Source organism: Nocardia sp. MH4 (assembly GCF_019266065.1).
In the GTDB taxonomy this organism is placed as follows: domain Bacteria; phylum Actinomycetota; class Actinomycetes; order Mycobacteriales; family Mycobacteriaceae; genus Nocardia; species Nocardia canadensis.
In genome coordinates, this window is record NZ_LPNR01000103.1 from 56,602 (window position 1) to 109,290 (window position 52,689).

Here is a 52,689-nt window from a genome sequence, read left to right on the forward strand (position 1 = left end):
TGTGGGAGGGCTGGTTGATCATGCCCATCTGGTGGAAGAATCCGCCCGTGACGCCGAGGTCGGTGGGATTGACCGGCGCGGCCGCGACCGCGATGCGGACCTCTCCGGGGCCGGGCTCGGTGACCGGCAAGTCGATGATCTCGATCGAGTCGGGTCCGTTCGGGGTACGGACGACCGCGGCCCGGAAGGTGTGCGGGTTGTGCATGTTTCGTGCCTCCATCAGTTCGGTTCTGATGGGCTCGACACTGCGCCTCAGGTTTTGGAAGGAACTTGGAGCGGACTTGGAACGCGATCGGCGCGAGCAGTTGCTTCCGCGGCCCAGCCGGAGGCGTTCCACCTGTCGGCGATGGCGGCGGCCCGGGCGAAATGCGCTGCGGCCTCCTCGGCGCGGCCCAGGTACAGAGCGAGTTCGCCGAGCGTGTGGGCGACCGGGCGCAGGGCAAGGGAGACGCTCTCCGCGCCCGCCGGGGGACCTTCTCGATGCGGAAGCAGGTCCGCGTAGCTCTGTGCGGCGACGTCGCGGTCGTTCGTGGCGACGGCCGCCAGCGCACGCAGGCTGGTCAGGAAGGTGAAGAAGAAGTCGCGCCGGATCGGGGCGGGTTCGGTGCGGACCCGATCCGCTTCATTGCCGCGTCCCGCGGCGTGGAGGGCGAGGGTCAGCAGGTCGGCGGCTATCGGGCCGAGCGCCGCGTGCAGCGCGCGCACGTCGTCCACGTGGTCGCCCAGTGTGCCGTCGTTGATCCAGATCGCCGCCTGCGGGAGCCGCAGGAAACCCGCGGCATGCACCGATCCGGCGCGTTCCATGCGTTCGGTGGCCTCGTGGTAGAGCCGCGCGGCATCGGCGAAGCGGCCTTCGATGAGCACCAGTGTCGCCAGCGCGATCTCGGCCGCGCCGATCGCTTCCGGCATCCGGTATGTGCGGGCGAGGTCGAGCGCCTCCTCGGTCACGCGCCGCATGGTCGCGGGGTCGTTGGCGGCGGCCGCGTTCGCGGCCTGCTCGAGCAAACCGGTCACCCGGTAGACGGGCAGGTCGTGCTCGACGCTGATCTCCACCAGCTCACGCGAATACTCTTCCCGCCCGGACTCGCGGGCGACGAGCAGCAGCGCCGCGGCCCGCAGGCGCGGAGAGGGGGCGAGGTCGAGCGCTTCCCGCGCCGCCGCCATAACCGTCGGATCGTTCTCGCCCACCAACTCGTGGGCGTAGGCGATGAGGAGGTGGGACCGGGTGCCGGAGTCGAGATCGTGCCGTTCGAGCAGATGGCGGAGACGGTCGACGATGGGCTTGTCGACGGTGCCGTAGGCGCGGGCCTGCCAGGGGGTGGGTTCGGTCCAGGCGGTGAACGCGGCGATCATCAGGTCCTCGCGGCCGAGCGACTCGGCGTACTCCACGGCCTGTTCACGAGTACGTCGGGCCGCGTCGAAGGCTCCGGCTCTGACCTGCGCGCGCAGCAGCCTGCCGAGCAGATCGACCCGCTCGTCCGGATCGCTGGAGTTGGCGACGGCGTCGCCGAGGAGTGCGGCCGCCACATCGTGAGCGTATCGGGCCTCGGCGAGCTCGGCGGCCCGCGCGCAATAACCTGCGGCCTTCGGCGATCCCGCTCGTGCGTAGTGGTGGGCCAGCGCGGCGAAATCACCGGAGTCCTCCAGCGCTACGGCGATGCGGGCGTGCATTCGGGTGACCCGCAGCCGGCTGACATCGGTCAGGAGCGTGTCCCGGACCAGTGCGTGCACGAATCGGACCCGCCCGGGCCCGGGCTCGTCGAGCAATCCGGCGATGACGCCGGCATCGAGCGCGTCCAGCACGCCGTCCTCGTCGGTATCGGCGGCCCGCACGAGCACATCCACCGAGCTTTCCCGGCCCGCCACCGCCGCCAGCCGCAGGACGGACACACTGCTCTCGGGCAGCCGGGCGAACCGGCGCCGCAGTACGTCGCGGACACCCTCCGGAACCTCGGAAAGTGCGGTCAGCACGCCCTCACAGTTCAGCAGCCGCGCGGTCTCCCGCACATAGAACGGGTTGCCGCCGGTCCGCTGGGCGATACCGGCCACGGTCGCGTCGTCTGCTTCGCATTCGGAGCGGACCAGGTCGGTGACGGCGTCGCGATCGAGACCGGGCAGCTCCAGCCGCAGGGGCGCGGTGCGGGCGAGGGCCGCGAGTGTCGCGGCCAGGCGCTCGCTTTCGTCCGCACGGTATGCCGCGACGATCAGGAGGGGGTGCCGTGTGTCGACACCGGCGAGCAGTTCCAGGGTGGCGGCGTCCGCACAGTGCAGGTCGTCCAGCATGACGGCGACGGGGCGGTACGCCGCGATCGCCGACAGCCATGCCCACACGGCTTGCCGCAACCGGAAACGGCCGGCTGCCGCGTCCCCGGTGACGGTCACCGACTCCGACAACAACGGCGCCAGGTCGTCGGCGAACTCGCCCGGCGGAACGCTTCCGGCGACAGTCCGCAGCACCTCGACCCACGCCCAGGCGGGCGGCGCACTGTCGAGGTCGGGACAGCGCCCGGCGGCCACCAGCCAGCCCTCCCGTGCCAGCCGCACGCCGAGGCATTCGAGCAGCTTCGATTTGCCGAGCCCGGCCTCGCCGGTGACGAGCGCGACACGCACGCCCGCGTGACCGGTGTCCCGGGCGGTATCCATCAGCGCCGCCAGCTCGCTCTCCCTGCCGACGAACGGTACGGTGCAAGGCTTTTCGACGGGAGGCGGCACGATCACCGCGGCGCGGGGCTCGTCCGTCGCAGGCGCGACGGACGAGCGGAGGAAGTCCGTGCGCTGGGTGAGGATCGCCTCTTCCAGTTCCACCAGATCCGGTCCGGGATCCAGGCCCAGTTCTTCGGCGAAGTGGGCACGGGCACGGCGGAGCGCGGCGAGGGAGTCGGCCTGTCGGCCGCTGCTCCACAGCGCGAGCGCGTGCAGGCGCCAGCCTTCCTCGCGCAGCGGATGGTCGCGGGTGAATATCTCCGTGTCCGGCACGACCGCCGTCGGGTCGCCGAGGCGCAGGCCTGCCGCGATATGCAGCTCGCGGGCGACCAGGCGTAGCTCCTCGAGTCGCGCGATCTCGGCGGTGACCCACTGCTCGTCGGCGACCTCGGCGAAGGCGGACCCCTGCCACAGCGCCAGCGCCTCGGTCAGCCGGATCCGGGCTGCCCGTGGATCGGGCAGCGTGCGGGCCTCGTCGAGCAGTTCCTCGAAACGCCAGGCGTCCACCGCTTCTCGCGGCAGCCGCAAGGCGTAGCCGGGCGCCGCGCTCACCAGCACGCGGGCCGGCGCTCGCGGCGGGCGGCCGGGTTCGAGCAGACGGCGCAGGTTGGACACGTACGCCTGCAATGACGCCAGGGCGCGCGACGGCGGTTCACCGCGCCACAGGTCCTCGATCAATCGATCGACAGGTACCACCTGCCCGCGAGCGGCTATCAGCAGCGCCAGTACGCCGCGCTGCCGAGGCCCGCCGAGCGGAATGGACTCGCCGCCGCTCTCGGCAGCAAACGAACCCAGCACCCGCACAAAGACCATGACGCGTCACATCATACGCACGCCGAGGTCCGAGCGTTCCAAGTCGGTTCCCAGTCCGTTCCAAACGCCCGAGCGCAGGCTCGAGGCATTCGAAACACTTGGAGGACAAGAACAATGAGCATCGACACCCAGGATATGAAAATCGTGCACCGCGCATTCCGTCGCGAATCCCGAATGCTGATCGACCTCGTCGCGGCGGTAACTCCGGGTGACACCGCGCGGGCCGCGCTCATCGCCGCTCATTTCCGCGACTACCGACTCGGATTGAAGAACCACCACGAGGGCGAGGACGAACTGCTGTGGCCGCCACTGCTGTCCCGGGTCGACCCGGGAGCGGAAGTCATCCTGCGCATGCGCGCCCAGCACGAGCGCGTCGACATCGGTCTGACCAAACTGGACGCTGCGGTCCCGGCGTGGGAGGCCACGGCCGGCGCCGATGAACGCGACACCCTCGTAGCGCTGCTCGTCGACCACCGGGCGGTCCTGGTCGAACATCTCGACGATGAAGAGGCGGCGCTGTTGCCGCTCGCGGCCGTGCACATCACGGGGCGGGAGTGGGCTGCCCTGGGCGAGCACATGGTGGCCCACACACCCAAGCTCACCTTGCTCACGCTCCTCGGACTGGTCCTGGAGGACGCCGACCGAACCGAACGCGCCACGTTGCTCGGGGGCCTCCCCGCACCGGTCCGCGCCATCTGGCACGTCATCGGCCGTCCCCGCTACGCCCGTCACATCCGCCGCGTCCGCGCGGCCTGATCGCTGTCCTCCGCGAGGACGGGTGGCGCGACCGTCCCTTCCTGTCTTCGTTTTCCAATTTCGAAATTACTTATCGTGCAGAGGAATTCATCATGCTTTCGATCGTCGGCAACTCTTTGGCCGCTGTCATCGCCCTCGCCGTCTTCGTCATGGGCACCAGCTTCTTCTGGGCGCCACAGGGTGCGGCCGGCTTCGGCATTCCGAACTCGCCGATCCAAGACACCGCCTTCCGCGCCTGGCTGCGCGTCAAGGGTGTCCGTGACATGGCCTGCGGGGTGGCCATTCTCGTCGTCCTCGCCGCCGGTACCACCACGCTGCTCGGCGGGCTTATTCTCGTCCTCGCGCTCATTCCGGTCGGGGACGCGATGATCGTGCTGCTCAGTAGAGGCCCGAAGTCCGCCGCTTACGGCGTCCACGCCACCACCGCGGCCGTGATGCTGACGACCGCCGCACTGCTGCTGACTGCCTGAACCCGCCCACTCGACCATTGAGGACCACGCGGTATGTGCGGCAGAACAGCGGGTTTCTGTCGCCGCCGTGATCCGCAGGTATTCGCTGGGCCTTCTCGGGTCTCTAGGAATGGAGACGTTCCGAGAGAAAGTCCAGTGTCGGGCCGATCGCGGTGTCGGCGTAGGCCACCGCGTGGCCGCGTCCAGGGATGGTCTGGGTGTGCACGGTGACGCCGTCGGCGCGGAGGCGATCGGCGAAGCTCGTCATCTGGGTAAGCGGAATCAGCTCGTGACTCGAGTTGAAGAGCATCATCGGCGGGTTCGATGATGCCGTGTGTAGCGCCGGTGATGCCGCGGCCGCTTGCTCGGCGCAACTGGGAGTGGCCGGCAGGCAGCCGAGGAAGACCAGCGCCGCCACTGACGCCAGCATCGCGTCCGACGTTCCCGCGCGACCGGTGAGGTCATAGGGCCCTGACCATCCGACCACCGCAGCCAACGGCGCCTTATCGGCTGTCACCGCCTGCATGAGCAGGTGGGCACCGGCCGAGGTTCCGAGACCGCCGAGACGCTCGGGGTCCAGTGCGTAGTCGGCGGCGTGGCTACGCGCGAATTCTATGGCTGCCTCGACATCGTGGTACTGCCGCGGATTGCGCGGTGCGTCCAGCCGGTAGTCGATGTTGAATACGACGAAACCGCGATGTGCTGCCGCCCGCGCCTCGCTGTCGAGTAGTTCGCGGTTGCCTCGGACCCACGCGCCGCCGTGGACCAGAATCAGACCGGGGTGGCGTGCCCCATGGCCGTCCGAAGCGGGCCGGTAGACCGTCATCGGCTGCTCGCCCTGGCTGGTGGGGTAAGCGGATTCTTCGATCTGGATGGGCGCTGCGTCCGATCGCGCGACGGTGGGAACCCCGGTGGCTGCGGCGAGTGCGGCGGCAGCGGCCATACACCACCGCAGAGTGGGCTTGTGCACTGTCAACTCCTGACTCGAGGGATGCGCAGATTGTTCACGCGGATCAGCGCAGCAGGGCGAGTCGGCTGACGAGGTCGTTGGGCCGGTATACCGAGGCGCTCCGGGTCCATGCCTGCCCCGACTCCGGATCGTAGGTGCTGGGCATGGTCACCCCCGCCGGGGCGAACGCGTGGAAGCCCTGCTTGATGGTGGTGTGGGTGGCGCGCCACTGATGGTCGGCGAAGGCGACCACCGCCACGGCGTCCGACTTCATCGACGGTCCACGCAGCTCCGCGACCTTGGCGGCCACCCCTTCGGTCGACAGATATGCCAGCGTGCCGTCTGTGGCGCGTACCGGATCGATGGAGACCACATCGGTGAGGTGGTAGCGGGACACGAGCACCTCGGCGATTTCGGTTTGGGCATACACCGGGATGTCGCGATCACCGCGGGCGGCGACGACCGCCGCGGCGAGCTCCTCGTTGACCGGTCCCGGCGCGCCGACCTCGCGCGCCGGGTCCACGCCCGCCGGAATCCGGTTGCCGAAGCTGTAGGCGAGCACGATCGTGGCCGACTCTGCTGGACCGGCGGGTGCGGTCCACAGATCGAGCGTCGACTGATCGAAAGCCGGGACAGGGAAGTCGGCGGCGGCGGGAGCGTAGGTGAACAGTGCGGAGACCGCGGCGATGCTCACGGCCGCCGCGGCGCGATTCCAACTCATGGCGGCGGACTCTAACAGCAATCACGGCCGCGCGCATACGCTACCCACGTCCGGTGCCTATGTTCGTAGGAACATAGACGCGATGAAGAACGTCCAGTAGGTCAACTTGGTGAGCAGTCAAAACTTAGTTCTTGACACGGACTGTCTGTCGATGTGATCGTGTTCATACATTCTAAGGAACATAGGAGTCCGATGCAGCTCGACTATGTGATCCTCGGCTTGCTCTCGGTGCGGCGCCTGACCGGCTACGACCTGCGGCTGTGGATGACAGGCTCCGGCCGCTACCTCGGTTATGGGGTCCAACTGCCTCAGATCTACCGGCGCCTAGCGCAATTGGTCGATCGCGGTCTGGTGGGTTTCGAGATCGACGCACGCGAAGGGCGGCCGGACGCGAAGGTTTACTCCATGACCGAGGCGGGCCGAGCCGCGCTGCTGGAATGGGCACGCTCCCCGTACGAGCCGTCACCGCGGCCGATGGACCCGGAGTTCAACCTGCGCTTCGTGTTCGCCGGGCAGTTGGATCGGGAGATCGCGATCGACATCGTCCGCACCGAACTGGCCTACCGGATCGAGCACGACGCCACCTCGCCCGCCGCGCCGCTCCCGGAAATCTACGACCCGCAAATCCCTGAGCTGGACCCGAACTGGGCCCGGGAAATCCATACGTTGGCCCACGAGAACGGTTACGCGTACGCGCGGTCCTACATCACCTGGCTCCAGCTCACCCTCGCCCGCCTCGAAGCGGGCCGTCCGGACTGACGTCCACGCCTTGTGAAATGAGAAGAAGACATGAGTAAGTACAGTGCGATTTCGGCAGCCGTCATCGCCGCGATCGCCTCCGTCTCGACTGCCTCGAATGCTGCGGCGGCACCGGAGACGACGTCACCGGTGACCTACCATGCGTCCGTGGTCGGCGGTTCCGTAATAACGACCCTCGAGAACGGAACCTTCACTCTCGCGCCGGATTCGCGAACGGTGACGATTCGGGACACCGCGGCGCGAGATCTCGAATCGCTACCGCTGGCCGCCACCGTCGACGGTGCGCATCTCCCGATTCGGCCGTACATCTCCGCCGACGGCCGCCAGCTCACCCTGGTCCCGGACACCACGGCCCTGCTGCCGCACCCGGCTCAGCCGATCGCGTCGCCGATCGAGAACCAGCTGGCCATGAACGACCTCATCAACTCGGTGAGTATCGGCACCTCGGTCGGCTCGCTGATCGGTACCGCGATCGGCGCGGTCATCGGCATCGGCGCCGGGTTCGCCCTCGCCGGCGCCTCCTGCCTGGCTTTGAGTATCGGTTGCGTGGTAGCCGCGCTGCCGATCATCACGCTCGTCGGTGGCGTCGGCGCCCTGGCCGGTGTCGTGCTGGGCGGCGGTTCCACCGCCGCGTTCGCGCTCTACGAATATCTCACCACCCTCAACGCGGCGCCCGGCACGAGCAAGTACGGCGAGTACGCGCAGGGCAAGCCCAGCACCGCACCCGAGGTTCGCTGATATGGCATCTCGCACGATCGGCATGGGATCGTCCGCCGGCGCGATGGCAGTCCTTCTCGCCGCAGCCGCGATCGCGGCGGCACCGGCCTCGGCCGAGTCGGGCGCGGCAGCACAGTTCGAATCGGCGGTGGTCGGCGGCGCCGTGGTCACCACCCTGACCAGCGGTGGATTCGCCGTCGCCGCCGACGGTCTGACGATCGAGATCCGCGATGACGGCGGTACCCGAATCGATGTGCTGCCGTTGGCTTTCGAGCTCGAGGGCCAACGGCACCGCATCACCCAGCACATCTCCGATGCCGGGCGCACGCTGACGTTGACGCCGGACACCGCCGGTATCAGCTCCATTGCCTCGCCGATGGAGGAGCAGCTCGCGCTCAACGAACTCGCCGGAAACCTCACCCGGGGAACCGTCGTCGGCACCCTGGTCGGCACGGTGGTCGGGGCGCTCGTCGGCGCGGTGATCGGACTGGGTTCCTGTCTGATCGTCGGACCGGCCTGCCTGGCCACCACACCGGCCGCGATCGCCGCGTTCGCCGGCGCGGGCGGGCTCGCCGGAACGCTGCTCGCCGGTGCGGCGACGCTGGTCGATGGTGTATGGAAATACCTGCGCACCAGACAATCCGAGCCCGGACAAAGCCCGTTCGCGAACCAGGACGGCGTGCTCGATCCGCAGGGAACCGGGGTGCCGGATGCCAACCTGCGGTTGCCGAGCGGATCGGCCAACGGACTCAAGACCGGCTCCTCGAGCGGATCGTCCCGGTGATCCCGACAGGCGTTTCCACGATTGTCCGATCCGCGATCGCCGCAGTACTGGCCACCGTGTTCGGCCTGAGCCAATCCGCCGCAGCGGCACCGCCCGCAGACCGCACCGACACCGGCAGCTACACCGCGGGCGGGCTGACCTACGACTACCGCAGCTTCGTGCCCGGCGCACTACCGGAGGCCCCGGCCCTGCTCGTCATGGTCCATGGCTGCAACACCACCGCCGAGCAACAGCAGCAGGCAAGTCAGCTCGACCCGATAGCCCGGCGTGCGGGTTTCGTCGTCCTCTACGTCGACGGCAGCCCGCTCAACGAACTCCAAGGGCGCTGCTGGTCGGGGCTGGCGGCACCGGGAAACGAATCGCGAACCTCGGGCGACGCGGCCGCGATCGCGGGTATGACCCGGCTCGTCGCCGACCGCTACCACGTCGATTCTCGGCGGATCTATGCGCTCGGAATGTCCTCGGGCGCATTCCAAACGGCAATGCTCGGCGGTCTTTTCCCGGACCTGTATGCCGCGATCGGCCTGCATTCGGGCGGTCCGTTCGGTCATGGCGTGCCGGGATGTGTCGGCACCTACCTGCCGATCGCCGCACCGGAAGCGCTGGCGGCGCGAGCATTTTCCGCTCAAGGCGAGCATCGCCGGGTGCTGCCGGTCATCGCCTTCCACGGCGACGCCGACAAGACCGTGCCCTACGAGTGCGGGCAAGAGGCGGTCGAGCAGTGGCGACTGACCAACAACACGACCCTTGCCGCCCAAGGTGTTCCGGAACCGATTCCCGCCACACCGTCCAACATCGGTGAGGGTGTCGCGCAGGTTGCCCAGGGCCACCGCTTCACGGTCCGAACATGGGAGCTCCCGAACTCGCCGTGCCCCGTGCTGCAATCCTGGACCGTCCACGGCGAAGGCCATTTCTGGTCCGGTGGCTCTCCTGATGCGCGCTCGGCGCAGTTCACCGACCCTCGTGGCCCCAACGCCTCGGAATTGGTGTGGGAGTTCTTCTCCCGCATCGATCGGACCGAGAACGGTTACCACTGCCGCCGATCCGCATAAGCGCCGGCTCGACCTTTCCGAGAATTCTGGAACCACGTGACCTTTCCTGAGACCGACCACAGCGTCGGCGAGAATACCTCTGCCGCAGTCCCTTCCGACCGGCGCCTGTTGTCACTGCTGTTCACCGCCAACACCGCCATGTACGCGCTGTACACCGGTGTCGCCGGGGTGCTGCTGCCCTTGCAGATCGAACGAATCGATCCCGCCGACAAGGTCGCCAACCTCGGGCTGGTCGCAGGCGTGGCAGCGATCTTCGCGACGGTGTTCAATCCGGTCGCGGGTGCACTGTCGGATCGCTCCGGCCGCCGCAATCCCTGGATCCTGGGGGCCGGGCTCGCGGCGATCGCGGCGATGGCCCTGCTGGGCAGTGTGAACACGGTGCTTCTGGTCGCCATCGCCTGGTGCCTCGGGCAGGCGGTCATGAACGTCTATCAGGCCGCGCTGACTTCGGTGGTGCCCGACCGGGTGCCGGTGGAAAGGCGCGGGATCGCCTCGGCCGCGGTTGGTCTCGGGTTGCCCGTCGGATCGGTCTCGGGCGTGCTGATCGCCTCGGTGTTCGCCGAGCATTTCCGCACCGGATATCTTGTGCTCGGTACGCTGGTCGCGGTGGCGGCGGTGCTGTTCACCTCCGGCGCCCGCGAACAGCGGAGGCAGGTCACAGCGTCCGTGCCATGGCGAGAACAGGTGACTGTCTTCCTGAATGTGCTGCGCGAGCACGACTTTCGATGGGCGTTCATCGGACGAGCGCTGCTGGTGCTGGGCTACTTCGCGGTCGTGGGCTACAAGCTCTACATTCTCCAGGACCACACCCGGCTGCCCGAGGGGCTGGATCCGGCCGATGGTGTGGCCGTCCTCGCGACCATCTCCGCTGTCACCATGGCCTTCTCGACCGTGGTGGGCGGAGTGCTCTCCGATCGGCTGAACCGCCGAAAGCTCTTCGTCGCGCTCTCCGCGGCGCTGGCGGCCGCGGCCCAGATGATCCCGGTGATCAGCCCGACCTGGCCCGGCATGATGGCCTTCGCCGCGGTCAATGGTCTGGCGTTCGGCTGCTTCATGGCTGTCGACACCGCCCTGGTCACCATGGTGCTCCCGAAGGCCGAGGATGCCGCCCGCGATATGGGCGTGCTCAATATCGCCAACGCGGGGCCCCAGATCCTCGGTCCCTTCGTCGCTTCCGCCGTCGTCAGCCTGGGCGGCTATACCGCCCTCTTCGTCGTCGGTGCCGTGCTGTCGGTACTCGGCGCGCTGGCCGTGGCGCCGATTCGTTCAGTGCGCTGAAGTCGCACCCGATCCCGGACAGGAAACACCCACCTCCATGACGCATTCAACCCGGTCCGGCATCAGCCGCCGCGACGTTCTGTCCGGCGCCGTCGCAGGGATCACCCTTGCCGGCCTGACACCCGCGGCGGCCGTCGCCGCCGAAGTGCCGAAGTTCGCGCCGCGAGCTGTCGATACCGCGCGTCTTCTGATCACCGGCGACGCAGGCACCGGTACCCGCACCCAATGGGCGGTCGCGGACGCGGCGCGGCAGTTTCACGCCCGCGAGCCGTTCACCATGGCAGTCGGCCTCGGCGACAACATCTACGAATCCGGCCCGCACGCCCCCGACGACGTCCAATTCACCACGAAATTCGAGGATCCCAATGCGGGCCTGGACTTTCCGTGGGCCATGGTGCTCGGCAACCACGACACCTCCGGGGTGTTCCCCGGCGACGGCGGCTGGCTGACCCGCGGCAACCACGAAGTCGAGTATCACGCCAAATCCGCACGCTGGTGGATGCCGAGCCGCTACTACTCGGTGTGCGTGCCCGAACAGAACCCCGTGCTGGAGTTGTTCATCCTCGATGTCAACCCGCTCGCGGCCTACCTGCCACCATTGCTGGAACCGTACTGGTCGGTGGACGGTCCCTACATGAACGAGCAGCGCGCCTGGCTCGACCGCGCGCTGGCCGAGTCGACCGCGCGGTGGAAGATCGCCTGCACCCACCAGCCGTATCTCAGCAACGGACCACACGGGGACGCGGGCCGCTACGAAGGGCTGGCGATCGAACCGATCAACGGTGTGCACGTCAAACGGTTCCTCGAAGACCATGTGCTGGGCAAGGTCTCCTTCCTGCTCTCCGGTCACGACCACACCCTCCAGGTCCTCGAACCGACCGCCGCGACCAAAGGCACCCGACAGATCATCTCGGGCGCGGCGAGCAAGACCGCGACCGGGCTCTCCGCCACCCACTCGGAGTCGGCGCACCCGGCCCTCTTCGAAACCCAGCACGAGCTGGGATTCATGGTCATGGACCTGAGTGTCGACGCCGTGAATCTTCGCGTGATCACCGTGGAGCCGACCGCGGGTGTGAGTAGCCAGGTGTTCGACCGCCGCCTGAGCTGACCTCCGAGTGGAAGAGGGTGGGGACACGCGATGCGGACGAGGACCCCGCTGCCGGACGTGGGATGAAGCGTCGGCGCCGACCACACCGATCGAACCGCTGCACAGATGGTTCTCCGAGCCTTCCGTCCAGCCGCTGGCTCAGCGTCCCTGCCCCCATGATCGATACCCGGCAGGCCTGCGATGCCGTTGACATGCATCCGATTGGCTGCCTAAATTGTATGGGCAGCTGATCGGCTGCCTATTGCAGAGGAGGCTCGCCATGGCCGATATCCGGCACCGTGTGGGGGTTTTCGCCCCACAGCAGAAGGTCTACGACACCGTCAGCACGCCAAGCGGAGTGTCGAAGTGGTGGATGTCCGCCAGCGGCGACCCCGAGCACGCGCTCGAGTTCGGCGACGGCGACGAGCCGATCCTCGCTGTGCGGGTGGTCGAGCTCGTCCCAGGGCGGCGCGTGAAGTGGGAATGTATGGATGGGCCGGGCGAGTGGGTCGGCACTACGATCACCTTCGACATCTATCCCGGACCGGTGGCGGAGGAGACGGTCGTGAAGTTCACCCATGCGAACTGGCGTGAGCCGGTGGAGTTCATGCACCACTGTTCCACTCGCTGGGGGCAGTTCCTGTTCAGTCTGAAGAACGGGCTGGAGAACGGCGGCTGGCAGCCCGTCGCGGCGATGCCCCCCGCCAGCAGCTGGAACTGACCGACGGTGGACGACGTCTTCCGGGCGCTGGCCGATCCGACCCGCCGCCGGCTCTTGGACGACCTCAACGCTCACAACGGGCAGACGCTGCGTGAACTGTGCGCCGGCCTGGACATGGCCCGGCAGTCGGTGAGCAAGCACCTCGCGATCCTGGAGCGGGCGAACCTGGTCACCCCCGTCCGGCGGGGCCGCGAGAAGGTTCACTACCTCAACCTGGCGCCGATCAACGAGATCGCGCAACGCTGGATCAATCAGTACGACCGGGCCCGCGTCGAGGCCCTCTCGGATCTGAAACATGCCTTGGAACGGACCCACATGGACGCGACCGGCACCCACGAATTCGTCTACACCACCTACATCCGCACCACCCCGGAACTGCTCTGGCAGGCCCTCACCGAACCGGCCTTCACCCGCAGGTACTGGGCCGGCTATACCTTCGAGTCGGACTGGCGGCCCGGCTCGACCATCGTCGTGACGGCTGGCGACGGCACCGTCGCCGACGACCCCGAACAGGTTGTCCTGGAAGCCGATCCGTACCGCCGCCTTGTCTATACCTGGCATCGCACCACGACCTGCCACGGCGGGACATCCGAACCGCGCTCCAGGGTGGCCTTCGACCTCGAGGACACGGGTGGCCTCGTGAAACTCACCGTGGTCCACGACGGATTCCTGCCGGGCAGCGCGGTACTGGAGAGCATCAGCCAGGGCTGGCCGCGTGTCCTTGCCGACCTCAAGACCCTGCTGGAAACAGGCGAGCTGACCGAAACGGTTCGCTGAGGCGCCTGGCGTCGGTGTCGCTCCACCTCGGTGTCCCCACCTCGTCGATGTGCGACATCTACGCGGGGGCCGGCGCCCAGCGATCCGGTCCGAAGACCTCGTAGTGGATGTTCTCAGCCGCCACGCCCTTGTCCAGGAGCGCCTCGCGCACGCTGAGCATGAAGGGCAGCGGTCCGCACAGGTAGGCGCGGGTGCCGTCGGCGATGGCGATCTCGCCGAGGTCGGCGCGGCCCTCCCGGAGCCCGTCTTCGGGTCGGCGGGCGCCGAGATCTTCATACCAGCGGTGCATGACCGCGAGGGGCAGCCGGTCGACGAGTTCGGCCAGCTCGGCGCGGTGGGCGTGGCTGCTGGGCGCGCGGTCGGCGTGGACCACCGAGACGGGGCGGGGGTCGGCGGTGTCGGCGAGGTGACCGAGCATGCCCATCATCGGGGTGCAGCCGATGCCCGCGGAGATCAGCAGCAGCGGCGCGTCGTCGTCCGCGAGTACCAGATCTCCGAAGGGGGTGGTCACGTCGAGGATGTCACCCTCGAAGACGTTGCGGTACAGGAAGTTCGAGACCTCGCCGGCGGGGGCGATCGACCCGTCGGGCAGCGTGTGCGGGTCGACGCGCTTGACGGTGATGCGCCAGTCTCCGGCGGAGGGCGCCGAGGACAGGCTGTACTGACGGATCTGGCGGGCGCCGTCTTCGAGGCGGACACCCACCGACAGGTATTGGCCCGGTGCGAAGGACGGCAGCGGCGCGCCGTCGAGCGAGGTGAGCACGAAGGAGACGGCGTCGGTCGACTCCTGGCGGCGCTCGCGCACCCGCGTCTGCCGCCAGACGTGACCGTCGGCGACGCCCGCTGCCCGGTACAGTCCGGCTTCCATCGCGATGAGCGTGTCGGCCATCAGCCAGTACAGCTCGTCCCAGGCCGTCGCGACCTCGGCGGTGACGGCGTCACCGAGTACCTCGGCGATGGCATCGAAGAGATGCTTGTGCACGATCCGGTACTGCTCGGGCCGGATTCCCAAGGAGGCGTGCTTGTTCGCGATCCGCGAGAGGATGAGGTCCACCCGGTCCTGATCCGGTTCGAGTTGCAGCGCGGCGAAGGCGGCGATGGCGCCGGCGAGCGCCTTCTGCTGGTCGCCCTGCCGCTGGTTGCCGCGGTTGAACAGGTCGCGTTCGAGTTCGGGGTGCGCGGCGAACATCCTGCGGTAGAACAGGGCGGTGATATCGCCGATGGCGGCGCCGACTGCGGGCAGGGTGGCGCGGATGATCTCTTTCGCGGGGGCCGAGAGCATGTCATTCTCCGTTCGTTGTGGCGGTGTCTAAGTGGGTGTCGCCCACGCGGGGGAGGGCGAGAAGAACTGTGCGGGTGGGGGTTCGGGTGAGGTCCTCGATCGTGAGGGCGTCGAGGGAGGCGAAGAAGGACTCTTGTGCGGTGCGCAGGGCCGACCGCAGGAGACAGTTCGCCCGCAGCGGGCACGGGGTGGCTCCGTCGCATTCGACGACTTCGCTCTCGCCTTCGAGCCGCCGCACCAGCCAGCCGACCGAAGCGGTGCGGCCGAGCTCGGTGATGGCGAGACCGCCGCGCCGTCCGCGCCGGGCGTCCACGATTCCGAGTTCGGCCAACCGGGTGATCACTTTCGCCACGTGGGCGTAGGACACCGCCAGTTCGTCGGCGACCTCGCGGCTGCCCGGCCGATCGTCCGAGGTCACCGCGAGCCGCATGACGACGCGAAGTCCGAGGTCGGTGAAGCGGGTGAGCTGCATGGCCCGAACCTACAATAATTCGTATTCGAGATACCAATTTTGTGAGCCGGGTAACCGGAAGACGTACGGAGGGTTCGGCGTGGGCTCGGCCTGCCCCACCACGGCTTGCTGAGGCTAGGTGGGCCGAGCCGGGAATCAGGGTCCGGCGGACCACCCGGACGAGGCGGTCGCGCGCTCCGTCGGCCGCGACCTGGACAGGTCGCGCGGTGGCATCCCGCTCAGGTTCGGGAAGATGCGGGTCGGCACCGTGGTTGGGGTGCGCGAATCGTCGATGGTCGGTGTGGTCATGGTTTTTCTCCCGGTACCGGCGGCGCACACGCGTCTTGGTGATGCATGAAGCGTCCGCCTCGCGGCGCACCCGGGGTAGAGACCTCCGGCCTCGGAATGAGGACCAACCGGCCCTTGGGCCGGGTGATCAGGGAAGCGGAACTGTCCAGCGCAGGACGGTTCCACCTTCGGGGCGGTTGTCGAGGTGAAAGGACCCGCCCGCCCGCTCGGCCCGGACGGCGAGATTTGCCAATCCACTGCGGCGCGAGATGTCGTCGGGAACGCCGACACCGTCGTCGGCGACTTCGATCGATACCTCGTCGCCAACGCGGAGTTCGACCGCGACCAGACTGGCCTGGGCGTGGCGGACCACGTTGCTCACCGCTTCGCGCAGGACCGCTTCGACATCGTCGGACAGCGGCGGGGCCAACACGGTGACGGGCCCGGCGAGCCGGACGGTGGTACGCAGCCCGGTGTCGGCGGTGGTGTCGACGATGATGCCGTGCAGATGCTTGCGGTACTTCGAGGAATCGGCGGTGTTGTTGCTCTGCAGGTCGAAGATCGAGTGTCGGATGTCCTGGACGATGGATTGCACATCGTCGATGGTCTCCATCAGCCGCGACTTGACCTCCGGAGTCCGCGCTCGCTGCATCGTGCCCTGCAGGGACAGTCCGACGGCGAACAGCCGCTGGATGACGTGATCGTGCAGGCCTCGTGCGATCCGGTCGCGGTCGGACACCACGTCGAGTTCGCGCATACGTCGCTGGGTATCGGACAGCTGGAGGACCAGGGCGGCTTGATCGGCGAAGGCGGCGAGCATGGCCGTGGTGGTCTCGTCCAGGGCCGGGGAGTCGGCGGGGCGGATGGTCGTGAGGACGCCGATCACCGAGGAACCCACCCGCAACGGGACCACCACGGCGGGCCCGAAGCGGGTCCTGGCCGGGGAGAACAAGTTGTAGGGGAGTTTGTCGGAGACGACAATCTCATCGGAGCGGTACGCGGCACCGGACTGGGAATCGTCGACGGCGAGACGCTGGTCGATGATCGCTTCGGCGTCGACCCCCGCCGCGGCGATCACCACCAATTCGGACACTTCCTCGGGTGGCACGTCGGGATCCTCGGGCAGCGCGACGAATGTGCACGCGGATTGTGTGAGGGTGAGGGCCCGCTGGGTGACCAGGTCGAGGACTTCCTTCGGCTCGCCGCCGGCGAGTAGTTCGGTCGTGACGTCCCTGGTCGCTTCGAGCCATTGCTGGCGGACGCGGGATTCCTCGTACAGGCGGGCATTGGCGATGGCGATGCCCGCCGCGGCGGCCAGTGCCTGCACGACCACCTCGTCGTCGTCGGTGAATTCCTGACCGCCGGCCTTCTCGGTGAGGTAGAGATTCCCGAAGATCTCGTCCCGGACCTTGACGGGCACACCGAGGAATGTGTTCATCGGCGGGTGGTGTGGGGGAAAGCCGACGGAGGAAGGATGATCGGACAACCTGGTCAACCGGATCGGCGTCGGCTCCTGGATGAGGAGTCCCAGCACACCGTGACCGCGGGGCAGGTCACCGATGAGGACTCTGGTCCGGTCGTCGATACCTTCGTAGACGAACTCCGCGAGTTGGTTGCTGGTCTTGTCGGTCTCGCGGACACCGAGGGCGCCGTACTGGGCGTCGACCAGTTCGATGGCGGTGTGCACGATCGAGCGCAGCGTGTCGTCGAGATCGAGTCCCGCCGTGACGACGAGCATCGCCTCGATCAGCCGGTCCATGTTGTCGCGCACGTCGATGATCTGCGCGATACGGTCCTGGACCTGGCCGAGCAACTCCCGCAGCCGCAATTGCGACAGCGTCTCGGTGACCCCTACCTGCGGGCCGTTCGTAGAGTCCAGACCGTATTCGCTCACGGGCGACATTGTTTCACGGCGAGCCATTGTCGCGTGTGCCCGGCGCAGGGCGACATATCGTCCCTACTCGTCGAGTTTCGATGCCATGACAGCTGCTTGAGTGCGGCGTTCGACCCCGAGCTTGGTCAGCAGTCGGGAGACGTAGTTCTTGACGGTCTTCTCCGCCAGGTACATGCGCGCGGCGATCTGCCGATTGGTCAAGCCCTCGCCGAGCAGGGCGAGCAGGGTGCGTTCCTGTTCGGTGAGGGTGGCCAAGGGGCCTGTCTTCCCCGCCGCCTCGGTGCGCAGCTTGGTCATGAGAGCGGCCGCGGCGCGATTGTCCAGCAGGGACTTGCCAGCACTGACGTCGCGGATGGCGGTGATCAGCTCGAGGCTCTTGATGTCTTTGATGACATAGCCGCTGGCGCCGGCCAGAATGGCGTTGAGCATGGCTTGTTCGTCGGTGAACGAGGTGAGGATCAGGCACCGCAGCGCGGGGTTCGCCGAGAGCAGTTCACGGCAGAGCTCGATGCCGTTGCCGTCCGGGAGCAGGACATCGAGCACGGCGACGTCCGGACACAGCGCGGGGATGCGAGCCAGCGCCTGCGAGCAGGTGCCGGCCTCGCCGATGACCTCGAGGTCGGGCTCCAGGTCGATGAGATCGGCTACGCCGTGTCGAACGATTTCGTGATCGTCGACCAAAAAGACCTTGACCATGGGTGCGGACCTTTCGTTTCCTGTGACAGTTGCAGCCTACGGTGCGGTCGCGCGCCGTGCGATCGATGGTGATCGCCCGATCGTGGGCGCGCAACGATAACGGGTACCGGCGCATTGTCGAGTACCGTACGGCTCACTGATCCGAGGGTGAACCCGGCGATCCCGCCGCGGCCCCGGCTGCCGACGACGATCAACTGCGCGTCTTCGGCCGCGTCGAGGAGCCGCTGGGCGGGATCGCCCTCGGCGAGGATCCGCCGCACCCTGACGTGCGGAAACTCCTGGGCGTATCCGGCGAGACACGCCGACAACGTGGCTTGCGCCTGCTGAGCCTCGTCCAGCGCTGCCGGGTCGTCGCCGGTTCGGGTCCACGCCAGCAAGGCGACCACGTCGACGCCGCGCGCCGTGGCCTGTGCGAACGCGACCTCCACCGCGTGCGCACTGGCCGCGGACCCATCGATGCCGACCAGGATGGAACGGGAGCGCTCGGGCGCCGGGGCGGCGGGAACGACGACCACCGGACACATCGAGCGCCGGACGAGCGCGGCGCTGGCCGAGCCGAGAACCGCCCGGTCGAAGGCATCCATTCCGCGAGTCCCGAGCACGAGCAGCCGCGCCGAGCGCGACCTCTTGCTGAGTGCCCGCACGGGGGCAGGCCACGCGAGCTCGGTCGAGATTTCGATGGTGTTCGCTCCGGCGACTCGCCGTGCCTCGCGCTCGGCGGCGGCCAGCGCGGCGATGCCCTCGTCCAGGTATGACTGGTGGTGCAGGCCCACTTCGCCCAGCCGAGAGCCCAGGTCCCATCCTGTCCCGATGGCGTGCACCAGGTGTAACGGCACGTGCTGCAGACTCGCTTCCTCGGCAGCCCATCGAACTGCTGCCAGGGCGAGCTGGGAGTTGTCGACGCCGGCCATGACCGGCCTGTCCCGCCGCGATGTCTTCACCGGGACACCTCGGTATCGGCGGCACCGTCGGGATGAGCCAGGGCACCCCAGTTCGAGCAGCGACGCCTGTGGCCCGTCATGCCGGCGACGATCCGTACGGGAGGGGCGGGGAGAAGCCGGCGCGCGCGCTCGGCCGACGCAGCCGGTAGGCGAGCAGGCACACGGCGACGCCGAGCAGCCCGAATACTGGCTGCAGCCAGTTGAACCGGCCGATGATGAACGGCTGCAGCGTGACCCAGCCGACCAGCAGAAGGCCGCTGTACGACCCGACGATCGCCGTCCTGGGGTCGGCGCGCACCCCGAGGGCCGCGGTAGCCGCCATCGGCACTCCGACGATCGTGGCCAGGAGCAGTCCGGCGAGGATCTGACTGCTGAACGGGAGGCGGGCGGTGATCTCGTCGCCGAGGTCGACGCCACCGCCGACGAGACCGAGGGCGCCCACGAAGGCCCACAGCGCCACGAATCCGGCAGTGCCGACGAGGCCCGCGCGTAGCGCGCGTCGAGTCTTGCGTTGTTCGAAGGTGGACATGATTGTGCCTCCTGGTGAGCTACTTACTCCCACCGAGCACGTCGGAGAGAGGTCGACGGGGTGTGGGTGGTGGTCGCCGGTCGTCAGGTGCCGGACCGATGCGCAGGGCGACCTGGGGACCGGGGATGGCCGATGAGGCTGCTGAGCAGTCGTCGACCCGCGACGAGTTCGGTGATCTGGGTCAGCGCGCAGGTCGGCAACCCGGAAGCGGCGCACTCGATCGAAATAGCCGGACCTGTCGGGGTCGCGGCGCAGTGACAGTCGCGAACTGTCGAAGTCCCATCGCCACGGCTGGGTGTTGTGGATCGACGGGACGCGGCACGCCAGCTGAATCCCTGCCCGGATAGTCCACCGGCTGGGGACCGCGGGGGCTGGTCCATAGGTCATAGCGGCCAGTGTGCTCGGGACGGGCCCTTCTCCGGGACGGCCATTACGCCTGTCTGGTGAGGACCAAATGCCCTCGGTCACGTCGGCCGGAGCGACCCAGCGAGCGCGCCTCTGCCGAACCCGCCCGGCGATCGGGCGGGTCGGACGAACGGCGGGCCAACCTCGCCGCACCCGACATCGCGAACCGCTGACGGCCCGACGACCGGTTCGGTGCGGCCGCTAACGGAGGAAGAGCACTTCGATGATGACGAAGGCCGCCACGGTGAAGATCAGGAAGGCGAACCACCGCTGGAGCCGTGCGACGTCGACCCGCTGTCCATACCGGCCCGCGACGAGCGATCCGCCGATGGCGGTCGCGGTGAACGCCGCGGCGACGCGCCAGTCGAGGCTGAGATCACCGAGGTAGGCGAGCAGCCCGGAGGCCGAATTGGCGGTGACGATCACCAGGGATGTGCCGATCGCGACCGACATCTCGATGCCGAGCAGGAGGACGAGGGCAGGGACGATGAGGAAGCCGCCGCCGACCCCGAACAGTCCGGTCAGAAAGCCGACGCCGAGTCCGACGGGCACGGCACGGGAGGCGCAGCGGCGCCAATTGATGGTCGATCCGTCGACCCGGCACGCGGTACCGATGCTGTCGTCACTCGCGAGCATCCGGGTTCCAGCGGCGATCATGACCACGGCGAATCCGGCGAGGGTCAGCGAAGGGGGAAGGTAGCGGTTCACGGCGCTTCCCGCGAACGCGGCAGGAAGTCCGGTCACGGCGAACACGCCCGCGACTCGCCACTGCACGAGACCCGACCGGATCTTGGGGATGGCGCCGACCAGTGCGGAAACGCCGACGACGAGCAGCGACATCGGCACCGCCTGGCCGAGCGGAATCCCCAGTCCGTAGACGAGCCCTGGCACGGCGAGAATCGACCCGCCGCCGCCGAGGAGGCCGAGCAGGATGCCGATGACAGCACCCAGCAGCACGGAGACGAGGATCGTCAACGATGTCTCCTTCTGGACGCGGGTGTCGTGATGTCCTCGTCGGACGCTCGCGCTACTGCGCTCGATCGCCGGTGGTCAGTGCGTCGATCGCGGCCTGCAGGCGGCGGCCCGCCTCGTCGGCGATCGGCGCGAGGGCGGGTTGGTCGGTGACCTGGACGAGCAGCTGCGGATTCATCGCCTCGACCACAACGGTGCCCGGCACGGCCGCGTCCTCCCGGACGACCACATTGCAGGGCAGCAGCAGTCCGATCTGCCGGTTCGCCTCCACTGCGCGGTGCGCGAGTGGCGGGTTACAGGCGCCGAGGATCAGATAGCGCTCCATGTCCGCGTCGAGTTTGGCCTTCAAGGTGGCCTGCATGTCGATCTCGGTGAGTACACCGAACCCTTGTTCCTGCAACGCCGCTCGGGTGCGGGTGACCGCTTCGGCGAACGATGTCGTCAACGTGGTGGACAGCGCGAGGTTCATCGATGGTCTCCGTTCTGGTTGGTCCGGGTTCTGCACTGGGCTAGTGGCCGGTAGGTCGGACTCGGCAGCCGGCGCGTTCGAGTCCGACCTTCTCCATGATCAGACTGGCGGGGCACCAGCCGACGGCGGCGTAGAAGACGAGATTGACGCCGACGAAGGTCGTGAGCAGCAGCCACCAGGGCGTGAAGACGAGGGCCGAGGCCACACTCACCAGCACGATCGCTCCGGCCATGAGTGGCACAACTCGTTCGACAGTCCAGCCCTGATGTCGGGGTAGGTTTCCCACCGGGTTCACCTTCCTTGTCGTCAGGCGAGGGCGAGGAAGAGCTTTTCCAGCTCTGCTTCACTCATGGGTTCCTTGCCGTCCGCGGCGTCACCGGCCAGGCATTCGCGTAGTCCGCTGGCCACGATCTTGAACCCCGCCTTGTCCAATGCGCGGGACACAGCTGCGAGCTGAGTGACCACGTCTTTGCAGTCGCGCCCGTTCTCGATCATCGAGATCACCCCGGCGAGCTGCCCGTGCGCGCGGCGCAGGCGGTTGAGTACCAGCGCGATACTCTCGTCATTTCCGACCATGGCGAATCCTTTCTGGGACGGACCTCAAGTATACCCTAGGGGGTATGTGTGGTGGGGTAACCCGCACCACACATACCCCGTTCGCGTCAGCCGTGCGAGAAGCTGACCTTCGGTAAGGCGCGCCGCAGCCAGGCCGGTGACCACCAGGCGGCGTGGCCGGTCAAGCGCAGCAGCACCGGCAGCAGGATCAGGCGGATGAACACCGCGTCCAGCAGCACGGCGACGCCGAGGATGATTCCCATCTCCTTGGGCGGCAGCGGCTCCGCGAGCGCGAAGGTGAAGAACACCGCGACCATCACCGCGGCGGCGGCCGCGATGATGCGGCCCGAATGAGCCAGACCCATGACATGCGCGACGTGCGGATCACCGGATTCCTCATAGTGCTCCTTGGCGGTCGCGAGCAGGAATACCGTGTAGTCCATCGCGATGGCGAAGATCATCGCGAAGAAGAACACCGGCCCCCAGCCGTCCAGAAAGCCTTGCGGGGTGAACCCGAGCAGGCTCGCGCCGTGGCCGTCCTGGAAGATCAGCTTGGCCACGCCGAACGCCGCCGCGGTCGAGAGCAGGCTCACCACGGTCCCGAGGATGGCGATGAGCGGAGCCTGGAGCGCGACCAGCAGCAGTGCGAAGCCGAGCACGAGGATGACGCCGATGATCACCGGCAGGTAGTCGTCGAGGGCTTGCTGGAGGTCGAGGTTCTCCGCCGGGGCGCCGCCGACCAGCGCCTGCGACGGCAGATCGGCGCGCAAGCGATCGAGGATCGCGCCCATCTCCGCATCCGACGGGTCGACGGCCGGGATCGCCTGGAGCATCACATGATCGGAGCCGTCCGCGCTCGGCATCGGCGGTGTGACCATGGCGATGCCCTCGGTCGTCCTGGCGGTGGCGGCGGTAGCCTCGGCATCGGCTGCGGGGGCGATGATCTGGTACATACCGGGCGCGCCCTCGCCCATCTGAGCCTGAATCAGTTCGTATCCCTGGCGCACCGAAGCGTCGGCGGGCACGACCTGTATCGAGGGCATGGCCACCTTCAGGCCGAGTACCGGCAGCGCCAACGCCGTCAGCACCAGGAGGGAGCCGATGGCGAAGGGCCAGGGGTGCCTGTGCAGCAGATTTCCCCAGGACTCGAACCGGGGTGACCGGTGCTGCTGGCGGGTGGCGTACGGCAGCGATCCAGCGTTGATCTTCGGGCCGAGTGCGCCCAGTGCCGCCGGGAGCAGGGTCAGCGTCGCGGCGAGCACGAATGCGACGGCGAGCATGATGCCCACGGCCATGGTCCGCACCGCGGGTGCGGGGACGAGCAACACGGCGGACAGGCTCACCAGCACGGTCAAGCCGGACAGGACGACCGCCTTGCCTGCGGTGTCCATCGTCTCGGCGACGGCGGCAGGGGTATCTGTGGCCTTTCGCAGCGCATCGCGGAACCTCGCGACGATGAAGAGGGCGTAGTCGATGCCGAGCGCCAGGGCGAACATCATGGCGAAATTCATCGCCCACACCGAGATCGGGGTGGCCGAGTTGAGCAGCACCAGGCCGCCGGCGGAGGCCACCAGACCTGCGAGGGTCAGCAGCAGTGGCAGGCCCGCGGCGACCAGTGAGCCGAACGCGAGCACCATGATCGCCAGTGTCACCGGCCAGGAGAGCATCTCCGCCTTGATCATGGCGTCGTGGTTGGCCTTGTTGAACTCGCTCCACAGTGCGGAAGCGCCGGTGGGGTAGACCTCGATGTCCGCCGTCGACAGCGCGGTCAGCTTGTGCCCGAGGTCGTCGACCGCCTTGACCATCTCGTCCGTGCTCGCGGCGGAGCCGGCGATCAAGACGCCGGTATGACCGTCCGGGCTGATCGTCATCCCGGGCTGGGGGGCGATGACGTCGCCGAAGCGGTCGTCGCCCTGGAGCAGGGCGATCGCCTCGGCGAGGACCTGCTGCATCGACGGATCCGAAACCGGCACGGAATCCGAGTGCACGACCACCTGCACCGCGGCGGAGGAATTCCCGCCGAAGTGCTGCTGTGCCAGCTCGCGGACGCGCACCGACTCCGAGCCGTTGGCCTGCCAGCCGGCGCCCGCCAGGGAGTTGAACACGCCCGGCGCCGCGGCGCCGAGAGCGACCAGCGCGATCAACCACACACCGAAGACCCACTTCGTGTGCGTGGCCATCCGCGCACCCCAGCGGGCCAGCGCCCCGCCGGGGATCCCCGGCGGGGCGGATCCGTGCTCGGGTTTCGATGTCGTCGGCGACAGTTCACCGGCGGATGTGGTGTTGCTGCTCAATGCGAGGCTCCTTATACGGGAGGGGGTATATTTTCGGGCGGGATCCGCCCCTGGGGAGTGGGGAATCGACAGTGAGGGCGTCAGGGCGAGCGGTGCCGCCGGTTGTCACTCGACCCGGTGGCTCATCGCGCGCCCGGCTCGGGTGGTCAGCGGCCCAGGATGCGGCCGAAGATTCCGCGGTTACCGGCGCGGTCGGCGTGTGTCTCGCAGGTGCACCGGCGCGATGCGGGCACCGAATTCATCACGCTGGCGACATGCGATCCGCAGCCGCCCCATGTGGTCTTCTTGCAGGTCGAACAGGTGACCGGGTAGCACATGAGCTCCTCCTCGGAGATGTAGAGATCTGACATCAAGATACCCCGGGGGGTACTTGCATACCCTAGGGGGTATGTGGCAATCTGTCCACAGCGGCAGCGAGAACGTGTCGTCGCGGAATGGAGGAAGCGTGATGATTCTCGAGCAGTACTACCTCGAATGCCTGTCCCATGCCTCGTACCTGATCGGCGACGAGAGCTCCGGACGGGCCGTCGTTGTCGATCCGCGGCGCGACGTCACCGAGTATCTCGACGACGCGCGGCGATTCGGGCTGACGATCGAAGGCGTGATCAACACGCATTTCCACGCGGACTTCGTCTCCGGGCACCTCGAGCTGCTCGACGCGACCGGTGCGTGGATCGGATTCGGTGCCGCGGCCGAGACCGCCTACCCGATTCGCCGGCTCGCGCACGGCGAACGCGTCTCGCTGGGCGAGGTCGAGTTGGAGGTGTTGTCCACTCCCGGGCACACCTGGGAATCGATCAGCCTGCTGGTGCGTGAAAACCCGACGGCCCGGCCGACGGCGGTGCTGACCGGTGACTCGCTCTTCATCGGGGACGTGGGCCGACCCGACCTGGTCAACCTCGGTGACGGCTCCACCGCCGACCTCGCCAGGGCGATGTACCGCACCATCCACGAAACACTGCTGACGCTGCCGGATTCGGTGATCGTCATGCCCGCACACGGCGCGGGTTCCTCGTGCGGAAAGAACCTCTCCGCAGAGCTGACCTCGACGATCGGGGAGCAGCGTAGAACCAATCCGTCGGTGCAGCCGATGAGTGAGGAATCCTTCGTCGCTTTGATCACCCACGGTCAGCCGGCCGTCCCGGAGTACTTCCATGTCGACGCCGCCCTCAACAAGGGCAACCGTGCCGTGCTGGATCCGAGCCGCGCCGTTCCGTCCTTCACCGCGCGACAGGTTCGCGACGAATTGGCTTCCGGCACGATCGTTCTCGATGCCCGCACCCCGGAGGACTTCGCTGCCGGGCACCTGCGCGGATCGGTGAACGTCGGTTTCGACGGCCGCTTCGCCGAAACCGGCGGCATGGTGGCCGAGATCGGCGACCGGATCGTGCTGATCGCCTATCCCGGCGAAGAACAGAACGCGGCGCTGCGACTGGCGCGCATCGGGTCCGACGAGGCGGTCGGGTACTTCACAGTCGACCACGGCGGAGTCTTCCCGGCTGAACTGACGGATCTCGTGCAAGCCGCACCGAGGACAACCGTCGAGCAGCTGCGACAGCTACTCGACGCCGACCGGGTCGCCCTCGTCGATGTCCGCAACCCCGGCGAGCGGGAGTTCGGCTACATTCCCGAAGCGACCTCGATCCCGTTGGCGCAGTTGCGGTCCAGGATCGGGGAGCTGCCCACGGGTGTGCCGATCGTGGTGCACTGCGCGGGTGGCTGGCGCTCGAGCGTTGCCGCGTCGCTGCTCCGTTCGCTGGGCGTCGAACAGGTCAGCGACCTGGTCGGCGGCTACAACGCGTGGATCGACCACCGGGCAGCGGCGACGGCCTGACATCGGCATCGCCGTCGGCCGATGGTTCGGACCGGCGGCGGGAGAACGCCGAGGTGGCGAGCGGCCTCGAGAAACACCGCGGGTTCCGTCATGCCCATTCAGACGGCCGCTTCGGACCTCCTCCGGCCGAGCTCATCACCTCGTTCCACCATCCCTGGAGCGGACTCGGTTCCGGCCAGCGCACCGTCGTCGCTGATTCGGCGCCGTCGTCGAGCGGCAGGGGAGCGGGGTCTTCGCCACGGGCGAGCGACATGGGTACCTCCTGGTGGGACTCGGCCGGTGTCACAGTCTGGAATGTCGGGGGGAGCGGCGAGAAGTGCCGGAAGTCCGTGTCTGCCGGGCCGCACGGCTCTTCATGTACTCGAGGCGCGCCTGACACCGCTCGGCCGGACCGGCGCGATGATGTCGCACCGATGGTGTCGGAGCCGGTGCCAGGGCCGAATCGACGACGAGCCACCAGGCGGAGAAGAACGCGAGTCGCCACCCGGAGCGAGCGAGGACCGGCAGCGGCACTGCCTGCTGTCGGTCGGGGGAGTGACGAAAGACCTCCGAATCTGTGCCCAATGCGCTGAGTCGGCCGGTATTGGGGCCCTGCCCGCGCGCGCCCGGGTCGGCGAGTCTGATCAGGTGAGACAGAAGGAGAACGCCATGCTGCAGAGCACGGAATCGCCGGAGGCGACTGTGCGGATCTCGTTGGGGCGGCACGTGTCCGCCGCGGCGACGGAGTACGCGCGCGAGAAGATCGGCTGCGCATTGCGGTCAGCGTCGGAACCGGTGCTGTCGGTGCGGGTTCGGCTCGTGGGTCACGCGGACCCGGCGGTCGTGGAGCCGATCATGGCGCAAGCGAATGTGAACATGGCCGGAGTCGCGGTGCGCGCGCAGGTGACGGCCGCGACCACCCGCGAAGCCATCGATGCGCTGGCGGATCGGTTGCGTGTTCGGCTGGAGCGCTTGTCGCGGCGCTGGGAAGCGCAGCGTGGTGGTGATCGCCTGCCCGCGGACACGACGGGCTGGCATCACGGGGCCGCCCCTCGGCAACGCCTGCCCTACTTTCCGCGCCCCATCGAGGAGCGTGAGATTCTGCGCCGCAAGTCGTTCGCCCTCGCGGCGGAGACCTGTGACGAGGCGGCGTTCGATATGGCGTTGCTGGACTACGACTTCCACCTGTTCACCGAATCCGGAAGCGGCCTCGACAGCGTCCTGTACCGGTCGGGTCCCACGGGGCTTCGCCTGGCGCAGCTCGACCCACGGCCTGACCTGGTGATCGGGGGCAGAGAAGCCGTCTCGATCAGTTCCGCGCGCCCACCCGAGCTCGGTGTCGACGCCGCCGTCGACCGGTTGGAGGTGACGGGATGGCCGTTCGTGTTCTTCCGTGACCCGGAGCGGGGTCGCGGCCGAGTGCTGTATCACCGCTACGACGGGCACTACGGCCTCCTCACCCCCGCGGCGGTGTAGATGCGCATCGTCGACGTGGTGGTGGGTTTTCCGGCGCTGTTTCCGATCGGCCTGGTGCTTCTCGCGCCGGACGGCACCGGCGACCGGGCACAGTCGTCGACACCGTTTCGCCGCCGATCTGCTCAGTGGGCGGCGGCGGAACCGGCCGTACGGAGGCACTGAGGATGCCGATCGAACCGGACCCGATCGTCGCACGACTGCTCCGCTCCGGGGAGCCGTCCATCCGCTGGCGGACGCTCGTCGGTGTGGTCGGATTGCCGTCTCGGGATCCCGCGGTCCTCGCGGCGGTGGCTGCGGTACCCGGCAGCGAGCGCGTGGGGCGTCTGCTCTCCGAACGGCTCGCCGACGGCACCCTGCCCTTCCACCCTTACAGCGCCAAATGGCGGGGGGCGCATTGGGTGCTGGTCGCCTTGGCCGAGCTCGGGTACCCGTCGGGTGACGACGCCTTGGTGCCGCTGCGCGAGCAAGCCTTGGACTGGGTGTTGTCGGCGGAATACGAGCGGCGTCATATGGGCCGGGTTCGGGGACAGAAGCTGCCGACGTTGCACGCGTCGATCGAGGGCAACCTGATCTGGGCGCTGCTGCGGTTGGGGCTGGCCGACGAGCGGGTCGATCGCCTGGCCGCCCGTCTGCTCCGTGCTCAATGGCCCGACGGCGGCTGGAACTGCGATCGGCGAGCGGACCGGTCGCGTGTCGTCCTTCGGGGAGAGCCTCGTCCCGCTGCGGGCACTGAATGCCTATGCCCGCACCACTCGAGATTGCGAGGCTCGTGAGGCCGTCCTGCGCGCCTCCGAGCTGTTCCTCGGCCGTCGACTGTTCCGCCGCCGCACCGACGGCTCGATCATCGATCGGTCCTTTCTCGAGCTGCACTTCCCGTGCTATTGGCACTACGACATCCTGTTCGCGTTGACAGTGCTGGCCGAGGCCGAGTTGATCGATGACCCACGCTGCGCCGAGGCTCTGGACGCGGTCGAGGCGAAGCGCTTGCCCGACGGCGGTTTTCCCGCGGAGGCCAAGTTCTATCGCGTCAGCTCCGCGCACCCCGGCGGTGGGTCGTCCCTGGTCAGCTGGGGACCTACCAGTCACCGGTTGCCGAACGAATGGGTGAGCTGCGCGGCGCTCACCGCGCTGACTGCGGCCGGGCGTCGCGGCGGGGAGCGCGGTCGGTCCTCGTGAGCTCACGGTTATCCATATTGTCCGTGACCATGATCTCGGGAACCGCCGATGGAGTCCGATGCGTGGTAACGGCCGAATCCATGTTCTGTCGGCTGAATTTCAAGGCCGGGTCGTCGACCGGGCCGTTGCGCAGGCGTGCGAGGTCGGAGGCGTAGGTCATCGTCACGGTCCATGGGCCGGAGGTGCCCTGTTTGGGGAGCGCGTCCGCCGCCCGGCGCACGTAGCCGGCATGGAAGTCGAGCATCGGCCGATGCTCGACCGACCTGTCGGCGACCGGTTCCACGGTGTCGTAGCCGCGCTCGTCGAGCAGTCGCAGCAAGCGACACAGGTGTTCGCACACCAGATCCAGCTTCAGCGTCCACGACGAATTGGTGTAGCCGATCGCGTAGGCGAAGTTCGGTACGCCGCTGAGCATCATTCCCTTGAACGCCATGGTCCGGCCGACGTCGATGGGCGCACCGTCCTTACTCAGCTGGATGCCACCGAAGGGAAGCAAGCGCAGACCGGTCGCGGTGACGACGATGTCGGCGTCGATCCGCCTGCCGGAGGTCAACGCGATGCCGTGCTCGAGGAAGCGGTCGATGTGGTCGGTGACCACTTCGGCTCTCCCCTCACGGATGGCCCTGAACAGGTCGCCGTCCCGGACCGCGCACAGCCGTTCGTCCCAGGGGTCGTAGCGGGGGTTGAAGTGGACGTCGACCTCGTACCCGCGCGGCAACAGCGCCTTGTTCACCGCGCGGATCATCCGGCGGGTCACTGTCGGATGCCGTTTGCTCAACTCCCAGAGGAATCGCTGGCGGGCGATGTTGAGCCGCCGGGCGACGCGGTACGCCGTAGTCCCGGGTAGCACCGTCCGCAGCGCGACCGCCAGATAGTCGGTACCGGGCAGCGGTAGGACATAGCTCGGTGATCGTTGCAGCATGATGACCCGGGCCGCGGTCGCGGCCATCGCAGGCACCAGGGTGACCGCGGTCGCGCCGCTGCCGATCACCACCACCCGGCGATCTCGGTAGTCCAGGTCCTCGGGCCAGAACTGCGGGTGGACGATCTGCCCCGCGAAGTTCTCCTGACCGTCGAAATGGGGCGCGTGCGCCTGCTCGTAGGAGTAGTAGCCCGCCGCGCTGAACAGGAATCGGCAGGTCATTGTGACGATGCGGTCGTTCGCCACCTGCACGCGCACCGTCCAACGGGCCTGTTCGGTCGAGAAGTCCGCGCTGAGCACCTTGTGCCCGAACCGGATGTTCGGCGCCAGTTCGTCGTCGTCGACGGCCTCGGCCAGGTAGTCGAGGATGTCCGCGCCGTCCGCGATCGCCGAATCGTGGGCCCATGGCTTGAATGCGTAGGCGTAGGTCTGCAGGTCGGAATCCGATCGGATGCCGGGGTAGCGGAACAGGTCCCAGGTGCCACCGATCCTGTCCCGCGCGTCCAGCAGCAGGAAGGACCTGCCCGGCAGCTGCGTCTTCAAGTAATGGCCCATGGCGATGCCGGAGAGTCCGGCGCCGACCACGAGCACGTCGAGATCCACCGCCGAATCATGCTGGGGATGTGAAAGTTCCGGCTCACTGGACATGATGTGTGACTCCTGTCGAGGTTGATGTGTGATGATGGCGCACGGCCGGGTCGCGCCCACGCGGTGCGAAGCAACGGCTGGGTGACCGGGTCGCGCCTCAGGCGGCCGAACGGCGCGCGGGTTCGCTGCGGTACCGCGATGCCGGACCGTCGATGCCGAGCAACCGCCACACCTGCCGGGCGAGGGGGTTCATCAGCCCGGCGTCCGTCGCCAGGGCGCGGACATCGGCGAAGACGTCCCGCAATTGCCGGGTGGAATCCGCGTTGTTCCAGAACGCCTCGCGGATCACGCTTTTCGGGATGCCGAGCTCATCGGTCATCTCCTTCGGCGGGATCACGATGACGTCACACAACACCCGCATGATGAGGGGAAATGCCAGCGACAGCAGCAGCCGGCGGACGGGCCGGTAGGTGGTGACGGTCTCGCGCAGGTAGCGATGCGCGAACGAGATATGGCGCGCTTCCTCGGCGACGTGAATCTGCATGATCCGCTCGATCAGTGGATGCAGCTCGACATCGGACCTCAGGTACGCCTTCTGGATGTGGTCGATCGGTTCCTCGCCGGCCAGCACTCCGGCCCAGAACAGTGCCGGGGTGAACTGCCCGGCAAGCGAGATGAACGGCCCCGCCCGACGGAACAGTCGACGCGCCCCGGGAACATCGGCCCCCGAGCGGTTGACGAACTCCTGGAACATCTGCGTGTGATGGCACTCCTCGGTCGCCTCATGCGTGATGTAGCGAAACTCCGGTCTGCCGTTGGGGAGGGTGATCGCGAACGCCATGATCCCGCCGATCAGGATCTCCTCGAACGTGCGTCCGACCTTGCAGACATTGGCCTGGCGCCAGATGCCGATCGCGATCTGCCGTTCGACGGGAAGGGCCCGGTACCAGGGGTGCCTGCCGAGGGGATCCACGTCGGGCAGCACCCAGCGTGGGTCGTTCCAGCGGATCTCGTAGTCGGGGTTGTCCCAGGCGATGTCGGTGAAGGCGTCGAAGTGCACGGTGACCGATGCTTCGGACAGGGTCTTCATGGTTTCGTCGAAGGTCTGCTCGCTGGTCATTGCACTCCCAGGGCTCGGCGGCCGACGGCCGCAAATAGGTGTAACTGAGAGTTGCATGTTTCTCTGGTTGTGCCAACGCGCCGAAAGGCAACACCATCAAGGGCTTCGGTCCTACGTGCGAGGGGTCTTTCGGCCCTGGGTGGTGTTCGCTGCGGGAGTGGAACCCCAGGTGTCCGGCGCGGTCCTGGCGTGATTCTCGGCGGTCCGGGTATCGGCCCGAAGTCATCTCAGACGATGCCTTCGTGCTCTAACCTCGCTCGGAGCGCGGTGGCACGGTGGGAGAGGCAGACGAAAGGACGACGCCCCATGGACCCCGCAATGCCCGACCGCCGCACCGTCACAGCGGCACTGACGCTCGCTGGGCGTGCGCCGTCCCGGCGCAACACCCAGCCGTGGCGGTGGCGGGTGACCGATCGCGCTGTCCACCTGTACCTGGATCCGCGATATTCGCCGTTCGCGACAGACCGGGAATCGCGCGACGCGATGCTGGGCTGTGGCATCGCGCTGCACCATCTGAGCGTGGCCTTCGCCGCAGCCGGGTGGGCCACGGTCGTCCGCCGGCTGCCGGATGTTGCCCGACCCGGGCTTCTGGCGTCGCTTCGATGGGTACCGCATCGCGCCACGATGCTGGAGAAGTCGCTGCGCGAGGCGATCACGGAGCGGCGCAGCGATCAACGCCCCTACCAGATGCGTCCGATACCAGCCGGGTACCTGAGCTTGTTCCGTGAGCGCGCGGCGGCGTCGGGTGGCGTCGTGCATCTCCTCTCCGACAGGGATCGCGAATGCCTCGCGGGCTCGCCTCGCCCGAAGGTGTTCTCGGCGAGCCGGTCTGCGCTCGCTGGGGAGCCTCCCGGAGGTGCGCCGCGATGGTCGCCGATCGAGGCCGGTTCCGCGGAGAGCACGGACGTTGCGGTCGTCGACTACGCCGAGCTCTTCGTGGCCGGCACACCGACCGACGATGCGCTGTCGAGGCTGCGTGCCGGTGAGGCGGTCAGCGCTGTGCTGCTGACCGCCACCAATATCGGGCTGGCCACGTGCTTGCTCACAGAGCCGCTCGAGTCGCGACGGGACTTCCTCCGGACCGAGGCGCTGGGCGGCACGGCGTTTCCCCAAGCTCTCCTGCGCGTGGGATGGGCGCCGGATATCGGTGCGGCGCCGACCATGACTCCTCGTCGTCCGATCGAGGACCTGATGCTTCCCGAGTGCGGCTGACACCGACGTCGGCGTGGTCGGCCCTCACTCGAAGCGCGGAGGAACGACGACGACCGAGGTCATCGGCAGATCGTCGGGATCGAGCAGAATATGGGCGGCGGCCTCTGCTCACGGGCGCAGGACTCAGCCGATCATCTGGTCGGCCGCGCGACGGAGGCGGAGGCGTTCGATGACGGTCGGATGCGCCTGCTGCTCGGGAACCATCAGGACCGCGCAACGAGTGTGCTGGAGGGCAAGGTACGAGGTTCCGCTCAGCTGTGGCCAGAACGGTCTGCGGTGCCGGGCGGTGACCACCAATTGCGCTGCGGCACCGAATTTCTCGATGGCGGTGCGGGTATGGCCGAAGTAGGTGACCAGCCGAGCCCGGACAGTGGGGAAGTGGCGTCCGTGAGAGGCCAGCAGTGCCTCGATATCCTGCTCGGCGCGAGGCGTCGAGGTACGCGCGGCCGGTCGGGTGACGGTCACGACCGTCATCTCGCTGCGGCGCTCAGCGGCGGCACGCATCGCGGCCGACAGCGCCAGGGACGCGCCGCTGTCCGTGGGTGTGGTGACGACCAGCACCGGCCCCACCGCCGCGGCCCCGCTGGCTGGGGGCCGGATCACCGCGACGGGGCAGTGCGCCGACGCCGCCAGCGTGGTCGCCACGGACCCGAGCATCGACCGCGTGGTTCGGCTCGCACTGCCGACGACGACCTCGGAGGCGTTCGCCGACAAGCCGGTCAGCCTGGTCGCCGGATCCCCGCGCAGCGCCCGCGTGCTGATCGCGGGCGCCGGGGTGGGTGCTGTGCGTGCCCACCGGTCGAGCACAGCGCGACGGGCGCTGTCGAGGATTGCCGCGCTCGTCGGTGCGTCGACATGTCGGCCCGCGACGTGGACCAGCCGCAGCGGTACGCGCCGGGCGTCGGCGACGACAGCGGCCCACTGCGCCGCGCGGATGGCGGTGGCTGAATCGTCGACGCCGACGACCACGGGCGCCGCGGAAGTCCGTTGCCGGTCGTGGTCGTCGGTGGTGATCTCACTCATATCTTCAGGGTCGCCGTACCGGCCGGCCTCCGGCAGGGCACCTGTACCTGAACAACGGGGACTTTCGGCACAGTGGGCCCGGAATGGCCGGACACCGTCATTCGGTGACGGAGCCGGTCGCCCGCACTGCGCGGACCCGAGCCGCGAGTGTGTCCACCGTCGCGGATTCGAAGATGTCGGTGCCGGGCAGCATGACGGTGGCCGCCGCGGCGGCCACCCCGAGCTCGCATGCCAGCGGCACGTCGGCGCCCTCAGCCAACTGGTGTGTGATCGCCGCGACCAGGCTGTCTCCCGCGCACGCGTCGCTGCGCGGCGGCGTCGGCAGGTGCGGCGCCGCTATCACGCGGTGGCCGTTTCTGTCGGAGCACACCGCGCCGAGCGCACCGACCGTGGTGATCGCGTGTTCGCAGGCGCCGCGCTCGAGCAGCAGGGCGTTGGCCGCGCACGCGTCGTCGTACCCGCTGATCGGACGGCCGATCAGGGCGGCGGCTTCGACGCGATCCAGCCGAACCAGGAAGACGCGTTCGGCCAGCATCGTCGTCAGCTGGCTGCCGGCGATGTCGGCGATCAGCGCGGCGCCGGCATCGGCGACGGTGCGCGCCACCGTGGCACTGAACTCCGCGCTCAGACCGGGCGTCGCACTGCCGGAGAGCACGAAATAGTCGCAGTGCCGAGCGGTTCGGGTGATCATGTCGAGACAGTGCCGCTCCTCAGCGGCGGACAACGTCGGCCCCTCGGGAACGACGTGGTAGCTGCTCGCCGACTCCCGCTCGGCGATGACGAGGGCCTCGCGGGTGTCCTCGCCGATATCGACGGGTAGGTGCGCGAGCCCTTCGTCGTCGAGCAGCCGGTTCAACCGCGCGCCCACTTCTCTGCCCGCGGTATGCAGGGCCAGGGCCGTACCGCCCAGACGCCGGACACCGCGCGCGACATTGATGCCCCCGCCGCCACCGCGTATCGATCGCAGCCGCGCACGTGACTTGCCCTCGGGTCGCAGGCGCGCGACCTCCAGGGACAGATCCACCGTGGGATTGATGGTGAAGGTCGCGATCGGTACCGGATGCGTGCTGGGGTCCATGACGCCAGCATGGCGTGGCGGGTTGCGTCCCGGCAGAGCCGAACGTCCACGCCGGGTTCGCCATTGGTCGCCTGTGCGCGGTCTCGAACGTCGGGGCGATGCCATGCCCCAGGGTGGTCCGACGGTCGGTGGCCGCCTTCCGCATCACCAGGGCATCGTTGCGTCGAAGGGCTGAAAGGCCCATCGTGAAGGGGCCTTCGGCACTAGGCCATCGCTCGGCCTATTTGGTCTCATCAGGACCGGACCGACGAACAGAAGGCGAGGTCGAAACCTGGTGCGGCTGATCGAGATGTGGCGTTCGCCTCTCGCCGGAGTCCCGCGGTGATCGACTCGGGGAACGCGGGTGATGCGCAGCGCCAGGTAGTCGAGCTGGGACGGGCGGAGGCGTTGCGTCTGCTGGCGAGCGTGCCGATGGGCAGGGTGGTCTACACCCGCGACGCGTTGCCGGCGATCCGCCCGGTCAATCACCTCCTCGACGAGGACGGGTTGATCGTCGTGCGGACCCGCCTGCACTCCCCGCTCACCGGGCTCGCCTCCCACAGCTCGCCGGTGGTGGTCACCTACGGCGCCGACGAGATCGATCCGGTGCGCCGCGTCGGATGGTCGGTGTCGGTGACCGGACTGGCCCGCACCGTCTCCGACCCCGGGCGCATCGCGAGCTACGAGCGGCGGCTGCGGCCCTGGGTGGAAGGCATGATGGACGCCGTCATCACGATCGATCCCGACATCGTCACCGGTATCCGCCTGCGGGAAAGGGAAGTACCCGAGCACAGCTGACGCTGTGCCCGAGCGCACCGCCCGGCCACGAGCTCGAACGTCGGCGCCGGGCCCAGCGATGATCAGCGGTGAGTCGATGCCGCCGTGCTGGTGCCCCGATCGCGCCGATCCGTGAGAGGCCGTGCGCGACCGGCATGCTCATCGCGCATCCGGGAGGCTCGGTGAGGCGGCGGCCAGCTGGGCCGCCCATTCGGTGGCGCGCTGGAGCTCACCGGAACGAAGCGGACCGGTCATGTCCTCGACCAGGAAATCGGCAGGGGCGGCCGCGAGGTGGTACCCCAGGTGCCGCAGACGCTTGGCGATGCCTTTCGCCGCCGAACCCGGCAGCCAGGGCGGATGAGCGATCTTGGTGCCGAAGGCGGCGGCCGACCGTGGCGACGGCACGGGCAGCGCCGCGTCGAGCCATTCTCGAATCCCGATCTCGATCTCGACAGGATCGTCGGTCTGGCCCGCCGCATCCTGGCGGGTGGCGGTTCGGCTGAGCCCGAACGCGTGCGTGGGACCACCGACGACGAGCAGGTCGACCTGTGGTGCCGGATGATTCACGGCCTCGGCGACAGGGGACACCGTCACCTCGAAATGTGACCGTAGGCCGGTCGCGACGGCTTCGGCGATCGCGGCGGTGTTGCCGAACATGGACTCGTAGACAACCTGCGCATGCATCAGTTCAACTCGCTTCGCGGTCGGAGGTCGGTGTGGTCGTGCAGTGGTGGCGTGCCCAGAGCGGCAACGGCGAAGGCGAAAACGAGACAGACCGGTTGTAGCCAGCTGAACTCGCGCAGCAGCGCGAGCTGGAGCAGAATCCAGCCGATCAGCGCGGACGCGGCCACCAACGTCGTCTGCGCGTTGTGCGTGTCGTCGTCGGTGACTGTCAGTGCCACGACCGCCATCGGCAGGCCGACCACCAGCGCGAGCCCCACTCCCGCCAGGATCGGGCTGTGGAGGGGGATCCGCTCGACGGACGCGGGGCTCAACGGCACCGCGCCGGTGATCAGGCCGAAAGCCCCGGCGAACGCCCACGTCGCCATCAGCCCGGCGAGTAGGCACAGGACCGATCGGCGTGGGTCGAGTCGCCGCAGATACCTCGAGATCATGAACCCGAGCATGGCCGGTCCGCCGTGGTCGAGGTCAGGGCCGAAGGTCCTGGGAGACGAGGACCAGCGGCCCGATCAGATGACCTTCGGCCGTCCCGCGCCCCGGTACGCCGTGCCGACACGGGAACGACGTTGATGCGTTTGCCGCCGGGAACGGTACTCGCGGCGTCGCCGGTCACGCCCTGACCTGCCCCTCCGGTTCGTCCGTCGACGACGACAGGTCGGTGTCGGCACGCGTGGGTCGACGCGGTCGCGGTACAAACGCGGCGTCGGCGTCGGAACAGCAGGCGTCACGGATCAGTCGTGATGCACGACCATGACCGGGCACTCGGCGTGTTGCGCGAGCCAGTTGCTGGTCGACCCGAGAAGCAGACCGCGGAAGCCACCACGACCCCGACTACCGACGACGAGCAGCTGTGCGGTCTGCGACCAATGGGCCAGGCGCTCGCGTGGCCCGAACACCTCGACCTCGCGCCGGACCGCCACGTCGGGGAACAGCTCGGACCATCCGGCCAGGCGTTCGGCCAGCAGCGCCTCTTCGGCGACGGCGAAGTTGTCGACCGGCATCGCCAGGTAATCGACACCGCCGAACTGCCCCTCCGACAGATCACTCCACGCGTGCACCGCAACGAGTTCGGCCCCGCGCAGCGAGGCCTCGGCGAAAGCCGCGCCGATCGCGGGTTCACCGACGCCGCTGCCGTCGACCCCGACCACCACCGGACCGTCGCGGCGATCTGGATCGGGTCCGCGCACGATGACGACGGCACCGTGGGCGTGCGCGGTCACCGCGAGCAACGTCGAGCCCAGATGGGCGAGCGCGCCCGCGGCGGGGGTCGCGCCGAGCACGACCAGATGCGCGTGCGCCGACGCATCGATGAGCGTTCGGGCGATCCGCCCGTTCGCGAGTTCGGTGGTCAGGGTGACGGCCGGCGCGGCGGCGCGCGCCTCGTCGGCGGCGGCGGCGAGCATCTGTTCGGCCGCGCGCCGAATGTCCTGCATGGTGGCGTAGATGAAGGCGTCGTAGGCGCTGCGCGGCGTTCGATCGGCGATCGGTTCGGTGCAGTGCACGATGCGCAGGGCACGGCCGCGGTCCGCGGCCGTGCGTGCTGCCCAGCGGACGGCGCTGATCGATCCTTCCGATCCGTCGATTCCTACGACGATCGCGGCCGAGGCGATCTGGTGCGGGCTCTCGGTGTGCTGTGTCATGGTCGTCTCCTGATGGCTGGGATTGTTCCTGTCGAGTGGTCTGCTGTCGCGAGGGCGGTGTCCGGGGGAGCGGGGTGGGAACGCGCCGCGATGCCAGGTGTCATCGGCGACCGCGAGGGTCTCGATCAGTGGTGCGCTGGTGTCCAGCGTGACAGCGCCGGGGCAGGCGACGTCGCCAGGCCGCCGTCGCGTCGGCGATCTCGGCGGTCGCGTCCGACTGCTGCCGCGTCGGTCACCGATGCGTTGGCGGGCAAGTTCTCGGGGCAGGCGCACCGCAGGACGACACCGGTGGGTCTCCCAGACCTGAGCCGGCGGGGCCCGCGGTCGCGCCGCCGGCGAGCACGAATTCCGATCCGGCGGTGTCGGTTTCCAGCCTCGCCGGGACCCGCATCGCCCGGATACGGTCGAAGGTCCCGCGTGGCTGCGGCGTTGGTCCTCGGTAGATCCGCGAAGGCTCACGACAACCGCCGGCCGGGCCCGCCGACCGACGAAGAAGTCCTCGACGCGGGGGGCTTTCAGCCTTGACGGCGGTGTCCTTCGGATCTGGGGCGGTTCGGCCGCGGTGCCGATGATGGAGGTATCGAGCACGATCCCCGGGTGGGCGACAACGACGTCGTTCACCCAGCTACACCGGCACAGCGTGGTGGACGGCGTGGCTCGTGCGCCTGGCGTGGCTGTTTCCGCGGGGTCTCGCGCCGTTTCGGCGAAGTTCGCCGAACCCCGTGCCGGCAATCAGGAGGAACTCATGTCGAACCATCACGATCCGCTGGCCCCGACGGTCCACACGGCCCATGTGTGGCTACGTGCCGTAGCCGAAAGTCTCGATACCGACGATCGCCGGTTCGCCATGCGGGCACTGCGTGCGTGGTTGCACACGGTGCGCGATCGGATCGGTATCGACAGTTCGGCTCATCTGTCCGCGCAGCTGCCGGAGCTGTTGCGGGGTGTGTACTTCGAGAACTGGGTACCGAGTCACCTTCCGGTACGGCACGGCCTGCGGGAGTTCTGCTCGCAGTTCGCCCGGGAAGCCGGGATCGAGCTCGCGGAGGTTCCCGGAGTGGTGGCGGCGGTGACCTACGCGCTGGACGCGAAATTCTCCCCCGGCCTGCTCCCGCGCGTGTTCTCCGGGATGCCGATCACGCTGTTCCGCCTTCTGTACGGGGCGACCTCCGATATCGCGGGCGAACTGCATCTGCCCGCGGTCGGCGTGGAGGAACAGCCGGAGCCGGATCGTCTGACGCGACTCGAGCAGCACGTGACGACGCTCACCGAGGCGGTTATGGCGCTGTCACACGGACTCGAGCAATTGCCGACGGAAGCGGACACCTCCACGCGGACCGCCGAGTCCGCGCGCCGCGCGCACGATCTGCTGCTCGCGAGTGGCTTCGGTGGCGGCACACCGGTCTGACGCCACGGGGACGCGCGAAACGTGACCTGACGACAGTGCGTGCCGTACACGCGCGGGCGGCCCGGACCCCGTGGTTGCACAACACCCGAACGCCGCCGCCCCCGCGGACCGCTCGCCGACCGGTCGACAGCATCCTGGATGTCGATGGCCTCGACGAGTCTCGGAACGAGAGCGAAGTATCGGGGTTCGGGTAGAACGAATTCGGTCCCGGCGCACGAACTTCGGCATCCGGTCGGCGCGGTGCCCGACACACAACGGCGCGCGAGCGGGTTCGGAGTCCGAAATGCCCTCGGGACAGGGACTTCGGCTTCTGGCGACGTGCGTGGTGGCGAGACGATGATCCGATCATGAGCCTCTCGACGAATTTTCACGCCCCTGGCATCGGGGCGTCCTTCCTGGTCTCGGCTCTCGGAATACCGTTGGTCGCGCGGTGTGTGCCCACGATGACCGAGTTGCGCTACCGGGGACGACGTTCCGGACGGCCCATCGCGCTACCGGTGGCGTACGCGCGGGTGGGCGATCTCGCCGTCGTCCGGGTGGCGTGCTCCGAGACCAAGACCTGGTGGCGCAATTTCGCTGCGCCGCACCCGGTGTCGATTCGGCTACGCGGCCGCTGGGCGGACGGCGTGGCGCATGTCGCCTACCCGGGTTCGCTCGAGCACGAGGAGCTCGCGGCCTACTATCAGCAGACCTTCACCCGCTGTGCGGTTCCGGTGGACGATCCCCTGGTGGTGATCGAGCTGCCCCGGCGCCGGCGTGGACCTCGTGAGTCCGGGCACGGTGGACGCCGAGCGCGTTCTGGCGGCGCTGGATGACGTCGGTGACGGTCGGTGAGGCCCTGGGTTTTCGCCGACAAACCAGCGGGATCGCCGGCGCTTCTCCGGTGCGACAGCTCGCGCTCGTGTCACTGGAACCGTCCCGACGCCCTCGGCTGCCGGAATCGCCGGTGGCGAAAGGCACCTGTGGCCAGGACCAGGGGCCCTAACGAAATAGTCACCGGATTGGTCGAATTGGGGAAACGACGGCGGCGCGGCGTCGGCTGAACGACCCGCCCCCGTCCGACTCGAGGAGATCAAGATGAGGAATGTTCGCACCGGCACGGGAGTTGCGCGATGAGTGTCGGCGACCATGCGCGAGGGCTGATGATCACAGTCGGCGCGATCTCCCTCATCGGGCTGGTCGATGCCGCCGCCGGGCGCAACTGGGATCTGGTGGTCGTCTTCGGCGCGAGCATCGTGTTCACCGCCGCGGCGGCCGTTCGGCTGTCCGGTGCACGGCGATCCATCGGTCTCCGCGACGATCTGACTCGATGGCTCGAAGATCGCGCCGCCGCGGGCGACGAGCCGGTGGAGCGGGTCGCCGATCGTGCCGTCGCCGCCTACCGTCTGGGCCTCACCAGTGGGAACGACCCGGCATGACGAGCATCGACACGCTCGGCGCCACCGCATCGGCCGACTGCACCGAGGTGCTGATCCTGTCGGGCGCCGGGTGCAGCGGAGGCCTCGTCGGCGGCAAAGCCGCAGCGCTGGACCGATTGATCGGCTGGGGCATCCAGGTCCCCGCGGCGGCCTGCGTGACGGCAGCGGCATACCGTGCCGTTGCCCGTCGGCCCGCTGTCGCCGAATTGCTGGCGCGTCTCGATCGCGGTGAGCCGGTGCCCGCCCCTGAAGTCGATGCCGCGTTCTCCCGCGCGGGTCTTCCCCGGACCCTGATCGACGAGGTGTGTGCGGTCGCGGAGCGGGTAGGCGCAGGCCGCGCCGTGGCCGTGCGCTCCTCGGCGACGGTGGAGGACATGGACGCGTCGTCGTTCGCCGGTCAGTACCACTCGGTTCTCGACGTCGATCCCAGCGACCGGGCGGCCGTCGAAAGCGCTGTGCTGTCAGTCTTTTCCTCGTTGCATCACCCGGCGCCCCGCGCCTATCGCCGTGCACTCGGCATCGACGACGAGGGCGTGGCGATGGCCGCGCTGATCATGTCGATGGTGCCCGCGGTCCGGGCCGGGGTGTTGTTCACCCAGGATCCCACCGGTCCCGCGGGGACAGTGCGGATCGAGACCGTGCGTGGATTGGCGGAGACGCTGGTCTCGGGTAAGCAGACGCCGCGAGTAGTGCTGGTGCCGGACGGGAAGGTGCCGGCCGAAGCCCCGGCCGAAGCCGCGGAATTGGTCACCGTCGCGCGCGAGATCGAACAGCGAGCCGGGCGCCCGCAGGACATCGAATGGGCCTGGGACGGACTCCGGCTCTGGATCGTCCAGGCCCGGCCGATCACGGTGAACGCCGCGGATGAGGACCCCTGCGACACCGACACGCGGGACTTGCCGGGCGCGGAATTCACCACCGCGGGCATCGCGGAGATGCTTCCCGGAGTGCTGCCGCCGCTGCGCTGGGATGTCTGCTCGTTCATCGTCGAGGAGGCGCTGCGGGCGATGTTCGACGATCTCGGCACGCTGCCCCTCGGCGCGATGACCGCGCCACACCAGCTGCTGGTTCGGCTCCACGGCCGGGCGGCCCTGGACGCGGCGGTCACGGGATCGGCGATCGCACCGGATGCCGCGCGCGGGCTCGCCGCCCGCGTCGCCGCGCTGCGGCACCGAGCTCGCGCGGCGCGAGCCCGGCGCCGCGCCGTATTCGACGCCGACGTCGCGATCCACGCCGCACGGGAAATCGACCGCACCGCACCCCGATCGGAGGTACTGGACGACAGCGAGCTGATGCGCTACCACCTTGCGCTGATCGATCTGTCCACCCGGGCCATGGCTGCCGAGATCACGGTCGCGGCGGACGCGGGCGCCATTCACGAAGGGCTTCGGTTGCTGCTCGCGCGGTTCGGTTCGGCGGCGGACGCGGCGCGACTGGCGGCTACGTCGACCGTTCCCGGGTCGGTCATCGTGCCCAGTCCGCGAGCATCGATGGCGATCCCCTGCGGCCCGACCTGGGCCGAGTCCGGGCAGGAACCGCCGACCCGGTCACCGCGCGCAACTGCGCCGAGCGCGATCGAGGCGTCATGGAGATGATCGACAGGGGCCCGCGACGCCCCAAGTCCGACATCGGCCGCTGGCTGCGCCTGCGCCAGGTGGAACGGCTCATCGATGAGGCGCGCGGACAGTTCGAGCGCCGCGAACGAGTCAAGAGCGCGATCCTGTTGCTGGGCGGGGAGATCCGCCGGGTGCATCTGGAACTCGGTCGACGGCTGGTGCGGGACGGTGTCCTCACCCGCGCGGCGGATATCGAATTGCTGACCGTCGGTGAGTTTCGGGCGGCCGCGCGCACGAGGCGGCTGCCCGTGCCCGCGGTGCTCGATCGCCGTCGGCGCCGGGTGCTTCGTCAAGAGCAGCTCGAGCCGCTGCCACAGAACTTCCGAGGCGACCCCGGCACAATCGCGCCCACCACGGCCACGACCGGACCGCAGCTGCAGGGTTGGGCCGCGGGTAACGGTCGATTTCGCGGTGTCGCGCGTCGGCTGACCCGACCGGATCAGCCGCTGGGCAACGACGAGATTCTCCTGGCGACGACCACCGACCCCTCTTGGGCACCGCTGCTGATGCGCTGCGGCGCGATGGTGATCGAGCAAGGCGGTCCACTGTCACACGCCGCGATCCTGGCACGCGAATTCGGCGTGCCCGCCGTGTTCAACCTCCCCGGCGCCGCACGCGCGCTCGATGGACGCCGCGTGGAAGTCGACGGCACCACAGGGACCGTGACGATCCTCGACGAAGGAACCACGCCATGACCTACTCACCCCGTGACCGCGCCCGCGCCGCGTTGCTCGGTGTCGATCGGTTGCACATCTTCGTCCCCGCCATCATGAGCGTCGGACTGTTGTTCTGGCTGGCCAGCGAATTGCGCGAGCTCCTGCGCAGCAGCGATGACGCCTCGCGCGCCAAACGAGCGAGCATCGCCGGGCACGCGGTCGCGCGTAGTGCGACCGCCACCGGCGAGTCCGATACCGCCGCAGCTCGTGGCCTGCGGCCGCGGCCGGTCTATCTGCTGATCGCCTTGACGCTCGCGGGTGGGGCTCTGTACGTGACGATCGGATCGGTCGCCAACTTCTTCCAGCAGCCGGGCTGGGTGGCCGATATCGCCTGGTTGCTGAGCCTGTCGCTCGCGGTGGCGGTGGCAGCCGCCTGCTATGCGGCAGTCGCCGCGGTCGTGTTCGTTCGCTACCCGGCACCACCTTCTCGTTTGACGCGAGTGCTGACCAACACCCCGCTGACCACCCGGCCGGTGGACGGCGCCGAGTGGCTCGCTCGCCCACCGTGGCAGCTCGGCGCCGGGTTCATGGCGGCCACCGCGGCCTCCGCTCTGCTGTCGCTGGTCGTCGCCGCGTCGCCGTATGTGGTCGACGGCTTCGACCGCACGGCCGCGGCGTGGTTCGACGGATTGTCCGCGCCCCTGTGGTCCCGGTTCACGGCTGCGGCATTCGACACGAGAACCGTGCTGGTACTGGTGGTTCTGGTCGGGCTGGCCTCGCTACGGTGCCGGGCGCTCGCCGTCGGCTACGCGGTCGCGACGGGGTTCGGATTGCTGGCCAGTGTCGCGTTGCGGGCGGCGATCGAGCGCCCGCGCCCGGGTGACGGGGCGTTGGCCGGTGCGTGGGATTCCTACCCGAGTGGCCATGTCATCCAGGCTGTCCTGATCGCCGGTCTGGTGCCGCTGGCAGTCGCGTCGTTGCTGCATCGCCGCCGCGTGATCTCCCTGCTCACCACGGTGATGGGACTGGCGGCCGCTGCCGCCGCGATCGATCGGGTCGCCGAGGGACTGCATTGGCCCACCGACGTACTCGGCGGTGCCGGTATCGGCCTGGCGCTGGTCCTCGGAGCCCGGTGGGTGATCGAGCAGCCCCGTGCGCACGTCGCCTGCCGGAGCTGTCTGTGGTCGCCACATCCGCAGCAGCACCATTCCCCGCGCGGGGTGATCCCGTTGACGATCTCCGGAGCTCGCCTGGTCCGCGTGCTCGCCCACCTGTCGGCGGCCGCTGCCGCGCTGACCCTGGCCGTGTTGACCATGACCGTCGGAGTGCCGTCGAACGGCGAAGGCTTCGTCTTCGGTTCGCGTATCGAAACGCCGGTGCAGTTGACTCTCGCCGCCCTGGTTTCGCTCGGTGCGTTGATCTCCTGGCGCTGGGAGGCGGTGGGCGCGGTACTGATCGCGCTCGCGGCCAGCTGCCTCGGGATCTTCGCCGCCATCGAGTACGAGCCGGTCTACGCGATGCTACTCACGGGTGGCGCGATGGTGCCCGCAGTGTTGTTGTGGCTGAGCTGGCAGCATCGGCGTACCGCGCTCGAGCTGGTGATCCTGGCGGTGGTCACGTTGCTGTTGCTCGTCGGCACCTGGGTCGGCGCCAATCGGGTGTACGCCATCTATTTCGGCCCTACGCATCCGGCGAGTTCAGCACCCGTACTCGACGTGGATCGCGTCGAGTGGTCGTGGTCGGGCGGCTTGCGCAGCGACGGGGTGACGGTCAATGCCCGGCTGGCCGACGGTCACAGCCGCGCGAGCGCGCGGCTCACCGCGGCGGACGGAGCGGTGGTGGAGTCCCCTGCTGTCGCGGCGGGCGAGCATCGGATCGCGCGAATGGAGGTCGACGGGCTCCGCCCCGGCACCGACTACAGCTATACCGTCGTCGTCGATGGGAAGCCGGACGGTACCCGCGGCGTCGGGCACCTCCGCACACCGGCGGTGGGGCCGTTGTCGTTCCGCGTCACCGCGGGTTCCTGTGCCAGGGTCGGGTCGGATGGCGCCGTCTTCGACGCGTTGGCCCGCGAGCGCGGGCTGCTCCACCTGGCTCTGGGCGATCTGCACTACGGGAATATCGAAAGCACTGTTCCCGGGCCGTTCTTCGCCGCGTACGACCGGGTCCTGACCAGCCCCGGCCAATCCGCGTTCTATCGCGGCAGTCCGGTCGCCTACGTGTGGGACGACCACGACTACGGCCCCAATGACGCGGGGGCGGACTCGCCGGGCAGAGAAGCGTCGCGTACTGCGTTCGGCACGGTTGTTCCCCACTACCCCTTCGTCGCGCCGGAGGGGACGATCAACCAGGCCTTCACGATCGGGCGGGTCCGGTTCGTCATGACCGACGACCGATCGGGTGCCACGTCCGATTCGGTACTGGGTGCCGCACAGCGGGCCTGGCTCGTCGATGAGCTGGTGCGTTCGAGTCGCACACATGCTCTTGTCGTCTGGGGGAATTCCTTGCCGTGGATCGGTGCCGCGAATCCGGGGGGCGACGGCTGGCCTGGGCATCCGGAGGAACGTCGATACATCGCCGACGCGATTGCCACGGCCGGCATGCGGAACCTCGTGATGGTCGGTGGTGACGCGCACATGGTGGCCATCGACGACGGCACCAACTCCGACTACTCGGCACAGGGCGGCGGCGGATTTCCCATCCTGCAGGCGGCGGCTCTGGACCGTCCCGGAAGCGTGAAGGGTGGGCCGTACAGCCACGGCGTCTTCCCTGGCGGCGGGCAATACGGAGTGCTCGATATCACCGACGACGGCAACCACGTCGCGGTGACGTTGACCGGTAAGCGCTGGGACGGAACGACGCTCACGAGCTCGACCTTCGCCGTGCCGCCGCGTGATTGAGACGCGTACCGGGCGCGCGTTCCGCCCACGTCGCAGCATCAGTCGACCATCGACCTGGTGTCGCAAGGTGGGCCGGTCGACAGGGCAAGGACTTCTCTCCCGCTCGACAGCTCGCTAGAGGAGGCCGGCCACGGAGTGGATCAACTCGACGGCGTCATGATCACGTAGTTCGGTCGGCTGAAGCCGGCCGATCTGGATCGCGGCCAGACCATGGACGATTGACCAACACATGAGCGCGACATCTTCGACGGGCTGATCGCTTCGCCACCCCTCTGCTTGCGCGTCGCGAACGGCGCTGGTGAGCACCTGCCACGTGGTATCGAGCGACTCGCGAAGTTCGATCATCGTATGGTCGAGCATTTCCGAGCGGCTGATCAACGCGAACAGTGCCGGGCGGCTGACCGCGAACTGTATGTAGGCGGCGCCGATGGCCACGACGAGGTCCTTGCCGTTGGTTCCCGCTGCGTGCGCGGCCGACCGTGCTTCGCTCATCTGGGAGCCGAGCAATCGAATGACTCGAACCGCCAGCGTCGTGAGCAGGCCGGTCTTGTTCTTGAACAGGTGCCCTGGTGCTTGATGTGACACCTCTGCCCGACGCGCGATCGACCGCAAACTGGCCCGGTCGATGCCGACATCGTCGATCTCGGCGACAGCGGCGACAAGGAGTCGGTCGTGTAGTGATTGCACAGAGGGCACGTCAGCTGTGGCGTCGCTCATGGGTACGTGTCTACAGCCTGTCGGCCTCCGGTTCTGAACAGGGCTGACGGATGCCCTCGCCGAGCGCCGCCGCTACCGCGACGTGGGGATCCGGATGTCGAGGCCACCGGCCCACTTGACAGTGTCAAGTGCTGTATGTGACAGTGTCACACACAGCACTGAAGGGTTCTATGGCGGCGCACGGCGCCGGGAGCCCGGAGATGGTCATTCCCAGGAGGTTGCAAGCAATGGCGCCCCAGTTTGTTCGTTCGTCATCGTCGTTCGAGCCGCCGACGGGACATACATCCTTCGACGCTCGAGTCGCCGATGCTGTTGCTGCGGCGTTGATACCGGCGCGGGAGGTGATCGCTTCAGCCGAGGAAATCGACTATGAAGCATGGGATCACGTGGGAGATCCTCTGGGCGAGGCGCTGATCGCGGATATGCGAGCGCGGAACATGATGAAGGGAGATCTGATCGCCAACGCTCGTACGTTGCGTGATCAGGGAATTCGAAGCGCGGTCGACTTCCTGGCTGAAGTCGAGTATGTGCCGTCCTGGCTGGACTTCGACGAACTGCAGGATGGCGTCGACTGGGCTGCTCGCAACCCGATCGGATTCGCCCTGGGCTTCCATGGCGCGCTGCCGTGGAGTTACCTCGATAGCCACACGGCCGCGGTCTTCGCCGCGACCGGGCGACTACGCGACGGTGGTGACTACAGTCGGCGCCTTTTCGAAACCGCCCGGGGCTTCATCTCGACGTTCGATGTCGAGGGCATGAAACCCGGCGGTCAGCAGTGGGAAACGTGGGTTCGGGTACGACTCATGCACACCATGGTTCGGATTGGGCTGCAAAGAAGCGGCAAGTGGACGCTCGACGGAGTGCCGGTCAGTTCCCTCTCGCTCGGTGCAGGTGTATTCCTGTTCGGTTGGTACCGTGCAGCGATCGCGCAGTGGGTTGCCGGACCGACGAGCCGGCGCGAAATCGAGTCCTGGATGCGGATGTGGCAGTGGGTTGCACGGCTCCAAGGTGCCCCGGTGGAGTGCATTCAGAGTTCCCTCGATGTACAACGCGACATAGACGCTCGCATCCTCGGGCTGTTGTACCGGCCAGACGCGCAGAGCAAGGCGCTTGTTGCGGCGAACTACCGAGGTCTGTCCGAGACAACGGGGTTTCGCGCGCTGCCGTTGAAGGCTCATGAAGCCATCGGCTGGAACCTGCTGAAGCTGCCCGCCTCTACACGGTACGGGGGCCTGCGGGTCCCCGAGGAGTTGGGGCTTCGGCGCCACAAGCTGCTGACGCCGATCGTGGCCGCTATGGCGGCAGGATTGCGCTTCGTTCATCAGGTCTACCGAATACCGCTTGTGCGGAGGCGTGCCGCATCCGCGGGAATCAGGTTCATGGCAGTTTTCGTCGAACGAGGTCTCGCGGGCAAAGACGCCGATTTCCGCACCCACGTACTGCCCGGCTAGACCGTCTCCGGCGCAGGTGACAGCTAGCGACGCCATCGGCGACACTCCGCTGTCCCATAATCCGCGGGACGGGCATCATGCCGCGCCACGACTGGCGATGGTTTCAGCGTGGTTCGAAGAAGTCGTGGACCGTGACCGGGTGGTATGCCCCCAACGAGAAACATGTCGGAATCAATACCGGATTGGGTTGACGCCGTACGGGCGGATGCCGGAAAGGAACTGCCATGTCGCAGCACAACGGCGCCGCTTCAAAGGGGTTCGACGCTGTAGTCGTAGGCGCGGGCCTTGGCGGACTGTCGGCGGCTGCCCACCTCTCAGCGGCAGGTAAACGAGTGATACTGCTCGAGCGATACTCGGTACTCGGCGGCTCATCGCACGTCTTCCGACGTCGCGGCAGCTGGGAATTCGATTGCGGAGTCCACTATGTCGGCGATTGCGGGCCAGGAGGCATCGTTTCGGCGATGATTCACGGACTCGCACTCGACGACCGTATTCAATGGCTTCCGCTGGAAGAGTCGGCATTCGACCGCATTATCGCTCCGGACTTTGCTCTCAACGTGCCGGTCGGCTGGGAATCATTCCTCGCCGAGCTCCTTGTAGCGTTCCCCGACGAGCAGAGGGCTGTTCGCCGGTTTCACTCGATCATGCACCGACTCGCCGACAGCCTGGATCGTCGTGGCCCGCATCGCCCGGCGGCGACGCTGGCGCGGTGGGTTGCCGCGGCGGGTTGGGCGGCGCCGTTCCTCGCAATGCCCTATGCCGCCACCCTGGCCTCGTGCGGATTCTCGCCACGTGCCGTACTCGCGCTGTCGGTGCAATGCGGAGCGCTCGCCTCGAGTTCACTGAGCATGCCGACGGCGGCAATGGCGGGCTTCTACCAGGACTATGTCGGCGGAGGCGCCTACTACCCGCGCGGTGGAGGACAGGTCCTGGCAGCTGGGTTCGCTGAGGTGATCACCTCGCATGGTGGCACTATCCGTACCAACGCCGCGGTCGAGAAGATCTTGGTGGACAACGGGCGGGTTACTGGGGTGCGGCTGATGAGCGGGGAGGAGATCGCCGCGGCTGCGGTGGTCTCCGACGCCGACATCATCAAAACCTACAAGGAGCTGGTCGGTCTCGAACACCTACCCAGGCTTCATCGCGAACGTGTCAAACACTGGTCGATGTCGCATCCGTTGATCAACGGATTCTTCGGTGTCGAATTCGACGTCCACAGCCAGCTCAACAGCAATTTTTTCGCGATCCCCGACTGGGGTGTGGCCACGTCGTTGCTTTCGTTGACCCGCTTTTCGCGGAGTGTTATCGACGGCAAGGGATTCTGCGACGGACGTGCTTGGGCACACGCGATGGCGGCGCGGCAGCCGATGTACCTGCAGTCCTCGTCACGCCGTGACCCGGACCATGCCGCCGCGCCCGAGGGGCACGCCACGATCGAGGTGCAGACGATCACCCCGGCCGATCCGAGGCTGTGGGGATTCGACGGCTATGACGTCGAATCGGGCGAGTACCGCAATACTCGCCGCTACAGCGAGATCAAGAAGATCGTGCTCGACGGAATGCTCGAACGGATGGAGCAAGCCTATCCGGGGGCGTCGTCGCGGGTTCGGCTCGCCGAGTTGGGAAGCCCTGCGACCCAGACTCGGTTCGTCGGAAATACGGCAGGAGCACCCTTTGGGCTTGCGCTTCGCCTCGACCAGGCTGGACCACTGCGTCCGGGGACCGAAACCCCCGTCCGTGGCCTATTTTTGGCCGGAACCAGCACGGTATGGGGCCCGGGAACTGTCGGCTCGATGCTCAGCGGCGCGTACGCTGCTGCGGCGATCACAGGTCGTGACCTGGTCGGTGAGATTCGACGAGGCCAGGTCATCGCCGACCCGAAGCGGCTGTCGACGTGGCCGGGAAACTTCGATTCGCTCGCAGCGACTCGACAATTCAGCCGCGCCGCTCCGGGCAAGCGGGCGCGTACGACCGCGCCAGCGATAAGCCCCCATGGACCCGATACGTAATCCGCAGCGCCGACGGAGTGTATTCAGGGCCTCACCGGCGGTGGCACGAAATCGACGCCGGCTCCTGTGGACCTCGGCGAACCGGTGGATCCACCGGGAAGGCGATCGTCGACACGGCGGAAGGCCGCCACAGTCATCGTCGCAGTCCTGGTGCCCGGTGGGGCAATCCAGGCGATCAGCACCAGCGGGGATCGCATCCGGCGCGATCCCCGGCGGATGGCGACGTAGGCGTGTGCTCAGGGCTCGAGGTCGACCATGCCATGACCGGTCGAGATATCGAGCGGCACCGATACCTGATCGTGCGAGATCAACCAGGTGTCGTCGATCTTGCGCATCCCGTAGGTGACACGGACCCACATGCCGTCCGTTTCCGCCCCGGTCCTGAGCGTGCCGCGCAGGCGAGCGAACGCGTGCCCGAACGCCACGTCCTCGCCCATGGTGAATGTCAGGTCCCGGATTTCGTAGGTCACCGTCTCGAAGACCTGGAACACCCGGGCCCAGTTGTCGAGTTTCGCGGTGATCCCGACATGCTGGAGTGGCGGCTCGACATCGAAGGAGACGACATCGGCGGTGTAGGCCCGTCGGACGGCCTCGAGGTCTCCGGCGCGCAGACCGTCGATCACCTTCGCGATCTGGCGGCGGAGCGGGGCGTCGTCCCTGTGGGTGCGGTCGGCGTGCGAAGGTGAGCTGGGTACCGTCATGATCGGGATCCTCTCGAGGTGACGAGGGTGGGGTCGGTGCCCGCCCGTAGTGGCGCGAGCGCGGTGCTCCATGCCACCAGCTGATCGAGCGTCTTGCCCAGGGCGGCGACATGGTGGTCACGCGGGGTGAAAGTGGTGTGGTTCTCGAAATCGGTGAGCAGCGAGATCTCCACCGGGCGGCTCACATCGGCCATGCTCAGCGTGCTGCACACCACCCGCAGCTGCGCGACCGCACGAGCGCCGCCGCTCACCCCGTAGGAGACGAATCCCACTGCCTTGTCGGTCCATTCGGCGCACAGATGGTCGATGGCGTTCTTCAGCACACCGGGGACGCCGCCGTTGTACTCGGGGGTCACCATCACGAAACCGTCGAACGGCGCGATCCGCTCAGCCCAGGCGCGGGTGTGGGCGTGCACCGACGGGCCGAACATCGGCGGGGTGGCCTCGTCGAGATGCGGTAGCGGGTGATCACGCAGATCGATCAGCTCGAATTCGGCGTCGTCGCGTCGCGATGCGGTGTCCAGGACCCACTGCGCGACTTGTGGGCCTGTGCGGGAGGGGCGGGTACTGCCGAGGAGGATGCCGATTCTGATCATGTTCGAACTCCTGGTTTGCTGGGCTTCTCGACCTTCCGACGACACAGCCGTCCGGAATGTCAGGTCACCTCACACATCCGAGCGGTATTTCGTCGGAAGATGCAGACCAGGAGACCGCAGGAGCCGACATGACCGACCCGCATCTGAACACCGTGATCGCCGAGCGCAGGCAGCTGATCAATCTCGCCTACCGGCTGCTCGGCTCGCTCGCCGAAACCGAGGACGTCCTGCAGGAGACCTATGCGCGTTGGTACGCGCTGTCGGACAGCCGGCGGCGGCAGGTGGCCTCGCCGGGCGCGTGGCTGACGACGGTCGCCAGCCGGATCTGCCTGGATCTGCTCGGTTCCGCGCGCGTTCGGCGGGAACAGTATGTGGGCGAATGGATTCCGGAGCCGGTGCCGGGTCGCTCCGACTGGTTCGGTAGGCCTGGGCCCGCCGATCCCGCGGACCAGATCACCCTCGATGAATCGATCAGCATGGCCTTTCTCGTCGTGCTCGATTCCATGACGCCGGCCGAGCGGGTGGCGTTCGTTTTGCATGACGTGTTCCGCTACACCTTCGCCGAGGTCGCCGATGTGGTCGGGCGCACCCCCGCGGCCTGCCGTCAGCTCGCTTCCAGTGCTCGCCGCCGCATCGACTCCGCGCGGGGTGCGCCGGATGCCCAACGCGCCGAGGTGGTCCGGGACTTCAAGCGGGCCTGGGAAGCGATGGACATCGATGCGCTGGTCGGGCTGCTGGATCCGCGGGCCGTCGCCACGGCCGACGGTGGCGGCCTCGCGTTGTCGTTCCTCGACCCGATCGTCGGCGGCGAGCAGATCGCCGCCGCGTGGATGCAGATCGCTGCCCGCGGCCTCGCGCCGACCCTCACCGAACGCACGGTGAACGGACAGCCCGGGCTGGTCGCCGAGCTCGACGGCACTGTCGTGTCGGTCTACGCCTTCGATATCGCCGACGGCCGGATCACCCGTATCTGGGTGATCCGGAATCCGGAGAAGCTGCGGCCGTGGACGGCCGACTGAACCCTGGGTCGAGTCAGCCGGACGCGGCAGCCGGGCCGAGAGCCTCCAGGGGGTGTTCGAGCAGAACGGAATTCCCAGGACAGATGGACCGGGTATCGGTCTGCGGGGTTGTCGGTGTCAGGCGGTCGCCGCGACCGGGGCCGCTGCGATCATCCAGTTGCTGAACTCGTCGGCCAGGTGCCATTGGCGCCTACCGCATGGTGGCGGGGGATCGCCGTGCCAGCGCAGTGCCGGGTCGCCGGGGGAGGGTGGGGAGATCAAACGGCGTCCTCACCTCGATTCTGTGGTTCTGTATCAGATTACTTGGTTCTGCTGCTTGCACTCATCTGGGTCGAGTGCTAAATAATATCTATGTCGGATGACAGAGGTTA

At 68.1% G+C, this 52,689-nt stretch carries 53 protein-coding genes (1 of these 53 only partly in view); 27 read left to right on the forward strand and 26 right to left on the reverse strand.

Annotation, left to right across the window (positions count from 1 at the left end):
- Window positions 1–205 carry the 5' end (the start) of an NADP-dependent oxidoreductase gene (locus tag ATM97_RS17110; protein ID WP_218719020.1) on the reverse strand. It extends 716 nt beyond the left edge of the window, so 205 of the gene's 921 nt are visible here — the first part of the coding sequence; its start codon is at window positions 203–205; the stop codon falls past the left edge of the window.
- 47 nt (window positions 206–252) lie between these two features.
- A complete protein-coding gene (locus ATM97_RS17115; RefSeq protein ID WP_218719021.1) occupies window positions 253–3,516 on the reverse strand; it encodes an AfsR/SARP family transcriptional regulator in 3,264 nt (1,087 codons plus the stop codon).
- 114 nt (window positions 3,517–3,630) lie between these two features.
- Here ATM97_RS17115 and ATM97_RS17120 point away from each other — a divergent pair, with 114 nt between their 5' ends.
- Both ATM97_RS17120 and ATM97_RS17125 read left to right on the forward strand, forming a co-directional pair.
- Window positions 3,631–4,272 carry a hemerythrin domain-containing protein gene (locus ATM97_RS17120; RefSeq protein ID WP_218719022.1) on the forward strand — a complete coding sequence of 214 codons (642 nt, stop codon included), beginning with the start codon at window positions 3,631–3,633 and terminating at the stop codon, window positions 4,270–4,272.
- Window positions 4,273–4,364: 92 nt separating this feature from the next.
- Window positions 4,365–4,742 (forward strand): DUF4267 domain-containing protein, encoded by a 378-nt coding sequence (locus ATM97_RS17125; protein WP_218719023.1) that lies wholly within the window; start codon window positions 4,365–4,367, stop codon window positions 4,740–4,742.
- Between the two features lie 103 nt (window positions 4,743–4,845).
- Here ATM97_RS17125 and ATM97_RS17130 read toward each other — a convergent pair whose 3' ends face one another.
- Window positions 4,846–5,691: an alpha/beta hydrolase gene (locus ATM97_RS17130; RefSeq protein WP_218719024.1), complete on the reverse strand. Its 846-nt coding sequence runs from the start codon at window positions 5,689–5,691 to the stop codon at window positions 4,846–4,848.
- A 43-nt stretch (window positions 5,692–5,734) separates the two neighbouring features.
- Entirely contained in the window at window positions 5,735–6,391 is a 657-nt protein-coding gene (locus ATM97_RS17135; RefSeq protein ID WP_218719025.1) for a hypothetical protein, read from the reverse strand.
- A 153-nt stretch (window positions 6,392–6,544) separates the two neighbouring features.
- On the opposite strand from ATM97_RS17135, the gene ATM97_RS17140 reads away from it, so the two are divergent.
- The 8 genes from ATM97_RS17140 (at window position 6,545) to ATM97_RS17170 (ending at window position 13,566) form a co-directional block, all read left to right on the forward strand.
- Window positions 6,545–7,150 carry a PadR family transcriptional regulator gene (locus ATM97_RS17140; RefSeq protein ID WP_218719026.1) on the forward strand — a complete coding sequence of 202 codons (606 nt, stop codon included), beginning with the start codon at window positions 6,545–6,547 and terminating at the stop codon, window positions 7,148–7,150.
- A gap of 30 nt (window positions 7,151–7,180) precedes the next feature.
- A complete protein-coding gene (locus ATM97_RS17145) occupies window positions 7,181–7,888 on the forward strand; it encodes a hypothetical protein (RefSeq protein WP_218719027.1) in 708 nt (235 codons plus the stop codon).
- Between the two features lies 1 nt (window position 7,889).
- Window positions 7,890–8,651, forward strand: a complete 762-nt coding sequence (locus ATM97_RS34430) for a hypothetical protein (RefSeq protein ID WP_255587934.1) — start codon at window positions 7,890–7,892, stop codon at window positions 8,649–8,651.
- A gap of 158 nt (window positions 8,652–8,809) precedes the next feature.
- Window positions 8,810–9,703 (forward strand): PHB depolymerase family esterase, encoded by an 894-nt coding sequence (locus tag ATM97_RS17150; protein ID WP_308248524.1) that lies wholly within the window; start codon window positions 8,810–8,812, stop codon window positions 9,701–9,703.
- 108 nt (window positions 9,704–9,811) lie between these two features.
- Entirely contained in the window at window positions 9,812–10,981 is a 1,170-nt protein-coding gene (locus tag ATM97_RS17155; RefSeq protein WP_218719029.1) for an MFS transporter, read from the forward strand.
- 37 nt (window positions 10,982–11,018) lie between these two features.
- Window positions 11,019–12,089 carry a metallophosphoesterase gene (locus ATM97_RS17160; RefSeq protein WP_218719030.1) on the forward strand — a complete coding sequence of 357 codons (1,071 nt, stop codon included), beginning with the start codon at window positions 11,019–11,021 and terminating at the stop codon, window positions 12,087–12,089.
- A gap of 259 nt (window positions 12,090–12,348) precedes the next feature.
- A complete protein-coding gene (locus ATM97_RS17165) occupies window positions 12,349–12,789 on the forward strand; it encodes an SRPBCC domain-containing protein (RefSeq protein WP_218719031.1) in 441 nt (146 codons plus the stop codon).
- A gap of 6 nt (window positions 12,790–12,795) precedes the next feature.
- Window positions 12,796–13,566, forward strand: a complete 771-nt coding sequence (locus ATM97_RS17170; RefSeq protein ID WP_218719032.1) for a metalloregulator ArsR/SmtB family transcription factor — start codon at window positions 12,796–12,798, stop codon at window positions 13,564–13,566.
- A 58-nt stretch (window positions 13,567–13,624) separates the two neighbouring features.
- Here the strand turns inward: ATM97_RS17170 and ATM97_RS17175 are convergent, their stop codons facing one another.
- From ATM97_RS17175 to ATM97_RS17205, 7 genes are all read right to left on the reverse strand, one after another.
- Complete coding sequence (locus tag ATM97_RS17175; RefSeq protein ID WP_218719033.1) at window positions 13,625–14,848, reverse strand: globin domain-containing protein; 1,224 nt, start codon at window positions 14,846–14,848, stop codon at window positions 13,625–13,627.
- Between the two features lies 1 nt (window position 14,849).
- Entirely contained in the window at window positions 14,850–15,320 is a 471-nt protein-coding gene (locus ATM97_RS17180) for an Rrf2 family transcriptional regulator (protein ID WP_218719034.1), read from the reverse strand.
- A 135-nt stretch (window positions 15,321–15,455) separates the two neighbouring features.
- A complete protein-coding gene (locus ATM97_RS17185; RefSeq protein ID WP_218719035.1) occupies window positions 15,456–15,608 on the reverse strand; it encodes a hypothetical protein in 153 nt (50 codons plus the stop codon).
- Between the two features lie 127 nt (window positions 15,609–15,735).
- Window positions 15,736–17,490: a GAF domain-containing protein gene (locus ATM97_RS17190; protein ID WP_218719036.1), complete on the reverse strand. Its 1,755-nt coding sequence runs from the start codon at window positions 17,488–17,490 to the stop codon at window positions 15,736–15,738.
- Between the two features lie 54 nt (window positions 17,491–17,544).
- On the reverse strand, window positions 17,545–18,177 hold the full coding sequence (locus tag ATM97_RS17195) for a response regulator transcription factor (RefSeq protein ID WP_218719037.1): 633 nt from the start codon (window positions 18,175–18,177) through the stop codon (window positions 17,545–17,547).
- Complete coding sequence (locus tag ATM97_RS17200) at window positions 18,126–19,088, reverse strand: universal stress protein (protein ID WP_218719038.1); 963 nt, start codon at window positions 19,086–19,088, stop codon at window positions 18,126–18,128. Before ATM97_RS17200 ends, ATM97_RS17195 begins: the two co-directional genes overlap by 52 nt.
- 106 nt (window positions 19,089–19,194) lie before the next feature.
- Window positions 19,195–19,647, reverse strand: a complete 453-nt coding sequence (locus ATM97_RS17205; RefSeq protein ID WP_218719039.1) for a hypothetical protein — start codon at window positions 19,645–19,647, stop codon at window positions 19,195–19,197.
- Window positions 19,648–19,779: 132 nt separating this feature from the next.
- Between ATM97_RS17205 and ATM97_RS34435 the strand changes: the two genes are divergently transcribed.
- Window positions 19,780–19,905 (forward strand): hypothetical protein, encoded by a 126-nt coding sequence (locus tag ATM97_RS34435; protein ID WP_255587935.1) that lies wholly within the window; start codon window positions 19,780–19,782, stop codon window positions 19,903–19,905.
- Window positions 19,906–20,253: 348 nt separating this feature from the next.
- Here ATM97_RS34435 and ATM97_RS17210 read toward each other — a convergent pair whose 3' ends face one another.
- The 5 genes from ATM97_RS17210 to ATM97_RS17230 all read right to left on the reverse strand — a co-directional run bounded on the left by ATM97_RS17210 (window position 20,254) and on the right by ATM97_RS17230 (window position 24,342).
- Complete coding sequence (locus ATM97_RS17210; protein ID WP_218719040.1) at window positions 20,254–21,027, reverse strand: sulfite exporter TauE/SafE family protein; 774 nt, start codon at window positions 21,025–21,027, stop codon at window positions 20,254–20,256.
- Window positions 21,028–21,079: 52 nt separating this feature from the next.
- Window positions 21,080–21,493, reverse strand: a complete 414-nt coding sequence (locus tag ATM97_RS17215) for a DUF302 domain-containing protein (RefSeq protein WP_218719041.1) — start codon at window positions 21,491–21,493, stop codon at window positions 21,080–21,082.
- 40 nt (window positions 21,494–21,533) lie between these two features.
- The gene (locus tag ATM97_RS17220) at window positions 21,534–21,788 is read right to left on the reverse strand and encodes a DUF2892 domain-containing protein (protein WP_308248522.1); all 255 of its coding nucleotides are present in this window, start codon (window positions 21,786–21,788) and stop codon (window positions 21,534–21,536) included.
- A gap of 11 nt (window positions 21,789–21,799) precedes the next feature.
- Window positions 21,800–22,069 (reverse strand): metal-sensitive transcriptional regulator, encoded by a 270-nt coding sequence (locus ATM97_RS17225; protein ID WP_067487809.1) that lies wholly within the window; start codon window positions 22,067–22,069, stop codon window positions 21,800–21,802.
- 86 nt (window positions 22,070–22,155) lie between these two features.
- Window positions 22,156–24,342 carry an MMPL family transporter gene (locus tag ATM97_RS17230; protein ID WP_218719043.1) on the reverse strand — a complete coding sequence of 729 codons (2,187 nt, stop codon included), beginning with the start codon at window positions 24,340–24,342 and terminating at the stop codon, window positions 22,156–22,158.
- Between the two features lie 448 nt (window positions 24,343–24,790).
- On the opposite strand from ATM97_RS17230, the gene ATM97_RS17235 reads away from it, so the two are divergent.
- The 5 genes from ATM97_RS17235 to ATM97_RS17255 all read left to right on the forward strand — a co-directional run bounded on the left by ATM97_RS17235 (window position 24,791) and on the right by ATM97_RS17255 (window position 28,807).
- On the forward strand, window positions 24,791–26,176 hold the full coding sequence (locus ATM97_RS17235) for a rhodanese-like domain-containing protein (protein ID WP_218719044.1): 1,386 nt from the start codon (window positions 24,791–24,793) through the stop codon (window positions 26,174–26,176).
- 648 nt (window positions 26,177–26,824) lie between these two features.
- Window positions 26,825–27,631 (forward strand): sigma 54 modulation/S30EA ribosomal C-terminal domain-containing protein, encoded by an 807-nt coding sequence (locus tag ATM97_RS17240; RefSeq protein ID WP_218719045.1) that lies wholly within the window; start codon window positions 26,825–26,827, stop codon window positions 27,629–27,631.
- Window positions 27,632–27,793, forward strand: a complete 162-nt coding sequence (locus ATM97_RS17245; RefSeq protein WP_218719046.1) for a hypothetical protein — start codon at window positions 27,632–27,634, stop codon at window positions 27,791–27,793.
- Between the two features lie 2 nt (window positions 27,794–27,795).
- Entirely contained in the window at window positions 27,796–28,404 is a 609-nt protein-coding gene (locus tag ATM97_RS17250; RefSeq protein ID WP_218719047.1) for a hypothetical protein, read from the forward strand.
- Complete coding sequence (locus ATM97_RS17255; RefSeq protein ID WP_218719048.1) at window positions 28,322–28,807, forward strand: hypothetical protein; 486 nt, start codon at window positions 28,322–28,324, stop codon at window positions 28,805–28,807. Before ATM97_RS17250 ends, ATM97_RS17255 begins: the two co-directional genes overlap by 83 nt.
- Here the strand turns inward: ATM97_RS17255 and ATM97_RS17260 are convergent.
- Together ATM97_RS17260 and ATM97_RS17265 are read right to left on the reverse strand one after the other, a co-directional pair.
- Window positions 28,752–30,377, reverse strand: a complete 1,626-nt coding sequence (locus ATM97_RS17260) for an NAD(P)/FAD-dependent oxidoreductase (RefSeq protein ID WP_218719049.1) — start codon at window positions 30,375–30,377, stop codon at window positions 28,752–28,754. The genes ATM97_RS17255 and ATM97_RS17260 overlap by 56 nt on opposite strands.
- Before the next feature lie 97 nt (window positions 30,378–30,474).
- Window positions 30,475–31,437, reverse strand: a complete 963-nt coding sequence (locus ATM97_RS17265) for a diiron oxygenase (protein WP_218719050.1) — start codon at window positions 31,435–31,437, stop codon at window positions 30,475–30,477.
- Window positions 31,438–31,743: 306 nt separating this feature from the next.
- Here ATM97_RS17265 and ATM97_RS17270 point away from each other — a divergent pair, with 306 nt between their 5' ends.
- Window positions 31,744–32,649, forward strand: coding sequence for an NAD(P)H nitroreductase (locus ATM97_RS17270; protein WP_218719051.1), 906 nt, complete (start codon window positions 31,744–31,746; stop codon window positions 32,647–32,649).
- Between the two features lie 123 nt (window positions 32,650–32,772).
- On the opposite strand, the gene ATM97_RS17275 is transcribed toward ATM97_RS17270, so the two are convergent.
- Entirely contained in the window at window positions 32,773–33,672 is a 900-nt protein-coding gene (locus ATM97_RS17275; protein ID WP_218719052.1) for a universal stress protein, read from the reverse strand.
- A 97-nt stretch (window positions 33,673–33,769) separates the two neighbouring features.
- Window positions 33,770–34,750, reverse strand: coding sequence for a 1-phosphofructokinase family hexose kinase (locus tag ATM97_RS17280; RefSeq protein WP_218719053.1), 981 nt, complete (start codon window positions 34,748–34,750; stop codon window positions 33,770–33,772).
- Between the two features lie 321 nt (window positions 34,751–35,071).
- Between ATM97_RS17280 and ATM97_RS17285 the strand changes: the two genes are divergently transcribed.
- Entirely contained in the window at window positions 35,072–35,527 is a 456-nt protein-coding gene (locus tag ATM97_RS17285; RefSeq protein WP_308248523.1) for a pyridoxamine 5'-phosphate oxidase family protein, read from the forward strand.
- 138 nt (window positions 35,528–35,665) lie between these two features.
- Here ATM97_RS17285 and ATM97_RS17290 read toward each other — a convergent pair whose 3' ends face one another.
- The 3 genes from ATM97_RS17290 to ATM97_RS17300 all read right to left on the reverse strand — a co-directional run bounded on the left by ATM97_RS17290 (window position 35,666) and on the right by ATM97_RS17300 (window position 37,827).
- The gene (locus ATM97_RS17290) at window positions 35,666–36,190 is read right to left on the reverse strand and encodes a flavodoxin family protein (protein ID WP_218719054.1); all 525 of its coding nucleotides are present in this window, start codon (window positions 36,188–36,190) and stop codon (window positions 35,666–35,668) included.
- Window positions 36,190–36,621 carry a hypothetical protein gene (locus ATM97_RS17295; protein ID WP_218719055.1) on the reverse strand — a complete coding sequence of 144 codons (432 nt, stop codon included), beginning with the start codon at window positions 36,619–36,621 and terminating at the stop codon, window positions 36,190–36,192. Before ATM97_RS17295 ends, ATM97_RS17290 begins: the two co-directional genes overlap by 1 nt.
- A 297-nt stretch (window positions 36,622–36,918) precedes the next feature.
- Window positions 36,919–37,827 (reverse strand): universal stress protein, encoded by a 909-nt coding sequence (locus ATM97_RS17300; RefSeq protein ID WP_218719056.1) that lies wholly within the window; start codon window positions 37,825–37,827, stop codon window positions 36,919–36,921.
- Between the two features lie 745 nt (window positions 37,828–38,572).
- Here ATM97_RS17300 and ATM97_RS17305 point away from each other — a divergent pair.
- The 6 genes from ATM97_RS17305 (at window position 38,573) to ATM97_RS17330 (ending at window position 45,825) form a co-directional block, all read left to right on the forward strand.
- Window positions 38,573–39,235, forward strand: a complete 663-nt coding sequence (locus ATM97_RS17305) for a DUF2267 domain-containing protein (RefSeq protein ID WP_218719057.1) — start codon at window positions 38,573–38,575, stop codon at window positions 39,233–39,235.
- A 347-nt stretch (window positions 39,236–39,582) separates the two neighbouring features.
- Window positions 39,583–40,050, forward strand: coding sequence for a nitroreductase/quinone reductase family protein (locus ATM97_RS17310; RefSeq protein ID WP_218719058.1), 468 nt, complete (start codon window positions 39,583–39,585; stop codon window positions 40,048–40,050).
- A gap of 327 nt (window positions 40,051–40,377) precedes the next feature.
- Window positions 40,378–40,653 carry a hypothetical protein gene (locus tag ATM97_RS17315; protein WP_218719059.1) on the forward strand — a complete coding sequence of 92 codons (276 nt, stop codon included), beginning with the start codon at window positions 40,378–40,380 and terminating at the stop codon, window positions 40,651–40,653.
- Complete coding sequence (locus tag ATM97_RS17320) at window positions 40,650–42,248, forward strand: PEP/pyruvate-binding domain-containing protein (protein ID WP_218719060.1); 1,599 nt, start codon at window positions 40,650–40,652, stop codon at window positions 42,246–42,248. The genes ATM97_RS17315 and ATM97_RS17320 overlap by 4 nt, the downstream gene beginning before the upstream one ends.
- On the forward strand, window positions 42,245–42,964 hold the full coding sequence (locus ATM97_RS17325) for a PEP-utilizing enzyme (RefSeq protein ID WP_218719061.1): 720 nt from the start codon (window positions 42,245–42,247) through the stop codon (window positions 42,962–42,964). The genes ATM97_RS17320 and ATM97_RS17325 overlap by 4 nt, the downstream gene beginning before the upstream one ends.
- Complete coding sequence (locus ATM97_RS17330) at window positions 42,961–45,825, forward strand: alkaline phosphatase D family protein (RefSeq protein WP_218719062.1); 2,865 nt, start codon at window positions 42,961–42,963, stop codon at window positions 45,823–45,825. Before ATM97_RS17325 ends, ATM97_RS17330 begins: the two co-directional genes overlap by 4 nt.
- 114 nt (window positions 45,826–45,939) lie before the next feature.
- Here ATM97_RS17330 and ATM97_RS17335 read toward each other — a convergent pair whose 3' ends face one another.
- Window positions 45,940–46,542: a TetR/AcrR family transcriptional regulator gene (locus ATM97_RS17335; protein WP_218719063.1), complete on the reverse strand. Its 603-nt coding sequence runs from the start codon at window positions 46,540–46,542 to the stop codon at window positions 45,940–45,942.
- Between the two features lie 200 nt (window positions 46,543–46,742).
- Between ATM97_RS17335 and ATM97_RS17340 the strand changes: the two genes are divergently transcribed.
- Entirely contained in the window at window positions 46,743–47,993 is a 1,251-nt protein-coding gene (locus ATM97_RS17340; RefSeq protein ID WP_218719064.1) for an oxygenase MpaB family protein, read from the forward strand.
- A gap of 224 nt (window positions 47,994–48,217) precedes the next feature.
- Window positions 48,218–50,002, forward strand: coding sequence for an NAD(P)/FAD-dependent oxidoreductase (locus ATM97_RS17345; protein WP_218719065.1), 1,785 nt, complete (start codon window positions 48,218–48,220; stop codon window positions 50,000–50,002).
- A gap of 236 nt (window positions 50,003–50,238) precedes the next feature.
- Here the strand turns inward: ATM97_RS17345 and ATM97_RS17350 are convergent, their stop codons facing one another.
- Window positions 50,239–50,703, reverse strand: coding sequence for a nuclear transport factor 2 family protein (locus tag ATM97_RS17350; RefSeq protein WP_218719066.1), 465 nt, complete (start codon window positions 50,701–50,703; stop codon window positions 50,239–50,241).
- Window positions 50,700–51,299: an NADPH-dependent FMN reductase gene (locus ATM97_RS17355; RefSeq protein WP_218719067.1), complete on the reverse strand. Its 600-nt coding sequence runs from the start codon at window positions 51,297–51,299 to the stop codon at window positions 50,700–50,702. Before ATM97_RS17355 ends, ATM97_RS17350 begins: the two co-directional genes overlap by 4 nt.
- 128 nt (window positions 51,300–51,427) lie before the next feature.
- On the opposite strand from ATM97_RS17355, the gene sigJ reads away from it, so the two are divergent.
- Window positions 51,428–52,318, forward strand: a complete 891-nt coding sequence (gene sigJ / locus ATM97_RS17360; protein ID WP_218719068.1) for an RNA polymerase sigma factor SigJ — start codon at window positions 51,428–51,430, stop codon at window positions 52,316–52,318.
- The last annotated feature ends 371 nt before the right edge of the window (window positions 52,319–52,689 follow it).

What these genes read in the sequence shown, in the direction of transcription:
- ATM97_RS17235 (WP_218719044.1), top strand. Translation starts at nt 24,791, where the DNA reads ATGATTCTCGAGCAGTACTACCTCGAATGCCTGTCCCATGCCTCGTAC.
- ATM97_RS17265 (WP_218719050.1), bottom strand. Translation starts at nt 31,437, where the DNA reads ATGACCAGCGAGCAGACCTTCGACGAAACCATGAAGACCCTGTCCGAA.
- ATM97_RS17165 (WP_218719031.1), top strand. Translation starts at nt 12,349, where the DNA reads ATGGCCGATATCCGGCACCGTGTGGGGGTTTTCGCCCCACAGCAGAAG.
- ATM97_RS17250 (WP_218719047.1), top strand. Translation starts at nt 27,796, where the DNA reads ATGCCGATCGAACCGGACCCGATCGTCGCACGACTGCTCCGCTCCGGG.
- ATM97_RS17175 (WP_218719033.1), bottom strand. Translation starts at nt 14,848, where the DNA reads ATGCTCTCGGCCCCCGCGAAAGAGATCATCCGCGCCACCCTGCCCGCA.
- ATM97_RS17270 (WP_218719051.1), top strand. Translation starts at nt 31,744, where the DNA reads ATGGACCCCGCAATGCCCGACCGCCGCACCGTCACAGCGGCACTGACG.
- ATM97_RS17300 (WP_218719056.1), bottom strand. Translation starts at nt 37,827, where the DNA reads ATGACACAGCACACCGAGAGCCCGCACCAGATCGCCTCGGCCGCGATC.
- ATM97_RS17205 (WP_218719039.1), bottom strand. Translation starts at nt 19,647, where the DNA reads ATGTCCACCTTCGAACAACGCAAGACTCGACGCGCGCTACGCGCGGGC.
- ATM97_RS17185 (WP_218719035.1), bottom strand. Translation starts at nt 15,608, where the DNA reads ATGACCACACCGACCATCGACGATTCGCGCACCCCAACCACGGTGCCG.
- ATM97_RS34435 (WP_255587935.1), top strand. Translation starts at nt 19,780, where the DNA reads ATGAGGCTGCTGAGCAGTCGTCGACCCGCGACGAGTTCGGTGATCTGG.
- ATM97_RS17310 (WP_218719058.1), top strand. Translation starts at nt 39,583, where the DNA reads ATGAGCCTCTCGACGAATTTTCACGCCCCTGGCATCGGGGCGTCCTTC.
- ATM97_RS17240 (WP_218719045.1), top strand. Translation starts at nt 26,825, where the DNA reads ATGCTGCAGAGCACGGAATCGCCGGAGGCGACTGTGCGGATCTCGTTG.
- ATM97_RS17145 (WP_218719027.1), top strand. Translation starts at nt 7,181, where the DNA reads ATGAGTAAGTACAGTGCGATTTCGGCAGCCGTCATCGCCGCGATCGCC.
- ATM97_RS17345 (WP_218719065.1), top strand. Translation starts at nt 48,218, where the DNA reads ATGTCGCAGCACAACGGCGCCGCTTCAAAGGGGTTCGACGCTGTAGTC.
- ATM97_RS17115 (WP_218719021.1), bottom strand. Translation starts at nt 3,516, where the DNA reads ATGGTCTTTGTGCGGGTGCTGGGTTCGTTTGCTGCCGAGAGCGGCGGC.
- ATM97_RS17215 (WP_218719041.1), bottom strand. Translation starts at nt 21,493, where the DNA reads ATGAACCTCGCGCTGTCCACCACGTTGACGACATCGTTCGCCGAAGCG.
- ATM97_RS17135 (WP_218719025.1), bottom strand. Translation starts at nt 6,391, where the DNA reads ATGAGTTGGAATCGCGCCGCGGCGGCCGTGAGCATCGCCGCGGTCTCC.
- ATM97_RS17125 (WP_218719023.1), top strand. Translation starts at nt 4,365, where the DNA reads ATGCTTTCGATCGTCGGCAACTCTTTGGCCGCTGTCATCGCCCTCGCC.
- ATM97_RS17335 (WP_218719063.1), bottom strand. Translation starts at nt 46,542, where the DNA reads ATGAGCGACGCCACAGCTGACGTGCCCTCTGTGCAATCACTACACGAC.
- ATM97_RS17350 (WP_218719066.1), bottom strand. Translation starts at nt 50,703, where the DNA reads ATGACGGTACCCAGCTCACCTTCGCACGCCGACCGCACCCACAGGGAC.
- ATM97_RS34430 (WP_255587934.1), top strand. Translation starts at nt 7,890, where the DNA reads ATGGCATCTCGCACGATCGGCATGGGATCGTCCGCCGGCGCGATGGCA.
- ATM97_RS17325 (WP_218719061.1), top strand. Translation starts at nt 42,245, where the DNA reads ATGATCGACAGGGGCCCGCGACGCCCCAAGTCCGACATCGGCCGCTGG.
- ATM97_RS17225 (WP_067487809.1), bottom strand. Translation starts at nt 22,069, where the DNA reads ATGGTCGGAAATGACGAGAGTATCGCGCTGGTACTCAACCGCCTGCGC.
- ATM97_RS17295 (WP_218719055.1), bottom strand. Translation starts at nt 36,621, where the DNA reads ATGATCTCGAGGTATCTGCGGCGACTCGACCCACGCCGATCGGTCCTG.
- ATM97_RS17340 (WP_218719064.1), top strand. Translation starts at nt 46,743, where the DNA reads ATGGTCATTCCCAGGAGGTTGCAAGCAATGGCGCCCCAGTTTGTTCGT.
- ATM97_RS17280 (WP_218719053.1), bottom strand. Translation starts at nt 34,750, where the DNA reads ATGGACCCCAGCACGCATCCGGTACCGATCGCGACCTTCACCATCAAT.
- ATM97_RS17290 (WP_218719054.1), bottom strand. Translation starts at nt 36,190, where the DNA reads ATGCATGCGCAGGTTGTCTACGAGTCCATGTTCGGCAACACCGCCGCG.
- ATM97_RS17320 (WP_218719060.1), top strand. Translation starts at nt 40,650, where the DNA reads ATGACGAGCATCGACACGCTCGGCGCCACCGCATCGGCCGACTGCACC.
- ATM97_RS17275 (WP_218719052.1), bottom strand. Translation starts at nt 33,672, where the DNA reads ATGAGTGAGATCACCACCGACGACCACGACCGGCAACGGACTTCCGCG.
- ATM97_RS17190 (WP_218719036.1), bottom strand. Translation starts at nt 17,490, where the DNA reads ATGTCGCCCGTGAGCGAATACGGTCTGGACTCTACGAACGGCCCGCAG.
- ATM97_RS17355 (WP_218719067.1), bottom strand. Translation starts at nt 51,299, where the DNA reads ATGATCAGAATCGGCATCCTCCTCGGCAGTACCCGCCCCTCCCGCACA.
- ATM97_RS17305 (WP_218719057.1), top strand. Translation starts at nt 38,573, where the DNA reads ATGTCGAACCATCACGATCCGCTGGCCCCGACGGTCCACACGGCCCAT.
- ATM97_RS17160 (WP_218719030.1), top strand. Translation starts at nt 11,019, where the DNA reads ATGACGCATTCAACCCGGTCCGGCATCAGCCGCCGCGACGTTCTGTCC.
- ATM97_RS17200 (WP_218719038.1), bottom strand. Translation starts at nt 19,088, where the DNA reads ATGGCCGGCGTCGACAACTCCCAGCTCGCCCTGGCAGCAGTTCGATGG.
- ATM97_RS17180 (WP_218719034.1), bottom strand. Translation starts at nt 15,320, where the DNA reads ATGCAGCTCACCCGCTTCACCGACCTCGGACTTCGCGTCGTCATGCGG.
- sigJ (WP_218719068.1), top strand. Translation starts at nt 51,428, where the DNA reads ATGACCGACCCGCATCTGAACACCGTGATCGCCGAGCGCAGGCAGCTG.
- ATM97_RS17330 (WP_218719062.1), top strand. Translation starts at nt 42,961, where the DNA reads ATGACCTACTCACCCCGTGACCGCGCCCGCGCCGCGTTGCTCGGTGTC.
- ATM97_RS17120 (WP_218719022.1), top strand. Translation starts at nt 3,631, where the DNA reads ATGAGCATCGACACCCAGGATATGAAAATCGTGCACCGCGCATTCCGT.
- ATM97_RS17245 (WP_218719046.1), top strand. Translation starts at nt 27,632, where the DNA reads ATGCGCATCGTCGACGTGGTGGTGGGTTTTCCGGCGCTGTTTCCGATC.
- ATM97_RS17260 (WP_218719049.1), bottom strand. Translation starts at nt 30,377, where the DNA reads ATGTCCAGTGAGCCGGAACTTTCACATCCCCAGCATGATTCGGCGGTG.
- ATM97_RS17315 (WP_218719059.1), top strand. Translation starts at nt 40,378, where the DNA reads ATGATCACAGTCGGCGCGATCTCCCTCATCGGGCTGGTCGATGCCGCC.
- ATM97_RS17195 (WP_218719037.1), bottom strand. Translation starts at nt 18,177, where the DNA reads ATGGTCAAGGTCTTTTTGGTCGACGATCACGAAATCGTTCGACACGGC.